The sequence below is a fragment of the Streptosporangium sp. NPDC049248 genome (assembly GCF_040678965.1).
GTDB lineage: Bacteria > Actinomycetota > Actinomycetes > Streptosporangiales > Streptosporangiaceae > Streptosporangium > Streptosporangium fukuiense.
Genome location: NZ_JBFAQY010000008.1, coordinates 57,672 through 113,229 on the forward strand (window position 1 = coordinate 57,672; position 55,558 = coordinate 113,229).

57 protein-coding genes and 1 tRNA gene (2 of these 58 only partly in view) are annotated in these 55,558 nt (G+C 69.5%); 39 read left to right on the forward strand and 19 right to left on the reverse strand.

Going from position 1 to position 55,558, the window contains the following annotated elements; all coding sequences use genetic code 11:
• The 15 genes from mfd to AB0K21_RS17175 all read left to right on the forward strand — a co-directional run.
• Positions 1-153, forward strand: partial view of a transcription-repair coupling factor gene (mfd, locus tag AB0K21_RS17105; protein ID WP_343977856.1) — the 3' end only. 3,405 nt of this gene lie to the left of the window's left edge; 153 of the gene's 3,558 nt are visible here — the last part of the coding sequence; its start codon lies beyond the left edge, outside the window; it ends in the stop codon at positions 151-153.
• 26 nt (positions 154-179) lie between these two features.
• Positions 180-827, forward strand: a complete 648-nt coding sequence (locus AB0K21_RS17110) for a SurA N-terminal domain-containing protein (RefSeq protein WP_364150911.1) — start codon at positions 180-182, stop codon at positions 825-827.
• Positions 828-836: 9 nt separating this feature from the next.
• A complete protein-coding gene (locus tag AB0K21_RS17115; protein ID WP_364150914.1) occupies positions 837-1,778 on the forward strand; it encodes a MazG family protein in 942 nt (313 codons plus the stop codon).
• Between the two features lie 394 nt (positions 1,779-2,172).
• Positions 2,173-3,450, forward strand: coding sequence for a phosphopyruvate hydratase (gene eno / locus AB0K21_RS17120; protein WP_343977846.1), 1,278 nt, complete (start codon positions 2,173-2,175; stop codon positions 3,448-3,450).
• 195 nt (positions 3,451-3,645) lie between these two features.
• On the forward strand, positions 3,646-4,056 hold the full coding sequence (locus AB0K21_RS17125) for a septum formation initiator family protein (protein WP_343977843.1): 411 nt from the start codon (positions 3,646-3,648) through the stop codon (positions 4,054-4,056).
• A 40-nt stretch (positions 4,057-4,096) separates the two neighbouring features.
• Positions 4,097-4,615, forward strand: a complete 519-nt coding sequence (locus AB0K21_RS17130; RefSeq protein WP_364150918.1) for a DUF501 domain-containing protein — start codon at positions 4,097-4,099, stop codon at positions 4,613-4,615.
• Positions 4,612-5,571, forward strand: a complete 960-nt coding sequence (locus tag AB0K21_RS17135) for a Ppx/GppA phosphatase family protein (protein ID WP_343977837.1) — start codon at positions 4,612-4,614, stop codon at positions 5,569-5,571. The genes AB0K21_RS17130 and AB0K21_RS17135 overlap by 4 nt, the downstream gene beginning before the upstream one ends.
• A 232-nt stretch (positions 5,572-5,803) precedes the next feature.
• Entirely contained in the window at positions 5,804-6,862 is a 1,059-nt protein-coding gene (locus AB0K21_RS17140; protein ID WP_343977834.1) for a hypothetical protein, read from the forward strand.
• A 176-nt stretch (positions 6,863-7,038) separates the two neighbouring features.
• Positions 7,039-7,839: a uracil-DNA glycosylase gene (locus AB0K21_RS17145; RefSeq protein WP_364150922.1), complete on the forward strand. Its 801-nt coding sequence runs from the start codon at positions 7,039-7,041 to the stop codon at positions 7,837-7,839.
• Between the two features lie 171 nt (positions 7,840-8,010).
• Positions 8,011-9,327, forward strand: a complete 1,317-nt coding sequence (locus AB0K21_RS17150; protein ID WP_343977827.1) for an NAD(P)/FAD-dependent oxidoreductase — start codon at positions 8,011-8,013, stop codon at positions 9,325-9,327.
• 173 nt (positions 9,328-9,500) lie between these two features.
• Positions 9,501-9,573 (forward strand) — tRNA-Leu (locus tag AB0K21_RS17155).
• A gap of 107 nt (positions 9,574-9,680) precedes the next feature.
• The gene (locus tag AB0K21_RS17160) at positions 9,681-10,064 is read left to right on the forward strand and encodes a helix-turn-helix domain-containing protein (RefSeq protein ID WP_343977824.1); all 384 of its coding nucleotides are present in this window, start codon (positions 9,681-9,683) and stop codon (positions 10,062-10,064) included.
• A 147-nt stretch (positions 10,065-10,211) separates the two neighbouring features.
• The gene (locus tag AB0K21_RS17165) at positions 10,212-10,997 is read left to right on the forward strand and encodes a Bax inhibitor-1/YccA family protein (RefSeq protein ID WP_343977821.1); all 786 of its coding nucleotides are present in this window, start codon (positions 10,212-10,214) and stop codon (positions 10,995-10,997) included.
• Between the two features lie 185 nt (positions 10,998-11,182).
• Positions 11,183-11,410 carry a DUF4287 domain-containing protein gene (locus AB0K21_RS17170; RefSeq protein WP_030910989.1) on the forward strand — a complete coding sequence of 76 codons (228 nt, stop codon included), beginning with the start codon at positions 11,183-11,185 and terminating at the stop codon, positions 11,408-11,410.
• 69 nt (positions 11,411-11,479) lie between these two features.
• The gene (locus AB0K21_RS17175; protein ID WP_343977818.1) at positions 11,480-11,890 is read left to right on the forward strand and encodes a PPOX class F420-dependent oxidoreductase; all 411 of its coding nucleotides are present in this window, start codon (positions 11,480-11,482) and stop codon (positions 11,888-11,890) included.
• Positions 11,891-11,921: 31 nt separating this feature from the next.
• Here AB0K21_RS17175 and AB0K21_RS17180 read toward each other — a convergent pair whose 3' ends face one another.
• The 3 genes from AB0K21_RS17180 to AB0K21_RS17190 all read right to left on the reverse strand — a co-directional run bounded on the left by AB0K21_RS17180 (position 11,922) and on the right by AB0K21_RS17190 (position 15,687).
• The gene (locus tag AB0K21_RS17180) at positions 11,922-13,142 is read right to left on the reverse strand and encodes an acetyl-CoA C-acetyltransferase (RefSeq protein ID WP_343977815.1); all 1,221 of its coding nucleotides are present in this window, start codon (positions 13,140-13,142) and stop codon (positions 11,922-11,924) included.
• A gap of 167 nt (positions 13,143-13,309) precedes the next feature.
• Positions 13,310-14,653 (reverse strand): PQQ-binding-like beta-propeller repeat protein, encoded by a 1,344-nt coding sequence (locus tag AB0K21_RS17185; protein ID WP_343977812.1) that lies wholly within the window; start codon positions 14,651-14,653, stop codon positions 13,310-13,312.
• Between the two features lie 59 nt (positions 14,654-14,712).
• Positions 14,713-15,687: an SGNH/GDSL hydrolase family protein gene (locus AB0K21_RS17190; protein ID WP_343977809.1), complete on the reverse strand. Its 975-nt coding sequence runs from the start codon at positions 15,685-15,687 to the stop codon at positions 14,713-14,715.
• 132 nt (positions 15,688-15,819) lie between these two features.
• On the opposite strand from AB0K21_RS17190, the gene AB0K21_RS17195 reads away from it, so the two are divergent.
• Positions 15,820-17,190, forward strand: a complete 1,371-nt coding sequence (locus AB0K21_RS17195; protein WP_343977806.1) for a cystathionine beta-synthase — start codon at positions 15,820-15,822, stop codon at positions 17,188-17,190.
• Positions 17,191-17,262: 72 nt separating this feature from the next.
• Here AB0K21_RS17195 and AB0K21_RS17200 read toward each other — a convergent pair whose 3' ends face one another.
• The gene (locus AB0K21_RS17200; RefSeq protein ID WP_343977803.1) at positions 17,263-18,486 is read right to left on the reverse strand and encodes a histidine kinase; all 1,224 of its coding nucleotides are present in this window, start codon (positions 18,484-18,486) and stop codon (positions 17,263-17,265) included.
• Between the two features lie 139 nt (positions 18,487-18,625).
• On the opposite strand from AB0K21_RS17200, the gene AB0K21_RS17205 reads away from it, so the two are divergent.
• A complete protein-coding gene (locus tag AB0K21_RS17205; RefSeq protein WP_343977800.1) occupies positions 18,626-18,826 on the forward strand; it encodes a hypothetical protein in 201 nt (66 codons plus the stop codon).
• 75 nt (positions 18,827-18,901) lie between these two features.
• Entirely contained in the window at positions 18,902-20,041 is a 1,140-nt protein-coding gene (locus AB0K21_RS17210; RefSeq protein WP_343977797.1) for a cystathionine gamma-synthase, read from the forward strand.
• A gap of 14 nt (positions 20,042-20,055) precedes the next feature.
• Here AB0K21_RS17210 and AB0K21_RS17215 read toward each other — a convergent pair whose 3' ends face one another.
• On the reverse strand, positions 20,056-20,481 hold the full coding sequence (locus AB0K21_RS17215) for a hypothetical protein (RefSeq protein WP_343977794.1): 426 nt from the start codon (positions 20,479-20,481) through the stop codon (positions 20,056-20,058).
• 531 nt (positions 20,482-21,012) lie between these two features.
• Here AB0K21_RS17215 and AB0K21_RS17220 point away from each other — a divergent pair.
• Positions 21,013-21,426: a DUF6292 family protein gene (locus tag AB0K21_RS17220; RefSeq protein ID WP_343977791.1), complete on the forward strand. Its 414-nt coding sequence runs from the start codon at positions 21,013-21,015 to the stop codon at positions 21,424-21,426.
• A 23-nt stretch (positions 21,427-21,449) separates the two neighbouring features.
• Here the strand turns inward: AB0K21_RS17220 and AB0K21_RS17225 are convergent, their stop codons facing one another.
• Together AB0K21_RS17225 and AB0K21_RS17230 are read right to left on the reverse strand one after the other, a co-directional pair.
• Positions 21,450-23,396 (reverse strand): hypothetical protein, encoded by a 1,947-nt coding sequence (locus tag AB0K21_RS17225; protein WP_364150933.1) that lies wholly within the window; start codon positions 23,394-23,396, stop codon positions 21,450-21,452.
• A gap of 10 nt (positions 23,397-23,406) precedes the next feature.
• Positions 23,407-24,804: a sigma 54-interacting transcriptional regulator gene (locus AB0K21_RS17230; protein WP_364150936.1), complete on the reverse strand. Its 1,398-nt coding sequence runs from the start codon at positions 24,802-24,804 to the stop codon at positions 23,407-23,409.
• A 279-nt stretch (positions 24,805-25,083) separates the two neighbouring features.
• Here AB0K21_RS17230 and AB0K21_RS17235 point away from each other — a divergent pair, with 279 nt between their 5' ends.
• Complete coding sequence (locus AB0K21_RS17235) at positions 25,084-26,265, forward strand: FIST N-terminal domain-containing protein (RefSeq protein ID WP_364150939.1); 1,182 nt, start codon at positions 25,084-25,086, stop codon at positions 26,263-26,265.
• Between the two features lie 58 nt (positions 26,266-26,323).
• Here AB0K21_RS17235 and AB0K21_RS17240 read toward each other — a convergent pair whose 3' ends face one another.
• The gene (locus tag AB0K21_RS17240; protein ID WP_343977779.1) at positions 26,324-26,938 is read right to left on the reverse strand and encodes a hypothetical protein; all 615 of its coding nucleotides are present in this window, start codon (positions 26,936-26,938) and stop codon (positions 26,324-26,326) included.
• Positions 26,939-27,160: 222 nt separating this feature from the next.
• Here AB0K21_RS17240 and ilvA point away from each other — a divergent pair, with 222 nt between their 5' ends.
• Positions 27,161-28,369, forward strand: a complete 1,209-nt coding sequence (gene ilvA, locus AB0K21_RS17245; protein ID WP_343977776.1) for a threonine ammonia-lyase — start codon at positions 27,161-27,163, stop codon at positions 28,367-28,369.
• Between the two features lie 42 nt (positions 28,370-28,411).
• Here the strand turns inward: ilvA and AB0K21_RS17250 are convergent, their stop codons facing one another.
• The 3 genes from AB0K21_RS17250 to hppD all read right to left on the reverse strand — a co-directional run bounded on the left by AB0K21_RS17250 (position 28,412) and on the right by hppD (position 31,781).
• Entirely contained in the window at positions 28,412-29,914 is a 1,503-nt protein-coding gene (locus AB0K21_RS17250) for a M1 family metallopeptidase (protein ID WP_343977772.1), read from the reverse strand.
• Between the two features lie 73 nt (positions 29,915-29,987).
• The gene (locus tag AB0K21_RS17255) at positions 29,988-30,410 is read right to left on the reverse strand and encodes an RDD family protein (protein ID WP_343977769.1); all 423 of its coding nucleotides are present in this window, start codon (positions 30,408-30,410) and stop codon (positions 29,988-29,990) included.
• Positions 30,411-30,671: 261 nt separating this feature from the next.
• Positions 30,672-31,781 (reverse strand): 4-hydroxyphenylpyruvate dioxygenase, encoded by a 1,110-nt coding sequence (gene hppD, locus AB0K21_RS17260; protein ID WP_343977766.1) that lies wholly within the window; start codon positions 31,779-31,781, stop codon positions 30,672-30,674.
• Positions 31,782-31,883: 102 nt separating this feature from the next.
• Between hppD and AB0K21_RS17265 the strand changes: the two genes are divergently transcribed.
• Both AB0K21_RS17265 and AB0K21_RS17270 read left to right on the forward strand, forming a co-directional pair.
• Positions 31,884-32,363, forward strand: a complete 480-nt coding sequence (locus AB0K21_RS17265) for an Lrp/AsnC family transcriptional regulator (protein ID WP_030910940.1) — start codon at positions 31,884-31,886, stop codon at positions 32,361-32,363.
• 104 nt (positions 32,364-32,467) lie between these two features.
• Positions 32,468-34,606 (forward strand): transglycosylase domain-containing protein, encoded by a 2,139-nt coding sequence (locus tag AB0K21_RS17270; protein WP_343977763.1) that lies wholly within the window; start codon positions 32,468-32,470, stop codon positions 34,604-34,606.
• 2 nt (positions 34,607-34,608) lie between these two features.
• Here AB0K21_RS17270 and AB0K21_RS17275 read toward each other — a convergent pair whose 3' ends face one another.
• A complete protein-coding gene (locus tag AB0K21_RS17275; protein ID WP_343977760.1) occupies positions 34,609-36,609 on the reverse strand; it encodes a thioredoxin domain-containing protein in 2,001 nt (666 codons plus the stop codon).
• Positions 36,610-36,996: 387 nt separating this feature from the next.
• Here AB0K21_RS17275 and AB0K21_RS17280 point away from each other — a divergent pair, with 387 nt between their 5' ends.
• Positions 36,997-38,157 carry a hypothetical protein gene (locus tag AB0K21_RS17280; RefSeq protein ID WP_343977757.1) on the forward strand — a complete coding sequence of 387 codons (1,161 nt, stop codon included), beginning with the start codon at positions 36,997-36,999 and terminating at the stop codon, positions 38,155-38,157.
• 93 nt (positions 38,158-38,250) lie between these two features.
• Here AB0K21_RS17280 and AB0K21_RS17285 read toward each other — a convergent pair whose 3' ends face one another.
• A complete protein-coding gene (locus AB0K21_RS17285; protein WP_343977754.1) occupies positions 38,251-38,568 on the reverse strand; it encodes a GNAT family N-acetyltransferase in 318 nt (105 codons plus the stop codon).
• On the opposite strand from AB0K21_RS17285, the gene AB0K21_RS17290 reads away from it, so the two are divergent.
• Positions 38,555-38,731, forward strand: coding sequence for a hypothetical protein (locus tag AB0K21_RS17290; RefSeq protein ID WP_343977751.1), 177 nt, complete (start codon positions 38,555-38,557; stop codon positions 38,729-38,731). The genes AB0K21_RS17285 and AB0K21_RS17290 overlap by 14 nt on opposite strands.
• Here the strand turns inward: AB0K21_RS17290 and AB0K21_RS17295 are convergent.
• Together AB0K21_RS17295 and mca are read right to left on the reverse strand one after the other, a co-directional pair.
• Positions 38,728-38,928 (reverse strand): hypothetical protein, encoded by a 201-nt coding sequence (locus AB0K21_RS17295; protein WP_343977748.1) that lies wholly within the window; start codon positions 38,926-38,928, stop codon positions 38,728-38,730. The genes AB0K21_RS17290 and AB0K21_RS17295 overlap by 4 nt on opposite strands.
• Positions 38,929-38,962: 34 nt before the next feature.
• Positions 38,963-39,847 (reverse strand): mycothiol conjugate amidase Mca, encoded by an 885-nt coding sequence (gene mca, locus AB0K21_RS17300; RefSeq protein ID WP_343977744.1) that lies wholly within the window; start codon positions 39,845-39,847, stop codon positions 38,963-38,965.
• A 228-nt stretch (positions 39,848-40,075) separates the two neighbouring features.
• Here mca and AB0K21_RS17305 point away from each other — a divergent pair, with 228 nt between their 5' ends.
• The 3 genes from AB0K21_RS17305 (at position 40,076) to AB0K21_RS17315 (ending at position 42,551) form a co-directional block, all read left to right on the forward strand.
• Positions 40,076-40,504, forward strand: a complete 429-nt coding sequence (locus AB0K21_RS17305) for a DUF4307 domain-containing protein (protein WP_343977741.1) — start codon at positions 40,076-40,078, stop codon at positions 40,502-40,504.
• A 106-nt stretch (positions 40,505-40,610) separates the two neighbouring features.
• Positions 40,611-41,111, forward strand: a complete 501-nt coding sequence (gene greA, locus AB0K21_RS17310) for a transcription elongation factor GreA (protein WP_343977738.1) — start codon at positions 40,611-40,613, stop codon at positions 41,109-41,111.
• 198 nt (positions 41,112-41,309) lie between these two features.
• Positions 41,310-42,551 carry a C40 family peptidase gene (locus AB0K21_RS17315; protein ID WP_364150951.1) on the forward strand — a complete coding sequence of 414 codons (1,242 nt, stop codon included), beginning with the start codon at positions 41,310-41,312 and terminating at the stop codon, positions 42,549-42,551.
• Between the two features lie 19 nt (positions 42,552-42,570).
• Here the strand turns inward: AB0K21_RS17315 and AB0K21_RS17320 are convergent, their stop codons facing one another.
• Positions 42,571-42,882 (reverse strand): TetR family transcriptional regulator, encoded by a 312-nt coding sequence (locus AB0K21_RS17320; RefSeq protein WP_343977732.1) that lies wholly within the window; start codon positions 42,880-42,882, stop codon positions 42,571-42,573.
• Positions 42,883-42,948: 66 nt separating this feature from the next.
• Here AB0K21_RS17320 and AB0K21_RS17325 point away from each other — a divergent pair, with 66 nt between their 5' ends.
• The 10 genes from AB0K21_RS17325 (at position 42,949) to AB0K21_RS17370 (ending at position 52,082) form a co-directional block, all read left to right on the forward strand.
• Positions 42,949-43,476, forward strand: coding sequence for a hypothetical protein (locus AB0K21_RS17325; RefSeq protein WP_343977729.1), 528 nt, complete (start codon positions 42,949-42,951; stop codon positions 43,474-43,476).
• A 291-nt stretch (positions 43,477-43,767) separates the two neighbouring features.
• Positions 43,768-45,567, forward strand: a complete 1,800-nt coding sequence (locus AB0K21_RS17330; RefSeq protein ID WP_343977726.1) for a phosphoenolpyruvate carboxykinase (GTP) — start codon at positions 43,768-43,770, stop codon at positions 45,565-45,567.
• Positions 45,568-45,674: 107 nt separating this feature from the next.
• Positions 45,675-46,646, forward strand: coding sequence for a TIGR04222 domain-containing membrane protein (locus AB0K21_RS17335; protein ID WP_364150956.1), 972 nt, complete (start codon positions 45,675-45,677; stop codon positions 46,644-46,646).
• A complete protein-coding gene (locus tag AB0K21_RS17340; RefSeq protein ID WP_364150959.1) occupies positions 46,639-47,502 on the forward strand; it encodes a DUF692 domain-containing protein in 864 nt (287 codons plus the stop codon). Before AB0K21_RS17335 ends, AB0K21_RS17340 begins: the two co-directional genes overlap by 8 nt.
• Complete coding sequence (locus AB0K21_RS17345; RefSeq protein WP_364150962.1) at positions 47,495-47,857, forward strand: hypothetical protein; 363 nt, start codon at positions 47,495-47,497, stop codon at positions 47,855-47,857. The genes AB0K21_RS17340 and AB0K21_RS17345 overlap by 8 nt, the downstream gene beginning before the upstream one ends.
• Before the next feature lie 71 nt (positions 47,858-47,928).
• Entirely contained in the window at positions 47,929-48,111 is a 183-nt protein-coding gene (locus tag AB0K21_RS17350) for a hypothetical protein (protein WP_343977715.1), read from the forward strand.
• Positions 48,112-48,148: 37 nt separating this feature from the next.
• Positions 48,149-49,105 carry a hypothetical protein gene (locus tag AB0K21_RS17355; protein ID WP_343977712.1) on the forward strand — a complete coding sequence of 319 codons (957 nt, stop codon included), beginning with the start codon at positions 48,149-48,151 and terminating at the stop codon, positions 49,103-49,105.
• 88 nt (positions 49,106-49,193) lie between these two features.
• A complete protein-coding gene (locus tag AB0K21_RS17360; RefSeq protein WP_343977709.1) occupies positions 49,194-49,670 on the forward strand; it encodes a hypothetical protein in 477 nt (158 codons plus the stop codon).
• 79 nt (positions 49,671-49,749) lie between these two features.
• Positions 49,750-50,517 carry an isoprenyl transferase gene (locus AB0K21_RS17365; protein WP_343977706.1) on the forward strand — a complete coding sequence of 256 codons (768 nt, stop codon included), beginning with the start codon at positions 49,750-49,752 and terminating at the stop codon, positions 50,515-50,517.
• 242 nt (positions 50,518-50,759) lie between these two features.
• A complete protein-coding gene (locus AB0K21_RS17370; RefSeq protein ID WP_343977703.1) occupies positions 50,760-52,082 on the forward strand; it encodes a PhoH family protein in 1,323 nt (440 codons plus the stop codon).
• Positions 52,083-52,221: 139 nt separating this feature from the next.
• Here AB0K21_RS17370 and AB0K21_RS17375 read toward each other — a convergent pair whose 3' ends face one another.
• The 3 genes from AB0K21_RS17375 to AB0K21_RS17385 are packed head-to-tail and all read right to left on the reverse strand — an operon-like array spanning position 52,222 to position 54,844.
• The gene (locus AB0K21_RS17375; RefSeq protein ID WP_343977700.1) at positions 52,222-52,770 is read right to left on the reverse strand and encodes a hypothetical protein; all 549 of its coding nucleotides are present in this window, start codon (positions 52,768-52,770) and stop codon (positions 52,222-52,224) included.
• Positions 52,767-54,173: a HAMP domain-containing sensor histidine kinase gene (locus tag AB0K21_RS17380; RefSeq protein ID WP_343977697.1), complete on the reverse strand. Its 1,407-nt coding sequence runs from the start codon at positions 54,171-54,173 to the stop codon at positions 52,767-52,769. Before AB0K21_RS17380 ends, AB0K21_RS17375 begins: the two co-directional genes overlap by 4 nt.
• Complete coding sequence (locus AB0K21_RS17385; RefSeq protein ID WP_343977694.1) at positions 54,170-54,844, reverse strand: response regulator transcription factor; 675 nt, start codon at positions 54,842-54,844, stop codon at positions 54,170-54,172. The genes AB0K21_RS17380 and AB0K21_RS17385 overlap by 4 nt, the downstream gene beginning before the upstream one ends.
• Before the next feature lie 300 nt (positions 54,845-55,144).
• Between AB0K21_RS17385 and AB0K21_RS17390 the strand changes: the two genes are divergently transcribed.
• Positions 55,145-55,558, forward strand: partial view of a transglycosylase SLT domain-containing protein gene (locus tag AB0K21_RS17390; RefSeq protein WP_343977691.1) — the 5' portion only. Its footprint extends 315 nt past the window's final position; 414 of the gene's 729 nt are visible here — the first part of the coding sequence; its start codon is at positions 55,145-55,147; its stop codon lies off the right edge, out of view.

Below are 55,558 nucleotides of genomic sequence, written 5' to 3' on the forward strand. Positions count from 1 at the left end.
AAGGCACTGCTGAAGCAGGCGGCCGGTACGTTGCTGGTGCCCGTACCCAAGACCAGGCCCCTGGGCGGCCAGCCGCTGCGCGATCTGGACCTGCTCAAGTGGTGCGGCGATCTCGTCGAGGCGATGTTCCTCGAAACCGCGCGGGTAGAGTAAGCACGTTTGTCGTGAAGGGAACGCATGTGAAGTCGACCCGAGTGCGCGTCATCCTGGCGGTCGCCGCCGCCGGTGTCGCGTTGACCGCCTGCTCTCCGAACCAGATCGGCGCCGCCGCCGTCGTGGGTGGAGAGCGGATCAGCTCCAGCGAGCTGAACAGGAACGTCCGCGAGTACGAGGAGGCGCTGGCCAAGGCGGGCGTCTCCGCCTCGCAACTGCAGTTCCAGGACAGCGTCTCGCAGCTCGTGCTCTTCCAGCTGGCCAATGCCAAGCAGTACACGAAGGTCGCGGAGAGCAAGGGCATCACGGTCACCGACGGCGAGATCGACCAGGTGATCGCGGGCCAGGGCGGTCAGGAGAAGTTCGAGCAGCAGATGCTCCAGCAGGCGGTGGCCCCCTCGCACGCACGCGAGTTCATGAGGTCGCAGGTGCTGATCAGCAAGCTCGTCACCAAGTACGGCGGCGGCACCGACGAGGCGGCCGTCCAGCGCGGCCAGCAGCAGGCGATCAAGGACCTGCAGGCCGTGCCGATCACCTGGAACCCGCGTTACGGCCAGCTCAACCAGCAGCGGAGCCAGGAGCAGCCGAGTGTCTTCGTCGACGCCGGCCGTTTCGGTGCCGCCGGGGCTTCCGCCGCCCCTGCCGCCGAGCAGCCCGAGACTCCGCAGCAGTAACCTCCGGGCATGTCGCTGATCATCGTCACCACTTCGCCCCGGGTCGCCCCGGGGCTGCTCAGCCATCGCGCCTGGCAGGTTCTCGGACAGGGCCCGGTCCGCACCGGGGCCGCTGACCATCCGCACCTGCCGTACCTGGCGGAGGCCGGGATCGACGTCGAGGTGGTCACCTGCGACCCCGCCGCGCTGGTCCGTGAGGCGGCGGCGGCGACGGTCGTGTGGCTGGAGGCCGACGAGGCGCTGATGCGCTCCATCGGCCACGCCGCCGTGGCACTGGAGGACCCGCCGGTGATCGAGGTCGTCCCCGGCTCGTACGACCTGCCGGGCGCGCGGCTGCTCGACCTGGTCTCGGTGATGGACCGGCTGCGGGTCGAATGCCCGTGGGACGCCCGGCAGACCCACGAGTCCCTGGCCCCGTACCTCATCGAGGAGGCCTACGAGGTGCTGGAGACCATCGAGGAGGGCGACCATGAGGCCCTGCGTGAGGAGCTGGGCGACCTGCTCCTCCAGGTGGCCTTTCACGCGCGGGTCGCCCGCGAGCGGCCGGACGGGTTCGATGTCGACGACGTGGCCGACGGGATCGTCGCCAAGCTCATCCGCCGCCACCCGCACGTCTTCGCCGGCACCCGGGTGGAGGGCGCGGGCGAGGTCAGTGCCAACTGGGAGACCATCAAGGCGGCCGAGCGCGCGGCCAAGAGCGGCGGCGATCCGGGTTCGGCGGTCGACGGCGTCCCGATGGGCCAGCCCGCGCTCTCCCTCGTCGCGCAGCTCCTGCGCCGCGCCGAGCGTGCCGGCGCCCCGGCGGGCCTTCCCGAGGGGGTGCCCGCCGACGGCCTGGGAGCGAAGCTCTTCGAGCTCGTACGGCAGGGGCACGCGGCCGGTCTCGACCCCGAGGCCGAGTTGCGCGCCGTCGCCCGCGCCTACCGGCGGGCTATCGGCGACGCGAGTTGATTGCGACGCTGCGCGTCGCGGTTCGGACCTGCCTACAGCGACGCTAACGCGTCGCGGTGAGGCCGCTCTTGTCCGGCTCCTTCCCTCGTCGAGCGGGGCCGTTCGTTCCTCACGACCCCGCTCTCCTCAGTCCAGTCCCCGGCGCGGCCTCACGGGGAGTCCCCCAAGGAAGGGCATGGGGTACGTCCTCAGGGGCTCCTTGGGATGGTCTTCTCGGTTCAGTCTCCGGTGGGAGCTGAGTGTTGGGCGGGTCCTGGTGTCGGAGGTGGGGTGCCTTCGGGGCCTCGTACGGAAATTGCGCGAACATTGTTCGGCGGTGTCCCGGTCACCGTACTGGCATATAGATCTCGATAGGCTTCTGAAGCAAACTGTCCTGCGACTTTAGGAGCGCTTCGTGGCTTCCATCGAGGGCGTTACCGCCCGAGAGATCCTTGACTCCCGGGGTAACCCGACGGTCGAGGTCGACATCCTCCTGGACGACGGCAGCCAGGGGCGCGCCGCGGTTCCCAGTGGTGCGTCCACCGGCCAGTTCGAGGCCGTCGAGCTCCGTGACGGCGACGAGCGCTACGGCGGCAAGGGCGTGGAGAAGGCGGTCCTCGGCGTGACCGACGAGATCGCCGACGAGATCCTCGGGTTCGACGCCACCGAGCAGCGCAGCATTGACCAGATCATGATCGACCTGGACGCCACGCCCAACAAGGCACGTCTGGGCGCCAACGCGATCCTGGGTGTCTCGCTCGCCGTGGCCAAGGCCGCCGCGGACAGCGCCGAGCTGCCGCTCTTCCGCTACCTGGGCGGGCCGAACGCGCACCTGCTGCCCGTGCCGATGATGAACATCCTGAACGGCGGCGCGCACGCCGACACCAACGTCGACATCCAGGAATTCATGATCGCTCCGATCGGGGCGGAGACGTTCCGCGAGGCCGTGCGGATGGGCACCGAGGTCTACCACGCCCTCAAGGCGGTGCTGAAGGAGAAGGGCTACGCCACCGGTCTCGGCGACGAGGGCGGCTTCGCCCCGAACCTGCCCTCCAACCGTGACGCGCTCGACCTGATCCTGGTCGCCATCGAGAAGGCCGGGTACGTGCCCGGCGAGGACGTCGCGCTGGCCCTCGACGTGGCCGCCTCCGAGTTCCACACGGGCGGCGTCTACACCATCGACGGCAAGGGGCTGTCCGCCACCGAGCTGATCGCCTTCTACGAGGACCTGGTCGCGAACTATCCGCTGGTCTCCATCGAGGACCCGCTGGACGAGAGCGACTGGGAGGGCTGGAACGCCATCACCCGTGCCCTCGGCGACAAGGTCCAGCTGGTCGGCGACGACCTGTTCGTGACCAACCCCGAGCGCCTGGCCCGCGGCATCGCCGAGGGCACCGCCAACGCGCTGCTGGTCAAGGTCAACCAGATCGGCACCCTGACCGAGACCCTCGACGCGGTGGACCTGGCCCACCGCAGCGGTTACCGCTGCATGATGAGCCACCGCTCCGGCGAGACCGAGGACACCACGATCGCCGACCTCGCCGTGGCCACCAACTGCGGCCAGATCAAGACCGGTGCCCCGGCCCGCTCCGACCGGGTGGCCAAGTACAACCAGTTGCTCCGCATCGAGGAGCTTTTGGACGACGCGGCCCGTTACGCGGGTCGGGCGGCCTTCCCGCGTTTCCGGCGATAGTTTCTTCTGGCGGCTCGCACCCGTTCCGAGCGCGGGCCGCACTTCGGGAACGCCGGCCGCGGTCCGGCGTTCCCGAGGTGCGAAGATCGGCGATCGCCGGTGTCGGAGCCGCTGCGCGGGGCACGGTGGACACAGAGCACGACGGACGGGGCACGACGGACGGGGCCGCGAGAACGTGGGGACGAGGAGGGGCGCATGGCGACACGGCCGCAGTTGACGGGACGGGCCGCGGTCCTCGCGATCGTGGTGTGCGCGATCGCCATGAGCCTCGCCTACCCCATCAGGGAGTACGTCGCACAGCGCCGCCAGATCGCCCAGCTGGAGCAGGACAAGGCCAGGGAGATCGCCGCGATCAAAGCCCTGGACGACCGCCACAAGCAGCTCCTGGACCCCGGTTTCATCAAACGGCAGGGCAGGGAGCGGCTCTTCTACTGCGACCCCGGCCAGAAGTGCTACGTCGTCATGGGCGAGTCGCCCGCGCCGGGCAGGAACACGGTCGGTGAGCGGAAGGCCGTCGCCAGACCACCGTGGTACGAAACGCTGTGGGACTCGGTCAAGGCCGCCGACAGCGGCACCGGGCAGAAGGCGGCGAAGGCCGCCGGGTGACGCCGATACCCTGGTTGTCATCTTCTTGGGGGTGTCACGAATGGTTGATGACCGCGACGTGGCGGCGGTGGAGCGACAGCTCGGCCGGGCGCCGCGAGGACTGCGGGGGGTGGCGCACCGCTGCCCGTGCGGGCTGCCCGACGTCGTCGAGACCGCGCCGAGACTGCCCGACGGATCGCCCTTCCCGACCCTGTTCTATCTCACGTGCCCCAGGGCCGCCTCGGCCATCGGTACGCTGGAGACCTCGGGGATGATGCGGGAGATGCAGGCCAGGCTCGCCGACGACCCGGAGCTGGCCGAGGCGTACCGGGCCGCCCACGAGGACTACCTGGCGCGCCGTGACGCCGCGGCCGCCGAGGACGGCCTGGAGCCGCTGCCCCGTGACATGCAGAGCACCGGGGGCATGCCCACCCGGGTCAAATGCCTGCACGCCCTGGTCGGGCACGAGCTCGCGGTGCCGGGGAGCAACCCCTTCGGCCATGAGGCCCTTGACGCGCTCGGCGATTGGTGGGCCGCCGGGCCGTGTGTGGACGTCGAAGACGTAGAGGAGAGCAAGTGATCCGCGTCGCCGCGATCGACTGCGGTACCAACTCCGTCCGCCTGCTCATCGCCGAGGTCGGCAGGGACAGGCTGATCGACGTCGAGCGCCGAATGGAGATCGTCCGGCTGGGGCAGGGGGTCGACGAGACCGGCAGGCTGGCGGCGGACGCCCTGGAGCGCACGTTCACCGCCATGCGCGGCTATGCCGAGCTCATCGACCGGCACGCGGCCGCCTCGGTCCGCGTGGTCGCCACCAGCGCGACGAGGGACGCCGCCAACCGGCAGGACTTCGTGGACGGCGTACGCGAGATCTTCGGCGTCGAGCCCGAGGTGATCACGGGCGTCGAGGAGGCGGAGCTGTCGTTCGTCGGGGCCACCCGCGAGCTGGTGCGCTTCTCGCCCGAGACGGGACTGCCCGCACCGGAAGGCACTCGCCCCCCGTATCTCGTGGTCGACATCGGCGGCGGCTCGACCGAGTTCGTGCTCGGCTCGACGCATGTGGAGGCCGCGTTCTCCGTCGACATCGGGTGTGTCCGGCTGACCGAGCGTCACCTGCGCGGCGCGGGTGACCCGCCGTCGGCGGAGGCGATCGAGGCGATGACCGCCGACATCGACGACGCGCTCGACCGGGTCGCGGCCGAGGTGCCGGTGGAACGGGCGTTGACGCTGGTCGGGCTTGCCGGTTCGGTCACCACGGTCGCCGGAGTAGCGCTCGAACTATCCGAATATGACTCGCAGAAAATTCATCATTCGCGAATTACCGCAGGTCAGGTGCATGACATTGCCGGCAGATTGCTCGGAATGACCGTCGGGCAGCGGGCGGAGATTCCCGTCATGCACCCCGGCAGGGTCGACGTGATCGGGGCGGGCGCGCTCATCCTCGACCGGATAGTGACCCGTTACGGTTTCGGTGATGTGGTCGCCAGCGAGCGCGACATCCTCGATGGCATCGCGTGGTCCGCAGCCACGTCATAACAAGACCTAGACAATTCACCCGTTTAGGGAGTATTGAGGAAAGCTTCCCGTTTATGGTTAGGTAAAGAAGCTTTAGTGGGACTTTGCCGTGGGCCCGGCACAGCTTGTTGTCGGGGCGGCAACCGTCTCCAGGGCGAATCTTGCTTCCCAACGAACGGAGCATCCCCTCATGAAGTCCGGACTAGCAAGAAAGCTAGCCGCAGCAGGAGCCGGCGCGGCCATGCTGGCAACCATGGCAGTAGGCATGCTGGCCACGCCCGCAGCGGCGGCCAGTGGATCGGGTCAGGCGGTCTCGGCCGCCGCCAAGCCGAAGCCGAAGCCCGCGGTGTGGGCGGGCACTCCCAAGGCGTCTCCCTCGAAGTACGAGGGTGAGTGCCCGGTCAAGGTGACCTTCTCCTCGAAGATCAAGGTGAAGGCCGTCAAGGCCAAGACCACCGTCGCCTACCGGTGGTTGCGCGGAGACGGGTCCAAGGGCAAGGTCCAGACCTTCACCTTCCGCGGCAAGGGCGTCAAGAGCTTCACCGTCAAGGAGAAGGCGACCTTCAAGGGCGACGTCAAGGGCTGGCAGGCCATCCAGCTCCTGGCTCCGCGTGCCGCCACCTCCGCGAAGGGCCGCTTCTCGGTCTCCTGTGGCGCCGGTGAGGACGACTACGAGGTCGTCAGGCCCGGTGTCGGTGCGCAGGTGTGGGTCGACGAGGGCAACTGCGAGGCTGCCCTGATCGGCCGCATCACCACCTCCGACTCCCGCTGGGTGCGTTACCAGTGGGTCGTCAACGGCCGCGTCGTCGACCGTGACGCCGTTCACGTCAACGGCTCGCGCAAGGTCTACCACGTGATCAAGCCCCGTGACGACTTCAGGGGCTGGGCCGAGCTGGAGATCCTCAGCCCGGTCGGGACCTCGTCCAACCGCGCCTACTTCAAGATCTGGTGCAAGGACACGTCGCCGAAGGTGTCGGTCTCGGCCTACGCCCCGGCCGACTACGCCGGCACCTGCCCGGCGGCCCGTACGTTCACCGGCACGATCAGCGTCTCGCACCTCCGTGGCGCCGTGAAGTACCGCTGGATCCGCGACGGTGTCGCGGGCGACTGGCAGAGTGTCTACTTCGGCGGTCACGGTCCGCAGAGCCAGAGCGTGACCGACACCTGGACCGCCTCGGCGTCCGGTGAGGCCAAGCGCGCGATCGAGATCTACGGTGGCCCGACGAGTGGCACCGCGGTGGGCAAGGTCACCTGCGTGCCCCCTCCCACCCCGACCCCCACTCCTACCCCCGCCGCGAGTCTTCCCGCCTGATGGCCTGACAGTCGCGACAGCATGCCCGGCGACTGACGCCGGAACGTGTCCGGAGTGAAACAGGCGGCGTCCGCACCCAGCGGGCGCCGCCTGTCGCCTTTTCTCCCCGGCCACCCCGCGGAAGGCGAGCGGCCCGATGTGCTCCGCGGTCTCCCGCATCGGGCACCATCAAACTCATGACCTGTGTTCCTCCAGGATCCGGCTGGCCCGGTGATCCCGCCCAGCCCGACACCCCCGTCGCCCACGACCCCGCCGAGGTGCGCGAGCTCGCGGAGAAGAGCGGTACCCTCGCTGAGCTCACGGCCGCGCAGTCGGTCTGCAGGGCCTGTCCGCGCCTGGTCGAGTGGCGCGAGGAGGTGGCGACGGTCAAGAGACGGGCGTTCGCCGAGGAGACCTACTGGGGCCGGCCCATCGCCGGATGGGGCGCGGAGCGGCCCGAGATCCTGATCGTCGGACTGGCCCCGGCGGCGCACGGCGGCAACAGGACCGGGAGGATCTTCACCGGCGACCGCAGTGGTGACTGGCTGTTCGCCTCGCTGTACCGGACGGGGCTGGCCGTACAGGAGACCAGCCTGCACGCGGGCGACGGGCAGCGGCTCGTCGGCGCGCGGATGGTGGCGGCGGTCCGGTGCGCTCCGCCCGCGAACCGGCCAGAGCCGACCGAGCGGGCCACCTGCTTCCCCTGGCTGGCCCGTGAGGTCGCCCTGATCTCGGCGGACCTACGGGTGATCGTCGCGCTGGGAGGCTTCGCCTGGCAGGCGATCTGGCCCGCGCTGAAGGACGCCGGGTACGCCCTGCCCCGGCCGAGGCCGGCCTTCGGGCACGGCGCCGAAGTGGAGATCACCTCCCCCGGGGGAAGCCCCGTACACCTTCTCGGCTGCTACCACCCCAGCCAGCAGAACACCTTCACCGGCCGGGTGACCGCGCCGATGCTCGACGAGCTTTTCACCAGGGCGAACGCGCTCCGCAACTTGTGAAATCAATCACAACCAGAAGATCGGCAGGAATTTTCACGAGAAGAGGGGATGTTTCTAACCGTCGGCAGAAATTTCGGATAGGTTGCCAGGCTTGTGGCTGGCGCGACCGGGGCCGCGCACGTATGCTTGTGAAAGCTTTCACAAGCCTCGAGACTTAAGGAAGGCGTCGAAGTGGACCGCAACTCCAAGCACATCGTGGTGATCGGTGGAGGCTACGTCGGCCTTTACACCGTGCTGCGCCTGCAGCACACGCTCCGCAAGGAACTGCGCGAAGGAAGCGTGCGAATCACTGTTCTCACCCCCGAGTCCCACATGACCTACCAGCCCTTCCTGCCCGAGGCGGCCGCCGGAAACCTCTCGCCCCGGCACGTGGTCGTCCCGCTCAGGCGCGTGCTCTCGAAGGCGACGATCCTCAACGGCAAGGTGACCAAGGTCAACCACGCCGCCAAGAGTCTCACCTTCGCGCCCAACGTCGGCACGGCGCACGAGATCGACTACGACATCGTGGTCATGGCCGCGGGCTCGATCTCCCGTACGCTCCCCATTCCGGGCCTGGCCGACGCCGCGATCGGTTTCAAGACCGTCGGCGAGGCGATCGCGCTGCGCAACCGGGTGCTCGAACTCCTCGACCGGGCCGAGAGCGACGACGACGAGGCCCTGCGCAAGCGGGCGCTGACGTTCGTCGTGGTCGGCGGCGGCTTCGCGGGTGTCGAGGCGCTCGCGGAGCTGGAGGACATGGCGGTCGACGCCACCCGCTACTACCGCAACATCTCCCGCGAGGACATGCGCTGGGTCCTCGTGGAGGCCACCGACCGCATCCTGCCCGAGGTGGGCCCCGAGATGGGCAAGTGGACCGCCGAGCAGCTGCGCGAGCGCGGCATCGAGGTCAAGATGAACACCCGCCTCGACTCCTGCGAGGGCGGCCTGGTCAAGCTCTCCGACGGCGACGAGTTCGAATCCGCCACCATCGTGTGGACCGCCGGGGTGAAGCCCAGCCCGGTCGTCAACGCCGGAGACCTGCCCCTCGACGAGCGTGGCCGGATCAAGACGAGCACCCGGCTGACCGTGGTCGGCGTCGAGGACGCCTACGCGGCCGGAGACGTGGCGGGCGTGCCCGACGTGACCAACCCGGGCCAGTACTGCGCGCCCAACGCCCAGCACGCCGTACGGCAGGCCAAGGTCCTCGCGGACAACATCACCCGCAGGCTCCACGGGAAGGAGCAGGTCGACTACCGGCACAGGTACGTCGGCTCCGTCGCGGGACTGGGCCTGCACAAGGGGGTCGCCAACGTCTACGGGATCAAGCTCCGCGGGCTTGCCGCGTGGTTCATGCACCGCACCTATCATCTGTCGCGGGTGCCCACGATCAACCGAAAGGTCCGGGTGACGGCCGACTGGACCCTGGCGCTCTTCTTCAAGCGCGAGACCGTCTCTCTCGGAGAGATCGAGGAGCCACGTACGGAGTTCCGCGCCGCGGCGACGACCTGAACCTCTCCGGGGGTGGACAGGAGTGTCCACCCCCGGATTCGTCGTTGCCGACGGTGTGCTATTTCTTGACCGGGTTCCCGAATCCAGGGCGGGTCCGTAGATTTGGAGCAGTGAGTCATGCGACGGTTGGCTTGAGCAGTTACGCATGAGTGTTCCGTTACGTATGATTAGGCGCCCCCGTAGCCCAATGGCAGAGGCAAACCCCTTAAAAGGGTTCGAGTGAGGGTTCGAGTCCCTCCGGGGGTACCGCATTGCCCATTCGACAATCGGTCCGTGACCAGTGCAAATGTGGTCGCGGGCCGATTTTTCTTACTACTTGGGATTCGACGGGGCCCTGGTATAAAATAGTAACCATGGGGAACGAGGCGAACCTGGAGCCGATGCTCCGGGCCAATGGGATCGCCCGGCAGGTGATCGATCACATCGGGGACAAGTGGTCCCTGCTGGTGATCGCGGCCCTGGGGTACGAGGCCCAGCGGTTCTCCCGGCTCAAGGCGCGGATCGAGGGGATCAACCAGCGCATGCTGACCCGGACGCTGCGGGCGCTGGAGCGCGACGGCATCGTCGAGCGCAACGTCTATCCGACCTCGCCGCCCAGGGTGGAATACGTGCTCACCCGGATCGGCCGTGACCTCTCGGTCACCGTGACCGGCCTCTGCGAGTGGGCGCGCCGCAACCTCGACGAGGTCGAGGCGTCGCAGCGCCTTTTCGACGAGAGATCGGCGAAGGAGATGTGAGGTCCGGGAACCAGACGCGCCAACCGTTCGTTGGCAACATCGGCGGTAGCCGTACGGTCACTTGAACAACATGGATATCAGCACGATACGGCCGTGTGACAACCGATCTAATACGCTGATCGCGTAGGTCGCAGCGTGGAGGCAGCGATGGAGAGCAAGAACCCCGTATTCAGTCGGCAGGCCAAGGGGCATCAGCAGGGATGGGGCATGCCGACCCCCACCCCTGACCAGCTTCAGGGAATGTACAACACGCCGTCATACGCGCCGCCCGCACAGCGGACGATGACGATCGACGACGTGGTCGTGCGTGGCTTCATCACGCTCGGCACGCTCGTTGTCTCGGCGGCGGTCGCCTGGGCGCTCAACCTCGGCATGGGCGCGGCGATCGTCGGCGTCATCGCCGGCCTGGTGCTGGCCCTGATCATCTCGTTCAAACAGAGCACCAACCCCGCGTTGATCCTCGGCTACTCGGTGGCGTACGGCGTCGCCATCGGCGTGATCAGCCATGTCTACAATGATCTGTACAGCGGCATCGTCTTCCAGGCGGTGGTGGGTACGGCTCTGGCGTTCGGCGCCATGCTGACGGTCTACTCGTTGCGCATCATCCGGGTGACGCCGAAGTTCACCAAGTTCGTGGTGGCCGCCGGGCTGGGACTGATGGGCCTCATGCTCATCAACCTGCTCGCCGGTTTCTTCATCGAGGACGGCATCGGCATCCGGGCCGGCGGCCCGCTGGCCTACGTGTTCAGCATCGCCACGATCCTCATCGGCTGCTTCTTCCTGCTTCTCGACTTCGACGAGGTCGAGCGCGGGGTGCGGGCCGGCGCCCCGGAGAAGTACTCGTGGCTGATGGCCTTCGGCCTGACCGTCACCCTGGTCTGGATCTACCTGGAGATCCTGCGCCTGCTGAGCTACTTCTCAAGTAGTGACTGACCGTGACGCCAGGAGGCCCCGCCGGATCCGATCCGGCGGGGCCTCCTTTTTTCTGAGCGGATGCGTGAGTGAACGGAAGGCAACGGGGGATAGACGAACCGCGACGAGAGAGAGTGTCTCGGGGCTTGCTATCTGCGCTTTCGTGATGCACTGTCGAGCAAAGGAGCCTATCCGTGGAGGTGCCCATGTCGTTGAACCACTCAATGGAGACGCAGAACAAGCTGATCGCAAGGGTTCCGGATATCACGGGACGCGCACTCCCCGAGTGGTTCCGAGCAATCGACAACGGTCCGTCGTTCCTTCGTTGCGATGAGCGCGCCACCTGGCTCGCGGACGAGCACGGGCTGTCCCACGGCTATGCCGCCGCCATAGTGCACGAGCACGAGCGGCACCGCCGTACCCGCCACCTGTAGTCGACCGTCTTCGCCAAGCCCGCGCCACCTTGGTGGTGCGGGCTCTGTCATGTGCGCCATGATGAGTTCATGGATCATGAGAAGGCGCGCGGATTCATCCGTGCCAACCACCGCGCGGTAATGCTGACCACGCATGCGGATGGGCGTCCGCAGCTCTCCCCGGTCACCGTGGGGCTCGACGCGGAAGGGAACCCGATCGTCAGCACCCGGGAGACCGCGGCCAAGGTTCGCAACCTGCGCAGGGACCCGAGACTCTCGCTCTGCGTGACCACCGACGCCTTCTTCGGCGAATGGATCCAGATCGACGGCACCGCGGAGATCATCTCGCTGCCCGAGGCGATGGAGACCCTGGTCTCCTACTACCGCGACATCTCAGGTGAGCACCCCGACTGGGACGACTACCGGGCCGCCATGGAGCGGGACCGACGGGTGATCGTGAAGATCACGATCACCCGTGCCGGCCCCGACGTCCACGGCTGACCGAGGCGTCGGGGCCGGTCCCGGCCCGGCCTCAGCTGAGGCGTTCCAGGACCATGGCCATGCCCTGGCCGCCGCCGACGCACATGGTCTCCAGCCCGATCGACCTGTCGTGGAAAGCGAGGCTGTTGATCAGGGTGGAGGTGATGCGGGCCCCGGTCATCCCGAAGGGATGGCCCACCGCGATGGCGCCGCCGTTGACGTTGAGCCTGTCGAGGTCGATGCCGAGTTCCTGGTAGGACGGGATGACCTGGGCGGCGAACGCCTCGTTGATCTCGACGAGGTCCACGTCGCCGATGGACATGCCCGCCCTGGCCAGGGCCTGCTTCGAGGCCTCTACCGGGCCCAGGCCCATGATCTCGGGGGACAGGCCGGTCACGCCGGTGGAGACGATCCGGGCGAGCGGGGTGATGCCGAGCTCGGCTGCCCTGGTGTCGCTCATCACGATCACCGCGGCGGCGCCGTCGTTCAGCGCGCAGCAGTTGCCCGCGGTGACCGTGCCGTCGGGCCGGAAGACCGGCTTGAGGGTCGAGACGGCCTCGTAGGTGGTGCCGGCGCGGGGGCCGTCGTCCTTGCTCACCACGGTTCCGTCGGGCAGGGTCACCGGGGTGATGTCCTTCTCCCAGAAGCCGTTGGCGATGGCCTTCTCCGCCAGGTTCTGGGACCGGACGCCGAACTCGTCCTGCTCCTGCCGGGAGACGCCCTTCAGCCCGGCGAGGTTCTCCGCGGTCTGGCCCATCGCCACGTAGATGTCGGGCAGCAGACCGTCCTCGCGCGGGTCGTGCCAGACCTCGCCGCCGCCCTCGGCGGCCCTGGCCGAACGGGTGCGGGCATCGTCGAACAGCGCGTTCTGCGTGTCGGGCAGCGAGTCCGAGTTGCCCTTGGCGAAGCGGGAGACGCACTCCACGCCCGCCGAGACGAACACGTCGCCCTCGCCCGCCCTGATCGCGTGCAGTGCCATCCGGGTGGTCTGCAGGGAGGACGAGCAGTAGCGGGTCACGGTGGTGCCCGGCACGCCGTCCAGGCCGAGCAGGGTGGCGACCACGCGGCCGATGTTGAAGCCTTGCTCGCCGCCCGGCAGGCCACAGCCCAGCATGAGGTCGTCGATCGTGGTCGGGTCGAGTTGGGGGACCTTGGCAAGCGCGGCCTGGATGATCTGTGCTGTCAGGTCATCGGGGCGGATCTCCTTGAGGGACCCCTTGAAGGCGCGTCCGATGGGCGAGCGCGCGGTCGCGACGATGACTGCCTCGGGCATGTGGCTCTCCTGGGTTCGTATCTGCTCCTCCAGCGGAGCGTACCGCGCGGTATGCCCAAAGCCACGCCCAGGGCGGCATTGAAACAGAACTTTGTACTGGATGCACAGGGTCCCGCCCGGAGACGGGGCCCTGTCGCGGGTCGACCGCCCCTCGCGGGCCGCGGATGTCAGCCGTACATGCCGGGCGAGGTGCCGTCGCCGTCCTTGATCCCGTGGAGGCCGCCCTTCTCGTCGCGCCACATCCGCCAGCCGTTCTGGCTGCCGGTGAACCAGGCGGGCGGGACGCCCGGGCCGGACACCCGCTTGCCGTCGGCCAGCCTGAACTCGCACAGCGAGGCCACCGAGTAGAACCCGGAGTTCTGGCCCTTGAGCGCGAGCGGTTTGGGATCGGTCACGCAGAAGGACCAGCCGTGCTCGTCCTTGACGTCGGCGTTGCGGCCGGTGGCAAGGTCGAACGCGTTGCCCGGCTTGTCGTGTCGCAGGAAACCGACCTTCTCCATCCGGGTCGGGAAGGCAAGCCACCAACCGGACTCGGGAACCTGCTCGGCGGAGATCTGGCCGAGCACCCGGCCGCTGTCGGCCTCCAGTCGGGCGAACCCGCCGTACTGGCCCTCCTGGTCGACCGGGCGGACCACCGGTGCGAAGCCGGGGCTGCCGCTGGGATAGACGCGGACCACCGACGGGCGCATCCAGTTGACGGTGCCGTCGGCGAGCTTGACGGAGAACAGGCCGAAGGCGGAGACCTTGCTCGTCTTCGGGTTGGTGTAGGGGGCGACGTACCCGACGAGGTTTCCCGTCGTCGCGCCGAAGGACCAGCCGCCCGACAGGTCGACCCCGGAGCCGAGGGCCTGCTCGACGGGGGCCCGCCAGATGACCTTGCCGGTCCTCAGGTCGTGCGACTCCAGGACGGGATGGCGGGCGAGGCGGAGGAAGACCACGCGGGAGGTGTCGGACCACTCGACCTCGGCGATGCCGGGGAGCTTCCGCACGATCCTGCCGGTGACCGGATCGAGCACGACGACGCGGGCGCTCGCGAGCGCGGTGTGCTCGGACACGCACACGAAGGTTCCGCACCGCTGGGGGCCGAAGGTGGAGTGCACCGGGCGGCTCCACCTGCGAGTTCCGGTTCTGGCGTCGAGGCCGACGAGCGTGGCCTTCCAGCGCCCCCGCCTGGCGGGGTCGACCGTCACCGCGACGGTCTGCCCGGTGGCGGTCTCGACGATCGCGGGAGCGGGCACCCCCATCCCCGGCAGGCGGCCGGCCATGGTCGAGGGGTGGGACCACAGTTTCCTGCCGGTGGCGAGGTCGACGGCCACCGCCTCAAGCGTGCCGTCCGGCTTCATGGAGGTCGCCATGGCGACGCCATCGGCGACGGTGGTGCGGCTGACCACGTTCACCTCGGTGTTGTGCCAGGTGGGATGGTCGGGGGTGGCCGCTTCACTGCCGGAGCAGCCGCCCAGGGTCAGAGCTCCGGCGAGCACCAGGGCCGGTTTCGCGAGGGGCCGGATCACGGGTATTCCACTCCAATGCGGGCGAGGCGTTACGGCTTCGCGGCGGAGGGTGACCGTGTTCAGGCGCGGTCGGGTCGCTTTCCGGGCCTCCGGCCGAGCAAGGTCACCCATCGTCCCTGGGGTCCGGTCGCTCGACCGGCGACACGGGTCGCGGAGACCTCGGCGCCGGGCTCCTCCGCGGCCTTGGCCGCCGCGAGGTAGATCGACTCAGCACGCTGGACGCGAGGTTCGGGCCACAACTCCAACGCACTGCATACGGAAGGTAGCACTGCGTAAGCTGTCTGGAGATAGCCTTGGCTAGATGGGTGATAACGATCAAGGCCGAACATCTCCGCCGGGTTCATGTCGAACTCCGGCCCCAGCAGGTCCGCGAAGGCCACGGTCCGCCCGCCCGCCTCGACCACGGCGACGGTCTGCGCGGCGGCCAGTTGGCGGCTCCATCGCCTGGTCATCCAGCGCAGCGGCTGCGCGATCGGCCTGACCGTGCCGAGGTCGGGACAGGTGCCCACGACCACCTCGGCCCCCGCCTCCCGCAGCCTCCGGACCGCTTTCTGCAGGTGCCGTACGGCCTGGGCCGGTACGGCCTGCGAGGTGACGTCGTTGGCGCCGATGAAAACGACCGCGATCTCGGGCCGGGCCTTGAGCGCCTCGTCGACCTGGTCGCCCAGCTCCGCGGAGGTCGCCCCCGACCTGCCCACCACGGTCAGCCGTACCGGCCGCTCGGCGATCACGGCCAGCCCGTTGGCGATCAGCACGGCGGGTGTCTCCGCGGGGTTCGTGGTGCCCAGGCCGACGGAGGTGGAGTCGCCGAGCATGGCCATCCGGATCGGCTCGCCGCCGAAGGCCCCGTACACGCCGTCAGAAGGCGGTCCGTCCATGCCGTGCGGCCGGCCGACCGCACGGCGGGCCACCATCGCCTCGGCCAGCAGCAGCCCGTAGGTCGCCGCACCGAGCACGGTGACGCCTCCCCCTCCCAGCGCGGCCGCCGCGGCGATGCGACGGGCGGCTCGCGCCGTCCCGGGTGTCCAGATCACGTGACGTTGCTCCCTCCGTACGGGGCGGTAGCGTTGCCTTTGAAACATGGTCGAGGTCCCGCCACCCCCATGGGATCACGGCGATCAACACAACAAGCTGACAGAGCTTTGGTATTTCGAGGTGATATCCCGGTGCGCGTACATGACTCGCTCGTCGAACTGATGGGCAACACCCCTCTCGTCCGGCTGCAGAAGGTGACGGAGGGTGTTTCCGCCCAGGTGCTGGCGAAGGTGGAGTATTTCAACCCAGGCGGTTCGGTGAAGGACCGCATCGCGGTGCGGATGATCGACGCCGCCGAGAAGTCGGGCGAGTTGCGGCCGGGGGGCACGATCGTGGAGCCCACCTCGGGCAACACCGGAATCGGCCTGGCCATCGTGGCGCAGCAGCGGGGTTACAAGTGCCTGTTCGTGGTGCCGGACAAGGTGGCCCAGGACAAGATCGCGGTGTTGCGCGCCTACGGTGCCGAGGTCGTGGTCTGCCCGACGGCGGTCTCTCCCGATCACCCCGACTCCTACTACTCCGTCTCCGACCGGCTGGCCAAGGAGACGCCGAACGCCTGGAAGCCGGACCAGTACTCCAACCCGAACAACCCGGAGAGTCACTACCACTCCACGGGCCCGGAGATCTGGGAGCAGACCGAGGGCCGGATCACCCACTTCGTGGCGGGCGTCGGCACCGGTGGCACGATCAGCGGCACCGGCCGCTACCTCAAGGAGGTCTCCGGCGGCCGGGTTAAGATCATCGGTGCCGATCCGGAGGGTTCGGTCTACTCCGGCGGCACCGGGCGGCCGTACCTGGTGGAGGGCGTCGGCGAGGACATCTGGCCGGCCACCTACGACACCACGATCTGCGACGAGATCATCGCGGTCTCCGACAAGGACTCCTTCGGCATGACCCGCCGCCTGGCCCGCGAGGAGGCGCTCCTGGTGGGCGGCTCCTGCGGGATGGCGACGGTGGCGGCGCTGCGGGTGGCCTCGCAGGCCGGCCCGGACGACGTGGTCGTGGTGCTGCTGCCCGACGGTGGCCGCGGCTACCTTTCGAAGATCTTCAACGACGAGTGGATGGCCGACTACGGCTTCCTGACCACCTACAGCGACGAGGGCCTGGTCAAGGACGTGCTGACCCGGAAGAACTCCGGTATGCCGGAGTTCGTGCACACCCATCCGTACGAGTCGGTCGACACGGCCATCTCGATCATGCGCGAGTACGGCGTGTCGCAGCTTCCGGTGATGAAGGAGGAGCCGCCGGTCATGGCCGCCGAAGTGGTCGGCTCGATCCTGGAGCGAGACCTGCTGGACGCCCTTTACCGCGGCCGGGTGCGGCCGACCGACCCGCTGGCGGCCCACATGTCGCAGCCGCTGCCTACGATCGGCGCGGGGGAGCCGGTCTCCATCGCCGTCGATGCGCTGGAGAAGGCCGACGCCGCGGTCGTCCTCGACAACGGCAAGCCCGTCGGGCTGCTCACCCGCCAGGACCTGCTGGCCTTCCTCGCCAACCACTGAGCTCGCCGACCGCTGAGACCACCCGAATGCCGGCCGGGAGACCCAGGCCGGTATTCGGGCCGTCCCTGCGGATCAGAGGGGGAACTCGGCCGTCACCTCCCAGGCGCCGGAACGGGTGGGCCCGGCCATGAGCCTGCCGCCGAGCGCCTCGACGCGCTCGACCATGCCCACCAGGCCGAAGCCGCCGCCGAGGTGGGAGATCCTGGCATCGGACACCGAGCCGTAGTTGCGCACCCGCAGCCGCACGGCGTCCCCGGCCGCGTTCTCCCGGCTCCCCGGCTCCCAGCCCTTCCCCGCGCGCTCGCTCTCGGCCCAGGCGCGCAGGTCGGAGCCGTCGGTCAGTCTCAGGTCCGCCTCGACCCAGCCGGTGCCGGGAGCATGCCGGCGGACGTTGGTCAGCGACTCCTGGAGGACCCGGTGGAGGGTGGTCATCACCTCCGGGGCCAAGGTGCCGTCGGTGATGCCCTGACCGATGTCGAAGGCGACCTGGGGGCCGGCGGCGGAGAAACGCTCGACCATCGTGCGCATGTCCATGAGCGTGCTGCCCGGTGACCGGGCGGCCTCGTCCTGCGCGCGGAGCACGCTGACCAGGCGGCGCATCGAGGTCAGCGCGTCGGCCCCGGCACCGGCGATCGCCTCCAGGGAGGGGATCACGGCCTCCGGTTTCCGCTCGGCGACGATCTTGGCGGCCTGCGCCTGCACCACGATCCCGGTGATGTGGTGGGCGACCAGGTCGTGCAGTTCCCTGGCCAACTCCAGGCGCTCGGCCCGCCGTACCGACTCCACGGCCTCCCTGCGGCGCTCCTGCTGAAAGCGGAGGTAGGCGCCGACACCGGCGGCCAACGACCAGCTCACGAAGAGCAGGAAGCCGGTGACCAGGCTGGCGGTCGTCTCGTTCAGGCGTACGCAGGACGCCTCCAGCACGACCATCGCCGCCAGCGCGAACAGCGCGGCCCGCCGCACCGGCTCGATCGCCCGCAGCCCGCCGACGGTGAGGACCAGCAGCGTTCCGATCTCGGCCAGGCCGGGTCCGCCGTTACCCTCGGTGATGCCGACGGCCAGGCTGCACAGGAAGGACACCGTCAGCAGGGCGACGAACCCGCCGACCCGCAGGCGGCGGCGCCACAGCACCGCCGCGACGCCCAGCACGCCGCACAGCAGAACCGGCCACATCGCCTCCCCGTGCGAGCTCGTCACGATCAGAACGTCGAGCAGCAGGAGCAGGAGGAGCCAGCCGATCAACGCGATCTCGCTGAGCCGTTTGACCCAGTAGACGAGCCGGTTCGTTTCCCCCACGGTCCCAGAGCCTAAACCTGAAGGGGGAGGTGGCATATCGGCCGTTCGGCTGAGCCGTCCCGGTTCGAACCGGTCCTTCAGCGGAGGCGGTGCCAGGGCGGCCGCACCGATGCTTGACATGTCGAAGGGGGAGAGGGAAATGACTGTCATCGGAATTCTGCTGCCGGTCGCCGGCCTGCTGGTCGGCGTCGCCCTGACGCTCGCCGACCCGGTCCTGCTCTCGCGGATCACCGGGGAGCGCGCAGAGGGAGCCGAGGAAGGCGGTGCGGAGCGGTTGTACGTGCCCCTTGGCGGATGGGTGCGCCGAGGGAGTGGGGCGAGTGGTCTGCGTGCTCCCTAGCGGGGGCGCGTCGAGGGGTGGCGGGAGCGGTTTGCGTGCTCTGAGGGCGCCGATGTTGCGAGTAGCGTTGACCCCATGAACCAAGGATTCGAGACGCTGGCCATCCACGCAGGTCAGGAACCCGACCCCTACACCGGGGCGGTGGTTCCGCCGATCTACGCGGTGTCCACCTACAAGCAGGACGGCGTTGGTGGTCTGCGCGCCGGATATGAGTACAGCCGGTCGGCCAACCCGACCAGGACGGCGCTGGAAGAGGCCATGGCCGCGGTCGAGGGCGGCAGCCGCGGCCTGGCCTTCGCCTCGGGCCTGGCGGCCGAGGACACGGTGCTCCGCACGATCTGCAAGCCGGGCGACCATGTCATCATCCCGAACGACGCCTACGGGGGCACCTACCGCCTGTTCGCCAAGGTGCACGAGCGCTGGGGGCTGCACTACGACCCGGTGCCGCTGGGCGACCTGGCGGCGGTGGCGGCCGCGGTGACCCAGAAGACCAGGGTCATCTGGGTGGAGACGCCCACCAACCCGCTGCTCGGCATCGCGGACATCGCGGCCTTGGCCCAGCTCGCGCGCGACTGCGGCGCGTTGCTGGTGGTGGACAACACCTTCGCCTCTCCGTACCTGCAGCAGCCGCTGGCGCTGGGCGCGGACGTGGTCGTGCACTCCACCACCAAGTACGTGGGCGGCCACTCCGACGTGGTCGGCGGCGCGCTCGTCGCACGCGACGCCGGGCTGGGCGAGGAGCTCGCGTACCACCAGAACGCGATGGGCGCGGTGGCCGGGCCGTTCGACGCCTGGCTGACGCTGCGCGGTCTCAAGACGCTCGGGGTGCGGATGGACCGCCACTGCGAGAACGCCGAACGGGTGGTGGATCTGCTACTCGCCCATCCGCGGGTGACCTCGGTGCTCTATCCGGGCCTGGCCGAGCACCCCGGTCACGAGGTGGCGGCCAAGCAGATGAGGCGCTTCGGCGGCATGGTCTCCTTCCGGATGGCCGGAGGGGAGGCCGAGGCGGTCGAGGTGTGCGACCGGACCAGGCTGTTCACCCTGGGCGAGTCGCTCGGCGGTGTGGAGTCGCTGATCGAGCACCCCGGCCGGATGACCCATGCCTCCGTGGCGGGTTCGCCGCTGGAGGTCCCCGGCGACCTGGTCCGCCTGTCGGTCGGCATCGAGTCGGTCGACGACCTCCTCGCCGACCTCACCCAGGCGCTGGGGTAGGAGCGCGGGCGCGCTCAGACCGGGTTGAACCAGACCATCAGTGCCAGGATGACGATCCAGATCAGCACGATCACGCCGGAGAAGGCGGCGATCCGGCCGGTCTGAACCTTGGCGTCGTCCTCCGGGCTCTCGCTGGAGAGGACCCGGATGGCGGCGCCCTGGTCGCGGGCCACCATGAACAGCAGTCCCAAGGTGACGATGAAGAGCGTCATGGAGACCGACAGGTACGGCCTGCCGAGGAACTCGCGGCCCAGCAACAGGCCGAACAGGAAGATCCCCAGGGAGGCGAAGCCGTAGATACGGGTGGTCTTGTGCAGGTAGCGCAGGACGTCGACGTTCTTGGCACGGATGAATCTGGGAGTGGACATCATGGCGGCGGTCACCGGGCCCAGAGCGAAGATCGAAAAGCCGATGTGCAGCCAGAGCAGCAGGTCTGTCATGCGCCAGACATTAGTCTTCGTCGATCTCTTCTGGGTACGGCTCGCTCGGACGTCACCGACCAGCAGTGATCTTTTGAAGACGGTTCCGGTGCGGCGGGCGGGCGGGTCCCGGCCCCCTGGTCGTCCCGCGGGGGCCGTGCGGACCGGGCCGGTCGGACATTCGGGGGGATGTCACTCGCCGTCGATGGTGTCGTGCCTGTCCCGGCCGTGCGGGACCATGCACAACTCGAAGCAGACGCAGACAATGAGCATCAGTGCCACGAGAGTTCCCGCGAGCATCGGACTCATTCCTCCCCCTTGAATTGGTGAACTTTCTTTACTAGGTAGACGGCGGCAGCCCCGAAGACGTTGTTACGGAAGGGTCACGGTTTGCGAGGTGGTCGATCTTCGAATCCTGCTTCGAGCACACCCGGGGATGAGTAGGATCGAAAAGAGTCCGTTCCCGTGTGATGAGACCGGCGGCGAAGTCGTGGTCGTGCCGGGCGGGCCTTCCACCGAACAGAGATAAGACGGCACGAAGGAGTGCCAGCCGTGGCTGTCAAACACGTTGAGCCGTACACCGAGGAGTGGCGGGACCAGCCGGCCCACTATGTCGGCCTCGTCGTCGAAGCCCTGGGTGACCAGGTCGAGAGCTGGTGGCGGGGACCCTGCGACCCGCGCACCGTCACCGTCCGCCTGACCGGAGGCGACGCGCTGGTCTGGGACGAGGAGAGCGGCTGGCGCCGTGGCCGCTACGCGAGCGGTGACCCGGGCACCCCCACGGTCCTCGCCGAGGATCGCTATCTCGGCGGCGGCCTGCTGCTCTCTCCCCGGCGGATCCCCTCCGCGATCGCCGACGCCCGCGCGGGTGTCGGCAACAGCACGGCGTGGCGTCCCTGCTACCGCTCCTACCGCCACTACCACGACGGCTTCGACCTGGCACTCGACGGCTACGCCGACTTCTGAGCCCTCAGGCGGGCCGGGGGCCGTCAGCGCGTGCGACGGGCCCGCAGGAAGTCGCTGACGACGTACTCTCCCAGGCGGTCGGCGCCTGGAGAGAAGACCCGGCCGCCGTTGCGCCGCCCGACCTCGTTCACGAAATCCTTCAGACGCTCGTCATCGGCGAGCATGAAGACGTTGAGCGTCGCCCTGCGCCGGGTCATCTTGTCGACCTCGGCGAGCGTCAGCTCCAGCGTCTCCTGGGTGGGCGGCCACTCGAAGGCCGCCGAGCCGTTGCGCCGCAGGTGGGCGGTGGGCTCACCGTCGGTGACCACGAGCACGACCGGCTCGAAGTCGGGGTGGCGGTCCAGGTGGCGCCCGGCGATCAGCAGGGCGTGGTGCAGGTTCGTCCCCTGGACCATGTCCCACTCCAGGCCCGCCAGCTCGTCGGGCTGCAGCACGCGGGCGTAGTTGGAGAAGCCGATGATCTGCACCGAGTCCTGCGGGAACTTCGAGGCCACCAGCGCCTGCAGCGCCATCGCCGTCTGCTTGGCGGCCGCCCAGGTGCCGCGGAGCGCCATCGAGTAGGACAGGTCGACCAGCAGGCAGACCGCCGCCGCCGTACGCCGCTCGGTCTCGGCCACCTCGAAGTCGTCGACGGACAGGGTCACCGCGCCGGTGCTCCCTCCGCGCCGGACGCCGTTGATCACCGTGCGCACCACGTCGATCGGCTGCTCGTCGCCGAACCGCCAGGGCCGTGAGGAGCCGGTGAGCTCACCGGCCGAACCGGCGTCCACCTGGTCGTGGTCGCCGCGGCGTCCGCTCTCCAGGGAGGCGAAGACGCGGCGCAGCGCGGTCTCGCCCAGGCGCCTGACGGCCTTCGGGGTGAGCTCCAGCTTGCCGCGCCGGCGCAGCAGGTAGCCCTGCTGCTCCAGCTCGCGCTCGACCTGCCTGAGCGCCCGCAGGTCGTCGACGGCCGCCCGGCCGAGGGCACGCCGGATCGCGGCCTCGTCGATGTCGTCCATTCGGGCGCCGGGGTAGTCCTGGCGGAGCGCGGCCTCCAGCTGGGTCAGGTCGGCGAGCTCGTCCAGCGCGCTCACCGCGTCGGACATCCCCATCGGCTCGTCGCCGCTCAGCCGCTCCGGGGTGTTCCAGGCGAGGTCGGGGCGGCGGGCGTACAGGGACTCGCCCAGGCGGCGCATCTGCTCGTCCAGCCTGGCCTGGGCGAGCGTCTGCTCGATCAGCCGGCCCAGTTCCTCGCGCTGGGCCGGGGTCAGGGAGGCCAGCAGGCGCTGGGTGGCCGCGGCCCGCCGGGCGAGGGTGTCGACCAGCTCCTCCAGGTTCCGCGGCGACTCCGGAAACATGTCCCCATATTTCGACATGAAATTATCGAAATCAGCCTGAGTGTGCTCACCACGGGCGTCCCGGTCGAGCATGTCGTTCAGGTCGGACATCATCTCCCTGACCCGCTCCATGGCGGCGGGGTCGGGATTGGCCAGGGCCTGCCGCATGCCGCGGAACTGGCTGTCGAGCACCTCCCCGCGCAGCAGGTCGCGCAGTTCCTCGAAGGTCTGCCTGGCGGCGGCCGAGCGCCACCGGTAGTCCCCCAGCTCCCGGATGGCGCTCGCCGTGTCGTCGGGGAGGGCGGCCAGCTCCGCCTCGCGGAGCCTGGCCTCGTCCGAGGGGTCGGGGAACAGCTCGGCCCGCTCCTGGCCGATCGCCTTGTCCAGCAGCGCCCTGGCCCGCTCCAGCGTGCCGTCCAGGCGTCCGCGCTCGCGCAGCTCCCGGCGCCGGCGCCGCACCTCGCGGAGCAGATCGTCGAGCCCGCGCCGATTCTGCGCGCCCGGCAGGCCCTCCTTGAGCAGGTCACGCAGGGCGTGGGCGGGGTTGGAACCGGACAGGATCGCGTCGCCCATCCGATCCAGCGCCGAACGGACGTCGTACGGAGGGGCGAGCGGGTCGGGCCCGTCCCGGTATTCGCCGTAGCGATAGCTCATGCCAGACACCTCAGGTGCGGTAGGTCGTCGTGCCGTCCACCTCGTCCTTGGAGAGCCGACGCAGGAGATACAGGCCCTCCAGGGCGAATTCCAGCGCGGCGGCGGCGTGGCCGGGCGACTCGTCGCCGATGCCGAGCTGGGACATGATCTTCGCCAGGCCCTGCACCGGGCCGATCCTGCGCAGCAGCTCGGCCGCCGGGACCGCCACCCCCGACTCGACCTGGACGCCCTCCGCGAACCTGTCCAGCAACGGGGCCAGGTCCGTGCCGCCGAGCGTGCCGCGGAACGTCTCGGCCACCGCCCTGCGGAGCAGATGCGAGAGCACCTCGGTCTCCCGGCCCTCCTCGCTGACCTCGAACTCCACCTTGCCGCGGAGCGTGTGCACGATCCCCGGAAGGTCGGCGACCCTGGCCACCGCGTGGTCCTCGCCGGTCAGCGCCGCACGCCGGATGGCCGAGGCGGCCGCGGTCTCGGCCGCGGCGATGGAGAAGCGGGCCGAGACGCCAGAGCGCGCGTCCACGGCGGTGGACTCGCGGACCAGCCGGGTGAAGCGGGCGATCACCTCGATCAAATGGTCGGGCAGGTCGGCGCCCACCTGATCGAGAGCGGCCTCCTGACGGATCAGCACCAGCTCGGTCTCGATCGAGAGCGGGTAGTGGGTGCGGATCTCGGCGCCGAAACGGTCCTTCAGCGGGGTGATGATCCGGCCGCGGTTGGTGTAGTCCTCGGGGTTGGCGCTGGCGATCAGCAGGATGTCCAGGGGCAGGCGCAGGTTGTAGCCCCTGACCTGGATGTCGCGCTCCTCCAGCACGTTGAGCAGCGAGACCTGGATGCGCTCGGCCAGGTCGGGCAGTTCGTTGACGGAGAACACGCCCCGGTTGCTCCGGGGCACCAGGCCGTAGTGAACGGTCTCCGGGTCACCGAGCGTGCGTCCCTCAGCGATCTTGATCGGGTCGATGTCGCCGATCAGGTCGCCGACGGAGGTGTCCGGGGTGGCGAGTTTCTCGCCGTACCGTTCGTCCCGGTGTTTCCAGGAGATCGGCAGTTCCTCACCCGCCTCGTCGGCCAGGCGGCGGCAGCGGACGCACGAGGGCCGGTAGGGATGGTCGTTGATCTCGCAGCCCTCGACGACGGGGGTCCACTCGTCGAGGAGCCCGGTCACGGTGCGGATCAGCCGGGTCTTGCCCTGGCCACGCTCACCGAGCAGGACCAGGTCATGCCCGGCGAGAAGCGCCCGCTCCAGGTATGGCAGGACGGTGTCGTCGAAGCCCACGATGCCGGGGAACCGCGACTCCCCTGCCCGCAGGCGGGCCAGGAGGTTCTCACGGATCTCGGCCTTTACCGTACGGTGAATATGGCCGCTCGCGCGCAGCTCGCGCAGAGTACGTGGCTCTGGGATTTGAGGCACGGGATCGAGCCTACGTCCACAACACCCGATCCGGCACTCTCATCCCTCTTTCGGATCTTGACTATTGTGTGGGGCTCGACACGAGTGCTTGTGTCGGCAGTGGGGAGAATCGCTCCAAGACAAGACACCGGATGACTTCAGGATCAAGCGTCAGGACGGCCTCGGGGGGACGTCGGACGGTTCCGGCATTCACGAACTTCACGGCGAGCTTCGGGCGAGACCACGGTCACTCCCGGGCGAGCCGTCAGACAAGAGGGAGAGGCGAGACGAGTGGCGCTGATGACGAGCCGTTTCGCCGATGGCCTCGCGGTGGGGTCCGATCTGGTCGCCGCAGCCGAGACCGCGGTGCGCCAAGCTCTGTCCGGCCTGTCCGGACCCGCTGACCTGCTCTGCTTTTTCATCTGCGGGGACGATCCCGACGACGTCTCCCGCGCCGGACTGCGTGCGATGAGCATGGCACCGGGCGCCGCCGTCCTTGGCTGCAGCGCCACCGGGGTCATCGGTGACGGGCAGGGGGTGGAGGTCACCCCGGCGGTCAGTGCCTGGGCCGCCACCCTCGACGGGGCCAGGCTGACGACCTTCGCGCTCGACACGCTGCGGACCGACGACCGCTTCGTCGTGGTCGGCCTGCCCGACTGCGGCCCCGACGATCACGCCGCCATCCTGCTCGCCGACCCCTACACCTTCCCCACCGACGGTTTCGTCGAGCGCTCGGAGGAGGTCATGGGAGACCTTCCGCTGATCGGCGGCCTGGCCAACGCGATCCAGGGCCGCGGCGCGGTGCGGCTGTTCGCCGACGGGAGGATCTACACCGAGGGGGCCGTCGGGGTGCTGCTCAGCGGTGACCTCAACGTCAGCACCGTGGTCAGCCAGGGCTGCCGCCCGATCGGCCCGACGATGGCCGTCACCTCCGTCGAGGACAACCTGCTGCTCGAACTCGCGGGGCAGCCCGCTCTGGCCCGGTTGGAGGAGATCGTCAGCGCCCTGGACGAGGACGACCGCGACCTGGTCGCCTCGGGGCTGCAGATCGGCATCGCCATGGACGAGTACGCGGAACGGCACGAGCGCGGCGACTTCCTGATCAGGGGCGTGCTCGGCATCGACCCCGAACGCGAGGCGGTGGCCATCGGCGACGTCGTCGAGATCGGGCGTACCGTCCGGTTCCAGGTCCGCGACGCCGCCACCGCCGACGAGGACCTGTACGAGCTGCTCGACGCCCACAGAGAGGCGTTCGGCCGGGTGGACGGCGCCCTGCTGTTCTCCTGCAACGGCCGGGGCTCGGCCATGTTCGGCAGCGCCGACCACGACGCCGTCGCCGTCCGCGACACCCTGGGCCCCATCGGGGTGGCCGGATTCTTCGCCGCGGGAGAGGTGGGCCCGGTGGGCGGCCACAACCACGTCCACGGCTTCACCGCCTCGGTCCTGGTCTTCTCCGCCCGGCCGCCGGCCGGCCAGCCCTGAGATCAGCCGATCCTGGGCGGGCCGAGATACGGTCGACCCCGCCGTCCGGACTGGACGGTCATCGTGAGGCGAGGGCCCTGCTCGCGGTGTGGGCCGCTCGGTGTTCGGCGTCCACGATCTTCTCCAGCGCCTCGGGGTCCATGACGATGCCGGACTCGGGGATCTCGGCACGGCTGCGCGGGGAGATCGGCAGGCCGACGGCGGCGAACCGGTCCGCCAGGTGCCCGAACGCCGGGCCGTCGACGCCGGAATCGTTGAGCAACGCCTCAAGGAGGGTGCTGCCCCTCGGCGCGAAGAAGGTTCCCTCGCTGTCGATCGCGACGATCGGCGGCCGCTCCGCCCGCTCGTCCGGGTGCAGCCAGTATCCGTACACGCCGTCGCCGAGCGAGGGCGAGTTGAACGTCTCCACGACGGGGAACAGGTGGCTCAGTACCTCCGACCACGATCCGCCGATCTCCCGGTTGGCGGCGTCGTCGAACACCGGGTGGGTGCTTCCCGGCCCCAGCACGGTGATCTCCAGCTCGTGCAGCGGGTCGGCGTCCGGGCCCGCGTGGAGGGGCCGGGAGGCCTGGATGGCGACCATCCGCAGCAGCTCACCGGGGATCGGGCGGTCGCCGAGCCACCGCCTCGCCCATTCGACGTACTCCTCCTCCGTGAATCGCCCGTCCGTCATCTCAGGACACCTTGCTCCCCGGTGCAGGCCACCGCGTACATCTTGCGCTCCGTGTTGTCCAGGAACCGATGCCGATCCCGTCTCCGCCCGAGTCTGCCCGCACCGTCTTGTGAAGTCCTTGTAAGCGACTGGGGGCGATCGCGGGTGGTGGTCGCCCCGTCCGGCGAGCGCTCCCGCCAGGTCCGGTGCGAAAGCGCGAGCGCGCGCCGTACGATGGCCCGCATGTCGGAGTCTCGGGTGACCTACGAGGACGTGGTCGCCGCGCGCGAGTCGCTGGCCGACGTCGCTCTGCGCACCCCGCTGCTCCACTCACACGTGCTGTCGGGCATCGTCGGCGGGCCCGTCCACCTCAAGTGCGAGCACCTGCAGCGCTCGGGTTCCTTCAAGATCCGGGGGGCGTACGTCAGGATCGCCGGGCTGACCGAGAGCGAGCGGCGGCGAGGGGTGGTCGCGGCCAGTGCGGGCAACCACGCGCAGGGTGTGGCGCTCGCCTCCGGACTGGTCGGGACCTCCTCGACGGTCTACATGCCGCAGGGGGCGCCGCTGCCCAAGGTGGCCGCCACCCGCTCGTACGGCGCCGAGGTGATCTTCGCGGGCGACACCGTGGACGTCGCGCTGGAGCGGGCGGGGGAGCATGCCGAGCGGACCGGAGCGGTGTTCATCCATCCCTTCGACCACCCCGACGTCATCGCCGGGCAGGGCACGATCGGGCTGGAGATCGTGGAGCAGCTTCCCGAGGTCGGCACGATCGTGATGTCACTGGGCGGCGGCGGGCTGGCCGCCGGGGTCGCGCTGGCGGCCAAGTCGCTGAGGCCGGGCGTGCGGATCGTCGGGGTCCAGGCCGAGCGGGCCGCCGCCTACCCGGCGTCGCTGGCCGCCGGGCATCCGGTCGAGGTCCGGCCCGCCTCGACGATGGCCGACGGCATCGCCGTGGGCCGCCCGGGCGAGCTGCCCTTCGAGCTGATCCACTACCTGGTCGACAACGTCGTCACCGTCACCGAGAGCCAGATCTCCCAGGCGCTGGTGCTCTGCCTCGAACGGGCCAAGCAGGTCGTCGAGCCGGCGGGCGTGGCCGGGGTGGCCGCGATCCTGGCCCACCCGCGGGTCTTCGAGCCGCCCGTGGTGGCGGTGCTCTCCGGGGGCAACGTCGACCCGCTGCTGCTGGCCAAGGTCCTCCGGCACGGCCTGGCCGCGGCGGGGCGCTATCTCACCATGCGGGTGCCGCTCTCCGACAGGCCGGGTGCGTTGGCGAGGTTGCTGGCCAGGCTGGCGGAACTCGGCGCCAACGTGCTCGACGTCGTGCACGAGCGGCTGGGCATGCACCCCGGCGAGGTCGAGGTCCAGCTCCAACTGGAGACCAGGGGGCCGGCGCACTCCGCGGAGGTGCTGGGCTCCCTGCGGACGGACGGGTACAAGATCGTCTGTACCTGAGCCGTCACCGGGCGCCCGGCTCCTCGCCGCATCGGGCCCGCGTCACCAGGTGGACGGCTTCTCGGCGGTGAACAGCCAGGCGTCGAAGAGGGCTTCGAGGTTCTTGCCGGAGATCTTCTCGGCCATCGCGATGAATTCCGGGGTCGTGACACTCCCGTACTTGTGCGTGGCGACCCACTGCTTCAGGAGCTTGAAGAACGCCTGGTCGCCGATCCGCTGCCTGAGCGCGTGCAGCGTCATACCACCCCGGGTGTAGACGGAATTGTTGAACAGGTCCTCCGGCCTGGCCCGGCCGGGGGCGTAGCTCCAGATGGGGTCGCCGACGGCGGCGGCGTAGTGCCTGCGGAAGAGCTGCTCGGTGGTGGCCCGGCCCTCGTGCTCCGACCAGAGCCACTCGGCGTAGGTCGCGAAGCCCTCGTTGAGCCACAGGTCCTTCCACCGCTTGATGCTGAGGCTGTCGCCGAACCACTGGTGGGCCAGCTCGTGGGCGATGATGTCCTCGTCGGGGGCGAACCCGCCGTACATGGGCTTGGTCTGGTTCTCCAGCGCGTAGCCCGCGGGGAAGTCGTCGACCACGCCCCCGGTGGAGGAGAAGGGGTAGGGGCCGAAGAGCGTGCTCCAGTAGTCGGTGACCTTGCCCGACACGTCGTACAGCCTCCGCAGCGAACCACGGAAGATCGGGTCGACGGCCGCCAGGTTCTTCAGGCCCCCGGGGGTCTTGCCCTGGAGCACCTCGAACCTGCCCAGCGTCATGGTGGCCAGGTAACTGGCCATCGGGTGGCTCTCCCGCCACCGGAAGGTCGTCCTGCCCCCGGCGGTCTTCGGCTCGCCGACGAGCTCGCCGTTGGCCAGCGCCGTCAGCCCCGCGGGCACGGTGAGCTCGAAGTCGTAGCGCGCCTTGTCGGCGGGGTGGTCGTTGCTGGGGAACCAGGTCTTGGCGCCGTTGGGCTGGCCCGTGACGAACGCGCCGTCCTGGGTCGGGATGAAGCCGTACGTGCCCAGATTGGAGGAGTTCCGGACAGGTTTGGGCTCTCCGGCGTACGTGACGTCGACGGCGAACGTCGCGTCGTTCGGGATGGACTCGGCGGGGGTGACGGTGAGCTCGCTTCCGGCCCGATCGAATCTCGCGGGCCTGCCGTCCACGGTGACCCGGCTGACCGTGAAGCCTGAGAGGTCGAGGTTGAAGCTCGCCAGGTGCTGGGTGGCCCGGGCCTCGATCCTGGCCGTCCCGGCCAGGTGCTTGGCGGACGGGGTGTAGCCCAGCTTGAGCAGGTAGTGGTCGACGTCGTAGCCGCCGTTGCCGTCGGTGGGGAAGTCGGAGTCGCCGATCCCGGGGGCACCGGGCCTGGCCCTGGTGTCGGCGGCGGAGCTGGACAGGGGGGAGGCGGAGGGGCCCGACAGCGTCGAGTTCACCGTCGAGTTGACGGTCGAGCCCGCCGCCGGGGCGCTCTCCCCGCTCGACGCGGCACAGGCGACCGTGCCGATGGTGCCGAGCGTGCTGAGCAGAGCGGCGGTCGCCGTGGTGGCCAGCCGTTTGGACGCCATACCCCTAACACCCCTTCCCCGGCCCGCTGAGCCGAGCTCGTGCATGGCACACTACGCGACTGACCTGCGTCGATCAGGCGTCTATGACAAGCGTTCTGGCCGCGATGTCGTGCACGGCCTGCTTGCGTGACTGAAAAAGGATGAAAGCCAGGTCTATCCACCCCAGGCAGCAGGTGATGTACATCACCCACCGGACCAGCTCGCGAATCGCGGCCTGCCCGACGTCGGCCCTTCGCCCGCCGAGGTCGACCACGCGCAGGTGGAAGAGACGCTTGCCGAGCGTCTGCCCGTTCCAGAAGGCGGTCAGCAGCCAGTAGTACAGAAAGCCGATCACCGCCACCAGGAGGGTCTCCGCGCGGGGTGTTATCGCGACGAAGCCCTCGGAGCCCGTGACGGTGCTGATGGTCCGGTAGCTGAACGGTGTGGAGATGAGGCTGATGATGACGAGGTCGAGGATGCCCGCGAACAGGCGGCGCCATCGTCCGCCCAGTCGCATGCCCCCGTCCCGGGGGGCACCGCCGAACGGCCCCTCACCGTAGCCGGGGCCGGGACCGTGGCCGGGGCCGGGTTCCGGGCCGGGGCCGTGGTGTGGACCGGGGCCGGGACCCGGGTGGCCCGGCCCCGGTGGAGCGGGATCGGACCACGGGTCCGATCCCCGGTCATCCGGCGGTGGCGGTATTGATCCCATTTACGGGTGATTGCCGGAAGAGTGCCATCACAAAGCCAACGGCGGTTTTGGGTTACCTCTGAGCCGGGGTCACAGGTTTCCCCTGAGGTCCTGCTCACGCTCGATCGCCTCGAAGAGCGCCTTGAAGTTGCCCTTGCCGAAGCCGAGCGAGCCATGCCGCTCGATCAGCTCGAAGAACACGGTCGGACGGTCCTGCACCGGCTTGGTGAAGATCTGCAGCAGGTAGCCGTCCTCGTCCCGGTCGACCAGGATGCCGCGCTTCTTCAGCTCCTCGATCGGCGCGCGGACCTCGCCGATGCGCTTCCGCAGCTCCGGGTCGTCGTAGTAGGAGGCGGGAGTGTCCAGGAAGCCGACCCCGGCCTCGCGCATGCGGTCGACGGTGCCGAGGATGTCGTTGGTGGCCAGCGCGATGTGCTGCACGCCGGGGCCACCGTAGAACTCCAGGTACTCGTCGATCTGCGACTTCTTCTTGGAGATCGCCGGCTCGTTGAGCGGGAACTTCACCTTGCGGGTGCCGTCCGCGACCACCTTGGACATCAACGCCGAGTATTCGGTGGCGATGTCGTCGCCGATGAACTCCGCCATGTTGGTGAAGCCCATGACCCGCCTGTAGAACTCCACCCACTCGTCCATCTTGCCGAGTTCCACGTTGCCGACGCAGTGGTCGACGGCCTGGAACAGGCGGCCGTTCTTCACGTCGGGGGCCGCGACCAGAGGTTCCGCAGGGAGGTAGCCGGGCAGGTAGACGCCGCTGTAGTTGGACCTGTCGACGAGGGTGTGCCGGGTCTCGCCGTAGGTGGCGATCGCCGCGACCACCACCTTGCCGTGCTCGTCCTCCAGCACCTGCGGCTCCGACAGCCCCCGCGCGCCCTGGGCGAGCGCGTGGGCGTAGGCCGTGTCCACGTCGGGGACCTCGATGGCGAGGTCGATCACGCCGTCACCGTGCTCGGCCACATGGCGGGCGACCTCGGTGCCGGGGCGTACCGCCCCGCGGAACTCGAACCTGGCGGCGCCCGAGGTGAGGACGTACGCCACCTCGTCGCGGCTGCCGTTCTCCGGGCCCCGATAGGCCACGAGCCGCATGCCGAACGCGCTGGAGTAGTAGTGGGCGGCCTGCTTGGCGTTGCCCACCGCGAAAACCACGGAGTCCATGCCGTTCACCGGAAAGATGTCGCTCATGCGAGTACCTTCTGATTTGCTGGTCTGTTTGTGCAACACTCACTTGAAATAGTGCACAATATGCACAATCGATTGCCGATCATCGCGGAGTGCCTGTACATCATGACGATCGATCAGCTCGACGCCCGCCTCATCGCCCTGCTCGCGGCGGAGCCCAGACTCGGGGTGCTGGAGTGCTCGCGGCGGCTCGGAGTGGCCCGGGGGACCGTGCAGGCACGCCTCGACCGGCTGGTCGCCCGGGGGGTGGTCACCGGGTTCGGCCCGGACATCGCCCCCGCGGCGCTCGGCTACGACGTGACCGCGTTCGTGACCCTGCAGATCCGCCAGGTCAGCGGGCACGACCCGGTCGCCGTGCAACTCGCGGCCATCCCCGAGGTGCTGGAGGTGCACACGATCACCGGCGGTGACGACATGCACTGCCGCGTGGTGGCGCGCAGCAATGCCGATCTGCAGCGGGTAATTGACCTGATCGTTGACGTCCGGGGCGTGGTCAGGACCTCGTCGGTGATCGCCTTGGACACCCCTGTGCCATACCGTGTTCTGCCTTTGGTGGCCGATGTCCCGCGCAAGGGGAGGAGCTAGCCGTACCATGCCAAGCAGGGGCCAGACACCGTTATCCATCGTTTACCCTTAACGGTCCGCGCAGCCGTCGGGGGTCTGCGACGGATCCGATCGGGGGGTCACGCGTGCTAAAGGGCGGGACGGGCAGTCCCAGGAGGAAGCTCCTGCGGATCACACTCATCGTCTTCGGCGTCGGTGTCATCTCGGTGATCGGCCTGCTCGGGGTGGTGTGGGCGATGACCCCCATCCCGGACAGCACCCAGCCCAGGGCCACCGCGCAGGGCTCGGTGATCTTCTATCGCGACGGCAAGACCGTGCTGGCCAAGCAGGGTGTCAACCGCAAGAGCGTGACCCTCGACAAGGTCCCGCAGGGCCTGCGCAACGCGGTCATCGCCGCGGAGAACCGCTCGTTCTACGACGACCAGGGCATCTCCCTCAAGGGCACCTTCCGGGCCATGTGGTCCACGGTCACCGGGCAGCAGCTCCAGGGCGGCTCCACGATCACCCAGCAGATGGTCCGCAACTACTACAGCGGCCTCAGTCAGGAACGTTCCATAATCCGCAAACTCAAGGAGATCATGATCTCCCTGAAGGTGGACCAGTCGAAGTCGAAGGACTGGGTGCTGGAGCAGTACCTCAACACGATCTACTTCGGCCGGGGCGCCGACGGGGTCCAGGCGGCGGCCGACGCCTACTTCCGCAAGGACGTGGGCAAGCTGACCCTCGCCGAGGGCGCCTACCTCGCCGCGGTGATCCAGCAGCCCTCCAGGTTCGCCGACCCGCAGGGCGCGGACCTCTATGCGGCCAGGGACCGCTGGAGGTCGGTGATCGACGGGATGGTGGCCATCGGGGCCGTCACCTCCACCGAGGCCGCCGAGGTGACCTTCCCCACCCTCAGAAAGCCCAAGGCGATCTTCGCGCCCAAGGGGCAGGAGGGCTACATGCTCGACCAGGTGGCGGCCGAGCTCAAGAGCAGGGGCTACACCGACGAGGTCATCAACCAGGGCGGGCTGAAGATCGTATCGACCTTCGACAAGAACCTGATGGCCGCCGCCGAGCGCGCCGTCACCTCGGTCCTGCCGGAGAACACCCCCAGGAAGGTCCGCACCGGGCTGGCCGCCGTCGATCCCGCGTCCGGTGAGGTCCTCGCCTTCTACGGCGGCCGCGACTACGCCGCCAACAAGTTCGACAACTCGTTCTCGGCCAAGGTGCAGGCCGGATCGACCTTCAAGGCGTACACGCTGGCCGCGGCCCTGAACAACGGCTTCGGCCTGGACACCAGGGTCGACGGCAACTCGCCGCTGCGGATCGCCTCCGCCGACATCCCCAACTCGGGCGGCTACTCCTACGGCCAGGTCAACCTCGTCAAGGCGACCCAGAGCTCGGTGAACACCGCCTTCGTCGACCTCGCCCAGAAGGTCGGCCTGAACAAGGTGGTCAAGGTCGCCGAGGCCGCCGGAATCCCCAGCGGGCAGCTCGACCCGCATCGGGCCGCGGCCACCCTCCCGCTGGGCGTGGCCTCGGTGAGCGCGGTGCAGAACGCCTCGGGCTTCGCCACCTTCGCCGCGGAGGGCGTCCACCGCGAGGCCCATGTGATCCGCTCGGTCACCGACGCCGACGGAAAGGTGGTGAAGAGCTCCACCAAGGGGAAGCGCGCCTTCAGCGAGCAGGCCGCCATCGACGCCACCTACGCGCTGACCCAGGTCGTCGAGGCGGGCACCGGCTCGGGCGCCCGCCTGTACGACCGCCCCGTGGCGGGCAAGACCGGCACCACGGACGAGTCGGCGGCCGTGTGGTTCGCCGGGTTCACCCCGCAGCTGGCCACGGCGGTGAACATGTTCCGCGACGACAACAAGCCGGTGACCGTGAACGGCAGCGCCCAGTACGGCGGATCCTATCCCGCCCAGATCTGGCGCGCCTTCATGACGGAGGCGATGGACGGCAAGCCGGTCAAGGAGTTCAAGGAGCCGTCCAGCTACGGCTACTCCAACCCGTACGACGTCTACGGCTCCGACGGCCGGTACGACGACCAGGGCGGTGACCAGGGCACCGCCAGCCCCACCCCCGACGAGACCGGCACCTTCGGCCCCGGCCAGAGCGCGAGTCCCGGCCAGGAGACCCCCGGCCCCGGCCAGACCTCGGCTCCGGGCGACGACGGGCAGGGTGGCCCCGGTAACGGCCCGGAGGGCCAGGACGGAGGCGGCGACGAGCTCGACCTCAACGGCCTGGGCCGCCGCGTCGTCGCCCCCGTGGGGAGCGAGTGACCCTACGCCCCGCCCGCCAGCTCGGCTCGCAGGGCCGTGGGGGTGGTGACGGGCATCCGGCAGGTGAAGCCACGGCACACGTAGGCCGCGGGCGCGCCTCCCACCAGGCCCCGGCCGGCCAGGAGCGGGATCTCGCCGGAACCGGGCTCTCCGAGTGCCAGGACCAGGCCGGGCAGGGGTGACATCAGAGCGGCCCGGTGCAGGGCCGCCGTCGTCGGATCGTCGGCCGACCCCACGACCGCGACCTCGATCGGGCCGGTCACCGCCGCCTGTGCCACCGCGAGGCCCCACCCGGCGAACCGGGCGTGCCTGTCGGCCAGGACGGTGACCGTGCCCAGGGCCGCCTCGGCCGCCGCCCTGTGCCGGGACGAGCCGGTCAGCGCCGCGTACGACAGCAGCGCCCCCGCGGCGGCGAACCGGCCGGAGGGAGTGGCGTTGTCCGTCGGGTCCTGCGGGCGCTGGAAGAGCCGCTCGGCGTCGTCGGCGGTGTCGTAGAACCCGCCGGAGCCGTCGGAGAACCGCTCCAGGACGGTCTCCAGCAGCGACTCGGCCCGCCGGAACCAGCGGACCTCCCCGGTCACCCCGGAAAGGGCCAGCAGGCCCTCCGCGAGGTCGGCGTAGTCTTCCAGTACCCCCGCGTTGGTGCCGGCGCGGCCGTCGCGGGAGGTGCGCAGCAGCCGGTCACCGTCCAGGTGGAGGTCGTCGAGCAGGGTGGCCGCCTCGCGTGCCGCCTCGACGAGGTCCGGCCGGTCGAACAGGGCGCCGGTCTCGGCGAGGGCGGCGATGGCCAGGCCGTTCCAGGCGGCCACCACCTTGTCGTCGCGCCCGGGCCGCACCCGGCGGGCCCGCGCGGCCAGCAGCGCGGAGCGCACCCGGGCGAACCGCTCGGGGTCGGTGGGGTCGGAGCGGAGCTGGAGCACCGAGGTGCCGTGCTCGAACGTCCCCGTCACCTCGAACAGGTCGATCGCCCAGGCGCCGTCCTCCTCGTCGAGGACCTCGCGGAGCTCCCGGGGGGTCCAGGCGTAGAACCTGCCCTCCACGCCCTCGCTGTCGGCGTCCAGGGCGGAGGCGAAGCCCCCCTCGGGGGTGCGCATCTCGGCCAGCAGCCAGTCGGCGGTCTCCAGTGCCACCCGCCTGCCCAGGGCGGAGCCGGTGGAACGCCACCAGTGCGTGTAGACCCGCAGGAGCAGGGCGTTGTCGTAGAGCATCTTCTCGAAGTGCGGCACCACCCAGTCCGCGTCCACGCTGTAGCGGGCGAACCCGCCGCCGAGCTGGTCGTAGATGCCGCCCCTGGCCATGGCCTCCAGCGTCCGGTCGGCCATGGACATCGCCGCGTTCGCGGTCGTCCGCGCATCCTCGTCGGCGGGGGTCGCGCCGTAGCGCAGCAGGAACTCCAGGGCCATCGACGGCGGGAACTTGGGCGCTCCGCCGAAGCCGCCGCGGGCCGAGTCGAAGGACTCGGCCAGGCTCTGTACGGCCCGGGTGAGCGTGCTCGGCGCGGGCAGTGGACCCGACGGCATCGCCGACTGCTCGTTCAGCGCCTCCACGATCTTCGAGCTCTGTTCGAGCACCGCCTCCCGGTCGCCGTTCCAGGCGTTCGACACTCCGGCCAGCAGCCGCTGGAACTGCTGCCTGGGAAAGTAGGTGCCGGTGTAGAAGGGGTGGCCCTCCGGGGTGGCGAAGACGGTCATCGGCCACCCGCCCTGGCCCGTCATGGCCTGGGTGGCCGTCATGTAGACCGCGTCGACGTCCGGGCGCTCCTCGCGATCGACCTTGACGTTGACGAAGTGCTCGTTCATCAGCGCGGCCGTGCCGGGGTCCTCGAACGACTCGTGAGCCATCACGTGACACCAGTGACACGCCGAGTAACCGACACTGATCAGCAGGGGCACGTTCCGTCGTCGCGCCTCCGCGAAGGCCTCGTCCCCCCAGGGGAACCAGTCGACGGGATTGTCCGCGTGCTGCAGCAGGTAGGGGCTCGTCGCGTCCGTCAAACGGTTCATGAAGACCCTTCCTGGGTACGCGGTGCGTACTTCTCCTCGCGGGGTGCGCACAGGTCGCGCGTCCCGGTTTTTCCCACACTAGACCGAGGGTGCGGCCGAGCGGCCCGTGGTCGTGGTCCTTGACGTTCGGCCCTCTGGAGTCGTCGAAGGGAGTCCCGCCGAGCTGCTCGACGAGGGCGAGAAGGCCGGGACGGCGGTCGCTGGGAGCGTGGCCCTGAGCCCGGCCGGGCCCGCGCCGTGGACGGCGATCGTCTCGCCGGGCGTTCGGGGTTCACCGCCGCGTTCTCCCCTCCGGCCGCCCGGTGAAGGCCGTGCCGGCCGAGGGGCTGGAGGTGACACCGGGCAGGAAGGTGTGTTCATCGCGCTTCGGGCGTAGGCTCACTGGGCGTGGATCTCGACTTCGTCTGTGTGCACGCCGGAAGGGCGGCTTCCGAGCTGACCCGGCGTGATGTTGCCCGCGCGCTGCTCGCCGTGCCGTCCGGGGTGGCGCTGGTGGCGCTGCCCGATCTGAGGCGGGCGCTGCTGGCGGCGGGCAACCCGCTGTCGGTGCCGTTCTGGGACTCCGCGAAGGCGACCCTCAGCGCGATCGAGTCCGGCGGCGCGACCGTGGGGGACGTGCAGCGCTGGATGGAGTCCACGGGCACCGAGCCGCTCCTGCTCACCCGCAGCTTCTTCGTCTGGCCTGAGGAGGACGAACGGGGACCGGTCGGCGAGGAGATGTTCAACCGGCTGGTCGCCTACCTGGAGGAGCGGGTCGCCGCGGGGGAGATCGACCCGGACGCGCTCGCACGGGGTGACGAGCAGGCCAGGGAGGTCTACGCGGACTTCCAGGAGCGCTGGCTCACCGGTCCGCTGCCCGACGGGCGGGTCCCGGGAGCCGCGGTCTCCGACGAGCAGGACGAGGAGCTGTTCGCCGCCTGGGACGAGGAGGAGGCGTTCGCGCTGGGCGAGCTGCGGCGCATCCTGGCCGAGCTGCCCGAGCCCGAGCGGCCTGTCGGGGAGCTGCGGGCCGCGGCCACCCGGCTGCGCGAGGTGCTGGCCGGCCCCGGCTATCCGGGAAACGTGCTGCGGGCCTGCGCAGGGTACGAGGGGGAGCCGCTGCCGGCCGACGACGAGGAGCTCTGGCTGACCGTCACGGCGGGTATCGCAGGGCCGATCTCCGACCTGCCGGAGGAGGAGGACCGGCTGGAGGTCTTCACCGATCTGGACGGGGAGCTCAGCCACGAGGACTCGGTGCTGGCCGCCCTGTGCGCGATCCACCACGCCGACTGGCTGGCCGTGGTCGCGGCCCTGGCCAGGCGCGGTCCCGGGGTGCTGGCCTCACCCGAGCGGATCGCCCGGCTCATCGCCGAGTCGGAGGACATCGACGTCGACATGGACGAGCCGGAGGATCTGGAAGCGGCCGAGACGCTCTTCAGCTCGGTCACCCCGCTCTGGGCGTGTCTCGGGATCGTCGACAGGACCGAGGTGCTCACCCCGCTGGGTCGCTGGGGCCTGCCCAAGGCGCTGGAGCGAGCCTGGTCCTCGACGGACGCCCTCGGGGACTGAGGGGGCGAGGGCCGCGGACCGACGGCCGGGACGCGCGGAGGGGCCGGTCGGCCAGGCCCGGAGAACCGGGTGCCCGCCGCACGGCCGCCGAGGTCAGGCGTCCTCGTCCAGGAGGTCGAGGTAGCTCTCCGGCACCAGGTCCCGGTACTCGGGGTGGCGCCGGATGTAGCGGGCGACGAACGGGCAGAGCGGCACGACCATCCGGCCGGAGGCGCGGCTCGCGTCGAGAGCCGCGGCGGCCAGCCGCCCGCCCAGGCCCCTGCCCTCGAACTCGGGGAGGATCTCGGTGTGCGTGAAAATGATCTTCCCGGATCGGAGCCGGTACGCGGCGAACCCGGCGACCCCGCCGTCCAGCAGGATCTCGAAGCGGGCGGCCTCGTGGTTGTCGGAGACCTCGATGTCGTCGGCCATGCTCGTCCTTGGGGTGTCGGCCCTGCCGGGCGGGTTCTTCGCGCGTGCCGAGCCGTCACCGGCCGGGGTCACGGGTCCGGCGGTGTGGGTGATCGCCCCGATCACCCCCGCCCGTCCCTCGATCGCCCCCGGCGGGCCGGGGACGTACGCGGAACCGGACTAGGGGGCGGTCGGTGTCGTGGTGCCGGCGGTGCTCCGCTGCTTCCTCAGCTCGGCCTCGGAGGGGACCTCGATCCTGGAGATCTGCCTGCGCATCGACTTGACGAGCAGGTAGAGGGCGAACCCCATCGCTGCCACGACGAGGAAGCCCACGAGGCCCGGGTTGACGACGGACTCGTCGAGGACGTTTGGTGTAATCACACGTCAAGTCTGCCACCGCCACCCCACGGTCGCGTCAGTGGCAGGCGTGCGAGACCGTGTCCGCGTGGATTCCGGTGAACAGGTCGTCCTCGGGAAGCTCGACGTCCACGAGCGCGCGGGCCAGGTGGTAGTCCTCGGTCGGCCAGACCTCACGCTGCAGGTCACGCGGGCAGACGAACCAGAAGCCGTCCGGATCGACCTGGGTGGCGTGCGCGAGCAGCGCCTCGTCGCGGATCTCGAAGTAGTCGCCGCAGGGGACCCGGGTGGTCACCGGCCACTTCTGCGGGCGGTCCTCCCAGCGGGAGATCCAGTCGGCGTAGGGGGAGCCCATGCCGCGGGAGTTCATCGCCTCGTGCAGCGCCTCGAACCGGTCCTTGGTGAAACCCATGTGGTAGTAGAGCTTCAGGGGCTGCCAGGGCTCGCCGGTGCCCGGGTAACGGTCGGGGTCGCCCGCCGCCTCGAACGCCTCCACCGAGACCCGGTTGGTCATGATGTGGTCGGGGTGCGGATAGCCGCCGTCGTCGTCGTAGGTGAGGATGACGTGCGGCCTGAACTCGCGGACGGCCGCGACCAGCGAGGCCGAGGCGATCTGGAGGGGCTGCAGGGCGAAGCAGCCCTCGGGTAGCGGTTCGCTCTCGTCCTCGGGCAGGCCGGAGTCGACGAACCCCATGAAGCGCTGTCGTACGCCGAGGATCTCGCGGGCGCGCTCCATCTCCAGACGTCGCACCTCGCCGATGTTCTCCAGGATCTCCGGGCGCTCCATCTTGGGGTTCAGGATCGACCCGCGTTCGCCCCCGGTGAGCGTACAGACCAGCACGTCCACGCCCTCGGCCACGTAGCGCGCCATGGTGGCGGCGCCTTTGCTCGACTCGTCGTCGGGATGCGCGTGGACGGCCATCAGCCTGAGTGGTGCACTCACGGGCTCGGTGTCTCCTCTGTGTCGGTCGCGCTTCGGATCGTCGTCGGTCGCCTCGCGGACGGCCTAACCTGGCCGTATCCCCCGCTCCGCTCGACGCGGTACCCCGCGCGCCCTTGGCTTACGTCACTCTGTGAAGAGGTTAGTTTCTCTTGGGCGGTCGCGAGGGCGAGGCCCCCGCAGGGGACAATTGTCTCGGATAACACCGAGGTAGTGCAGGGAGATTCCGTCATGGCCACCAGCGAAGCCGAGAAGGGCCGTCAGAACGGCCCGATCCTTGGCACCCCGGACGATTTTCCCGACCGTCCGGAGCGCAGGGGACGCTTCGTCGTGCACGTCGTGATCGCGATCCTCTGCGCCGTGTGCGCGGGGGGCTGGGGCTATGTGATGTGGGCGTCCAAGGGCAACACGGAAGTCATCGACCAGCTCATCGCATTCGATGCCAGCCGCGGCGATTCTGTGCAGATCATGTTCGAGGTCGTCAAACCATCTGATCGCGCGGCGCTCTGCCGGCTGCGGGCCACCGACGTCAGCCACGTCGAGGTCGGCAGCAAGGAGGTCAATATTCCGGCTGGTGAGGGGTATGTTCGGCTTACTGAACAGCTAGAGACCAGTGCTCAGGCCACTTCTGGTCATGTCCAGTACTGCTATCTCGTATAGTGAGACATTTGAGGAGGCGGACGAAGGCCTAACTTGTTAGCCTGTCGAGATTCGACCGTCCGCAACCCCCAAGCACGAAGCCCCCTAGAGGAAGCAAGGAGAACCCGTGGCCGACTCCCACAACGAGAGCGTCACCTGGCTCACTCAGGAGGCGTACGACCGCCTGAAGGCTGAGTTCGAGCATCTCTCGGGGCCCGGGCGCGTCGACATCGCCAAGAAGATCGAGGCGGCCCGCGAAGAGGGCGACCTGAAGGAGAACGGTGGCTACCACGCCGCCAAGGACGAGCAGGGCAAGATGGAGGCCCGCATCTTCCATCTCCGTCAGATCCTGGACAGCGCCAAGGTCGGTGAGGCGCCCCGTACCGAAGGCGTGGTGGGCCCAGGAATGACGGTCACCGTCCGTTTCGAGGGCGACGACGAGGAGGTCGCCTTCCTGCTGGCCTCCCGCGAGGAGAGCGGCGCCCCGATCGACGTCTACTCGCCGAAGTCGCCTCTCGGCTCGGCGATCAACGGCAAGAAGATCGGTGAGAAGGCGACCTACACGATGCCGAACGGCCGGTCCAACACCGTCGAGATCCTCGAGGCCGTGCCGTACGTCGGCAACTGACCTCCCCACACTCCGTTGATCCGTTGATCCGCCGGGACGGGTGTCCCGGCGGATTGCCATGTCTTGGAGGATTTGGCGGGAGATTTGTAGTCTTTCGGCCATATTGCAGATAAGGCGCTTTTTGGTGGGTTCGCGTGCATCGCCGGGCGGTGTACGGCACCCTCGTAGGGCCGGACCGGTGGGAGAAGGGGATATGTCGTGTTCGATCGGCGGCCACGTGTCTCCGACCTGATTCGGGAGGCCCGCCAGGACCTCGCCTACCGTCCCCGTCTCCGCTACAGCCGCGCCGCCCGTCTGATGAGGCAGGCGGTCCCGATCCTCGCCGTTCTGCTCGTCGGCGTGCTGGCCATCGGCCTGATGATCTACACGCAGATGCCGGAGGCCGATCCGGAGACGGTCACCATGCGCAGATCCGTCGCCACCGTGCCGACCCAGGTGGCGAAGCCCGTCCAGCCCGCGCAGGCGCCCGCTCCGGTGGCGCCGCTGACCTCGATGCGGAAACCGCATCTTTTCGTGGTGGCGCCCAAGCCGCTCAGCTCGGCGGTGGTGGCCAAGGTCGCCCAGCTCTCCGGGGTGCGGGCGGTGGAGCGCGCCGACGCCGCGGAGGTGATCCTGGACGGCAAGCGAATTCAGACGCTCGGGGTGAACCCCTCGACGTTCCGCGCCTACACCCCCAAGCCGACGGCGCGCTCCGACAGGCTCTGGCGGAACGTCTCGGCGGGGGAGGTCGCCGTCTCCTTCGTCCTGGGCAACGACGGGGGCATGCCGCTGGGCAAGACGTTCACCACCGCCGGGCAGAACCTGAGGGTCGGCGCCTACGCCACGATGGGCATGGGCGCCATCGACGCGGTGGTCTCCCGGCCGACCGCCCGCGCACTGGGCATCCCGGAGAACAACGCGCTCGTGGTGAGCGCCCCGAAGGCCGACTCCGCGAAGCTGCGCCGCGCGCTTCTGCGCGTACTGCCCAAGGGAGGGCAGGTCGCCGTGATCAACCCGGTGCTGACGGTCTCCCGGAGCGCGAACTGGCCGGCCGGCTCCTTCCCGACCACTCCCCAGATCAGGACCGCGCTCACCGCCGCGATCAGCAAGCTCGGCCGCCCGTACGTGTGGGGCGCGGAAGGGCCGGACAGCTTCGACTGCTCGGGCCTGGTCCAGTGGGCGTACGCCCAGGCGGGGATCACGGTGCCCCGGGTGACGCACCAGCAGTTCGTCTCGGGCCCGCAGATCCCGCTCGCCCAGGCCCAGCCGGGGGACCTGCTGTTCTGGCGGCACGACCCCACCAACCCCGGTTACGTCTCGCACGTGGCGATCTACTGGGGGGACGGCAAGATGCTGCACGCTCCCAGGACCGGCGACGTGGTCAAGCTCGTCCCCGTCACCACCCGCAACTTCGCCGGGGCCGTGCGCGTCAGCCCGGCGGTCGCCGCCCGCGTCCGTTAGGCCCCCTTGGACCTTTCGCCTACCGCGTGCCGGTGAGCGGGAGGCCGGCGGCGAGCTGGACCAGGGCGGTGTCAAGGAGGTCGGGCAGGTTCTCCGAGGGGTTCGCGGCCCAGCGGGCGACGGAGGGGAGCATGGCCCCGAGCACCGCGGCGGCGAAGGTCTCGACGGAGAGGTCGCGGGGATCGCGGCCGGTACGGGAGGCGATCTGCTCGACGGTCGTGGCCTCGTATCCCCGCTCGGCGAACAGACGCAGCGCGTGCTCCTGAATCGCACAGCGGGTCTTCGCCTTCTTGCGCTCGCGCAGCCCTCCGGCGCGTTGGGGTGATCTCATTCGCCGATTCTCGCGCCTGTGCGGGCCAGCGTGGACAGCGGCCGTGAACGTTGTAATCTAAATTACATGGAAAAAGATAAAACAATGGAGAGGCTGCGCGGCTGGTTCTCGGGAAGGCTGCCCCGGGAATGGTTCGAAGGCGAGCCCGAGATCGTGCTGGACCGCGAGGAGATCGCGGTGGTCGGCCGGCTTCGGGCTCCCGCGCTCGGCGACGACGTCTCGGAGGTGGAGCGTTCCGCCGCGCTGGAGGGCGGCATCCTGCGCTTCCGCGAGGAGACCAGGGAGCGGCGCGTGGAGATCGCTCTGGAGGCCGAACACCTGTTCCGCAGGAAGGTCTCCTGGGGGGTCGCGGTCGGCGGCGAGACGGTGATGTTCACCACACTGTCGGTGCCCGTCATGACCAGGCTCAGACAGTCGGAGCGCCGGGTGCTCGACACCCTCGTGGCCGCGGGGGTGGCCCGCAGTCGCAGTGACGCGCTCGCCTGGTGCGTACGTCTGGTGGGCGACCACACCGACACCTGGCTGGCGGATCTGAGGGACGCGCTACGGCATGTCGACCGCGTCCGGGCCGCCGGACCCGACGTGAATTCCTGAGGCTGGGCAGCGGGAATGGTCGATAAATTGGTCTGAACCTGTCGGCCGATTGGTTTAGACCTTTCTCATTGGCCTATACCAGTGCGGGAAAAGCTTTTTTAGGGCCGTTTTTTCTGGGTAGGGGGCTGCACAGCCCTGCGGCTCCTGCCAGGCTATACATCGCTGGAGACGCCGGGCCGGAAGCGCCTTGACATCTGATCGCGCGAATTCACTGGTCTATGCCAATTGGATTAAGCGCGGTTCCGTCGTTAATGATGTTTTGGCCCCGTGAAGCGTAAAGGAGCCCGAGCAGTGTCCCTTACCGTAGACGTGAACACCACCAGCCCGACCAGTCATGCGGAACTGGCCGAATGGGTCAGGGAGATCGCCGAGCTGACACAGCCGGACCGGATCGAATGGTGCGACGGCTCCGAGGTCGAATGGACGCGCCTGACGAACCTGCTGGTCGAGCGAGGGACCTTCACACGCCTGGCCAAGCGGCAGAACAGCTTCCACGCCGCCTCCGACCCCGGCGACGTCGCCCGGGTCGAGGACCGGACCTACATCTGCTCGGAGCGCGAGGAGGACGCCGGGCCGACCAACAACTGGATCGCCCCCGCCGAGATGCGCCGCACCTTCGGCGAGATCTTCAAGGGCAGCATGCGCGGCCGGACGATGTACGTCGTGCCGTTCTGCATGGGGCCGCTGGGCGGTGAGATCTCCCAGCTCGGTGTGGAGATCACCGACTCGCCGTACGTGGTCGTGTCGATGCGCGTCATGACCCGGATGGGCGAGGACGCGCTGCGGCTCATCGAGGAGCGCGGCGGCTACGTCAAGGCGGTCCACTCGGTCGGCGCCCCGCTCGAACCCGGCCAGGACGACGTGCCGTGGCCGTGCAACGCCACCAAGTACATCAGCCACTTCCCCGAGACCCGCGAGATCTGGTCCTACGGCTCGGGGTACGGCGGCAACGCCCTGCTCGGCAAGAAGTGCTACGCGCTGCGAATCGCCAGCACGATGGCCCGGGACGAGGGCTGGCTGGCCGAGCACATGCTCATCCTCAAGCTCACCCCGCCTTCGGGGGAGACGCGCTACGTCGCGGCGGCCTTCCCGAGCGCGTGCGGCAAGACGAACCTCGCCATGCTCCAGCCGACCATCCCGGGCTGGAAGGTCGAGACGATCGGCGACGACATCGCCTGGATGCGCTTCGGTGCCGACGGAAGGCTGCGGGCCATCAACCCCGAGGCGGGCTTCTTCGGCGTCGCTCCCGGCACCGGCGAGTCCACCAACGCCAACGCGATCGAGACGCTCTGGGGCAACAGCATCTTCACGAACGTCGCCCTCACCGACGACGGTGACGTGTGGTGGGAGGGACTCACCGACCAGCCCCCGGCGCACCTGACCGACTGGAGGGGCCGGGACTGGACGCCGGAGTCCGGCGAGCCGGCCGCGCACCCCAACGCCCGCTTCACGGTCCCGGCCGCGCAGTGCCCGACGATCGCCCGTGAGTGGCAGGATCCCGCGGGCGTGCCGATCTCGGCGATCCTGTTCGGCGGGCGCCGCGCCAGCGCGGTCCCGCTGGTGACGGAGGCGCTGAGCTGGCAGCACGGCGTCTTCATCGGGGCCAACATCGCCTCGGAGAAGACCGCCGCCGCCGAGGGCAAGGTCGGCGAGCTGCGCCGCGACCCGTTCGCGATGCTGCCCTTCTGCGGCTACAACATGGGCGACTACTTCGCCCACTGGCTCAAGATCGGCCAGCGTGAGAACGCCGAGCTGCCGCGCGTCTACTACGTGAACTGGTTCCGCAAGAACGACGAGGGCAAGTTCATCTGGCCCGGGTTCGGGGAGAACTCCCGCGTGCTCAAGTGGATCGTCGACCGTCTCAACGGCCAGGCGGAGGCGGTGCGCACCCCCATCGGCCTGCTCCCCGCCGAGCTCGACACCGACGGTCTCGCGGTCTCCGAAGAGGACATGCGGACGCTGCTCAGCGTCGACGAGGAGATCTGGCGGCAGGAGGCGGCGCTCATGCCCGCCTTCTTCCAGACCTTCGGCGACCACCTGCCCCGCGAGCTCTGGGAGGAGCACGAGGCACTCGTCGCCCGCCTGGGCTGACAGCTGCAAAGGGGTCGAAGACGGGGGAAACTTCTGACAGGCTGTGCCCGTCCAATCGGATACACGGGACGTCACGCCTGTGATCCCTTTCCCCCGAGGAGGCGGATATGGGGTTCCCGCTGTTCGTCATCGCCTTCGCCGCCGCCCTGGCCATCGTCTTCACGGCGTTCACGCTCGGCCGTGAGCACCGCCGGGTCCGCTCGGCGGTGACCCGCCACCACGGCGGGCCACCGACCCCCTACGAGCTCGCCTACCTCTCCGGAGGCCCGCGCCGAGTGGTCAACACCGCGCTCGGCATGCTGGCCAAAGCCGGGGTGATCCGGGTCTCGCGAGGCGGTCAGGTCAGCCTGGTCGCCGGGGCCGTGCCCTCTCCCGACCCGATCGAACACGCCGTCACGGCGGCGCTCGCCCAGCGTGGGGGCGCCGCCCCAGTGGGCGAGCTCCGCCACGCGGTGGCCGCCGGACAGGCCGTCGACGGCCTGCGCTACCGGCTGCTGGGGCTGGGCCTGCTGGTGCCCGAGAGCGCGCTCGACCACGCGCGGGGACTGCTGAACCGGCTCCTGGTCACCTCGATCGTCACGCTGGTCCTCGCGGTGGGCATCCTGATCGCGGGCGCCAGGGGAAGGCTCGGCGCCGCGGCGCTGCTGGTCGGACTGATCGCGGCGCTCCTCGGGTTCTCCGTCTACGCGCGGCACAAGCGGCTGCTGCGCGACGTCCTGAGCCACGCGGGTCACGACGTGCTCACCTCCGCCCGCGGGACCTATGTCCGGGGCGCCCGCCCCGTCGCGCCCGACCTGGCCTTCGCCGTCGGCATTCCCGTCGCCCTGTACGGGCTGGGGGAGCTCGACGAGCCCGGCCTTGTGGAGGAGCTCCAGCGCCAGAGCGCGAGTGGTTCCGGGAGCGGCTGCGCGGTCGGCGCCTGCGGTGGCGGCGGCGGTGACTTCGGATCCGGGAGCTGGGGCGACTCAGGCGGCGGGTCGAGTGACGGTGGCGGATCGAGTGACGGTGGCGGGTCCGGTTGCGGGTCCGGTTGCGGGTCCGGTTGCGGTGGCGGGTGCGGGGGCGGCTGCGGTGGGTGAGCGTCCCCCGGTCGCCGCGGCGAGGACGGTCGCCGGCGGGGTGCTCCCGGCGGCGGCCGGGCCGGCCGTGGGCATCGGCTGGCGGCCGGAGATCGACCTGACCGTGGAACGGCTGCCCGGGGTCGACTTCGTCGAGGTCGTCGCCGAGAACGTCGACCCGGCCCGGCTCCCCGAGTCACTGCGGGTGCTCCGCGCCCGGGGCGTGCCGGTGATCCCGCACGGCGTCGGGCTGGGCATCGGCGGTGCCGGGCATCCCGACCCCCGGCGGCTGGCGCGGCTGGCGGACTGCGCGCGCGCCCTGGAGGCGCCGCTGGTCAGCGAGCACCTGGCCTTCGTCAGGGCGGGCGGCATGGAGGCCGGCCACCTGTTGCCGGTGCCGCGTACCAGGGCCGCGCTGGCCGTTGTCGCGGAGAACGTGCGGCGGGCACAGGAGGCGCTTCCCGTCCCGCTGGCCCTGGAGAACGTCGCGGCACTGTTCGGCTGGCCGGAGGACGAGATGACCGAGGCCGCCTTTCTCGGAGAGCTGGTGGAGATGACCGGCGTCGGACTCCTGGTCGACGTGGCGAACCTCTACACGAACCAGGTCAATCTGGGTCTGTCGGCCACCGCCGCGCTGGACGGCCTGCCGCTGTCCGAACTCGCCTACGTCCATGTCGCCGGGGGTCACTCTCGTGGAGGGCTGTGGCACGACACCCACACCGCCCGCGTCCCCGAGGAGGTGCTGGACATCCTCGCGGAGCTGTGCGCCAGGGTGGATCCGCCGGGAGTGCTGCTCGAATGGGACGACGACTACCCCAGCGACGGCGCGCTGGAGCGGGAGCTGGGCCGGATCCGCGGCGCGATGTCCGGTGTCTGAGGACGCGGCCAGGGAGGCGCTGGCCGGGGCGCAGGCAGCGCTGCTGGCCGCCCTGGTGGCGGGGGAGGAGGCACCGCCGGGGTTCGACAGGGAGCGGCTGCTGATCCAGGAGTCCAGCCTGATCTCCAAGCGGCGCAGAACGGTGGCCCGTCTCCGGCCCGACCTGGCCGCGCTGCTCGGCGACGGCTTCGCCGCGGAGTTCGACGCGTACGCGCGAGGCCGCCCCAAGCCGCCGGGCGGCTCGCACGCCGACGCCCGCGACTTCGCCGACCGGCTGCGCGCGGCGGGACGGCTGCCGGAGGAGTCCGTCGCCCCTGAGCCCCGCCGATGGTCGCCTTTCACCAGGCGCCGTTAGAAACTTGCGGCCTTCCCTGTTCGTCCACTGGGTAGTGGACCTCGGGAAGGGAATTCGTCCCGGAGGTCGGCATGCACATCGCAAAGATCATCATCACCGTGCTCGTCGTGCTCCTCCTGGTCGCCGGGCTGGTCGCGCTACGCCTGGCCGTGCACTCCTCGCGCGCACGCCGTTCGACCGGCACCGGGGGCCGGAAGGCCGGAGCGACGGCCGCCAGGGGCTCTATGCCGCGGAGGCGCCGTCGGTTAGGTTGAGCCGGTACATGATCGAGTGCCTGTGCCGGGAGCGACCGTGGGGAATTCCGCCGATCACGCGACCTGGCCGCTGCGCCCCGAGGACGAGGGGACGCATCCGGCCGGTGCCGAGCCGCTGTGGAGCGAGTCGGTCTACCTGGACTTCACGACCGAGGACGGTGCGCTCGCCGGTTACGTCCGGCTGGGCCTGTATCCCAACTGGAACCGCGCCTGGTACTGGGCGTGCCTGGTCGGCGTGGGCAGGCCCACGGTGCTGCTGGTCGACCACCACGTCCCGCTCCCCGGTCCCGACCTCGCGGTGCGGGGTGAGAACTTCCAGGCCACCCACGACGTGACGCTCCCCATGCGGTCCCTGCGGGTGAGCCTTGAGGCGGGGGCGGCCGCCGTCCTCTCCGACCCCGCCCTGGCGTACCGGGACCTGGACGGCGCCGCCACGACCTCCCTGGCGTTCGACCTGGAGTGGCGGAGCGCCGGCGAGGCGTACCCCTACGGCTTCGTCCCGCGCTACGAGGTCCCCTGCGAGGTCGAGGGGACCATCCGGGTCGGTGGCGAGGAGATCGCCTTCTCCGGTCATGGTGAGCGCGACCACAGCTGGGGAGAGCGTGACTGGTGGGGGCCGTCGTGGCTGTGGAGCTCGGGCCGGCTCGACGACGGCACGTTCTTCCACGGCATGCGGGCGAACGTCGGCTTCGAGATGCCCTGGCCCTGCTTCACGGCTCCGCCGGGCGGGGCGCTGGAGCACCGTGAGGGCTTCACCGCGGCGAGCGAGTTCGGGGAGGACGGATTCCCGTCCGGGGCGCGGCTGGAGGTGCCGGGGATGCCGATGACCGTCGTCCCGCTCGCCTTCGCCCCGGTCGCCATGACGTCGCCGGACGGGGAGGTCGCCCGCTTCCCACGTGCCCTGTGCCGGTTCGAGGCCTCCGACGGGCGCCTGGGGTACGGATGGACCGAGTGGCACCAGCCGCCTGGCTGGCGGGGACATGGATGGCGTTGATCACGTTTTGATGGTCTGAGCCGGGGATACCCTCTCTGAGGTGGGGGGAGTGCGTTGTCTTGATGGTTCTTATCTGACCGTTACGCCGGTGGCGTGCCGGGACAGTGTCGGTACGCCGTACGAGATAACGCTCGAACTCCATCGCGACGGCGCGTTGTACGGGACGGTGGGGGAGCGCTGCGGCTGGATTCTCAGCCGGCTGGCGCGCGGGGTCGCCGAGGCCCGCGCCGGCCACGAGGCGCGGTGGCCCGATCCCGACGACCGCTTCCCCGGTGACGCGGAACTGTTCGCCTTTCGTTACCGGGCCAGGAACGGGGTCGTCGGCGGGGGTGAACTCCGCTGCCAACTGCGCACCATTCCGATCTGGGTTCCCGGACGGCGCGGCCCGGCCGGGGCATGGCGGCTCACCAGGAGAGCGTTCCTGGAGGCATGGGGTGGCGGCGGAGTGGGTATGCGCGCCGTGCTCACTTCTGCTGAGCTGGGGGTTTTCGTGGAAGACATCATCACGGAAGCCGAAGGATGCCTAGGACCATACAAACCAGGCAAGTCGGCCAGATCCCTGTAGAGGGGGCGGAGGGGTCCGCGGGACGGCGATAATTGCCTGTCAGCGCCCATTCATGGCGGGTGCTGAGGGAGGGGCTCCAATGGGCGTGCGCGATCTCGTCTATCGACTCTACGAGCGCCGGCTCGAAGCGAAGCTGTCCCGTCAGCGGGAGATGTTTCCCCGGCACGTCGGCGTGATCGTTGACGGTAACCGCCGCTGGGCACGCTCGATGGGCATCGACGACGTGAGCCGCGGACATCGCAAGGGCGCGGACAAGATCTCGGAGCTGCTCGGCTGGTGCCGCGAGGCCGGTGTCGAGGTCGTCACCGTGTGGCTGCTCTCCAGCGAGAACATCAACCGTTCCAAGGACGAGCTGGACCCCCTGATGAAGATCATCGAGGATGTGGTCCAGGAACTCGTGGCAGACGGCTGGCACATCAAGCCCATGGGTGCGCTAGATCTTTTGCCGGATCACACGGCCCGTGTGCTTAAAGATGCAAAAGAAGCGACATCACATCGTCCCGGTTTGATTGTGAACGTTGCCGTTGGGTATGGAGGAAGGCGTGAGATCGCTGATGCGGTGCGCTCCCTTCTCCAGGAGCACGCGAGCAAGGGCGCGAGCATCGAGGACCTTGTCGAGGTCCTCGATGTGGAGCACATCGCGAAGCATCTCTACACGCGCGGCCAGCCCGACCCGGATCTGGTCATCCGTACTTCGGGAGAGCAGCGGCTCTCCGGCTTCCTGCTCTGGCAGAGCGCCCACTCCGAGTTCTACTTCTGCGAGGCCTACTGGCCTGACTTCCGCAGGGTCGACTTCTTGCGGGCCCTCCGCTCGTACGCCGCGCGGCACCGTAGGTACGGTTCCTGAAACAGCACATGAACGACCCCTTTCGGTCAGTCTTAAGCAGTTGGAAGTAGGGCATTCAGGACGTACCGTAAGAAGTAGGAGAGCACGACTCACCTACGCCGGAGAGGGCCCGCCTTTGCGTCACGATTCGCTGAGGAGGGCCGGTCACCGGTCCCTGCTCGGCATTCTCGTGAGCGGGTCCGAGGCCGGTCCGCATCCCAGCTCATGGCAGGGCGCCGTCCTTGGCGCCCGGGGGAGAACGCGTGGCAAACCCTTCGTCCTCACCCACGTCGCCGGCAGTCAAGCGGCGCACGTACGTCCTGGACACCTCGGTGCTCCTGGCGGATCCAACGGCGATGAGCCGTTTCGCCGAGCATGAGGTGGTCATCCCGATCGTCGTCATCACCGAGTTGGAGGGCAAACGCCATCATCCAGAGCTCGGATACTTCGCGCGCAAGGCGCTGAGGTACCTCGACGACCTGAGGGTGACGCACGGACGGCTGGACGAGCCCATGCCGATCGGCGAGGGCACCATCCGGGTCGAGCTCAACCACAGTGACCCGTCCATCCTGCCCGTCGGGTTCCGGCTCGGCGACAACGACACCCGCATCCTGACCGTGGCCCGCACCCTCGCCGCCGAGGGACACGACGTGGTACTGGTCTCCAAGGACCTGCCGATGCGGGTGAAGGCCGCCTCCATCGGTCTCGCCGCGGACGAGTACCGCGCCGAACTCGTGGTCGAGTCCGGCTGGACAGGCATGGCGGAACTCCAGGTGACCTCCGAAGACGTGGAGGTGCTCTTCGAGCACGGCACCGCCGACCTGGAGGAGGCTCGCGACCTGCCCACCCACACCGGTCTGCGGCTGCTGTCGAGCAGAGGGTCGGCACTGGGCAGGGTGCTGCCCGACAAGTCGGTGCGGCTGGTGCGCGGCGACCGCGAGGTGTTCGGCCTGCACGGCCGCTCCGCCGAACAGCGGATCGCGCTCGACCTGCTGATGGACCCCGAGGTCGGCATCGTCTCGATGGGCGGCCGGGCGGGCACCGGAAAGTCCGCGCTCGCCCTCTGCGCGGGCCTGGAGGCGGTACTGGAGCGCCGCCAGCACCGCAAGGTCATCGTCTTCCGCCCGCTGTACGCCGTGGGCGGCCAGGAGCTGGGCTACCTGCCGGGTTCCGAGAACGAGAAGATGAGCCCGTGGGCACAGGCCGTCTACGACACCCTGGGCGCGGTCACCACGCCCGAGGTGATCGAGGAGGTGATGGACCGGGGCATGCTGGAGGTGCTCCCGCTCACCCACATCCGCGGCCGTTCCCTGCACGACGCCTTCGTCATCGTGGACGAGGCGCAGTCGCTGGAGCGCGGGGTGCTGCTCACCGTGCTGAGCCGGATCGGCGCCAACTCCCGGGTCGTCCTCACCCATGACATCGCCCAGCGCGACAACCTGCGGGTGGGCCGGCACGACGGCGTCGTGGCGGTGGTGGAGAAGCTCAAGGGGCACCCGCTGTTCGCGCACGTCACGCTGACCCGCTCGGAGCGCTCGCCGATCGCGGCGCTGGTCACCGAGATGCTGGAGGACATCACGATGTGACGGGTGTCCTGGACCTCCAGGCATGATCGCGCGAAGCGCGGTCGCGGATGCCTCAAGGCATCCGCGACCGCGCTTCGCGCGTCGTTCGCGGGTCGGCGGACGCCGGCCGTGGACCACGGCACCGGGCGTCAGGGAGCGCTCACGGCGGCAGTCGTACGCCGGGGGCCGCGAGTTTGCGGAACTCGAAGCAGGTGTGCTCGCCCATCGACTCCGGGACTCCGGGGAAGAGCCGGGTGATCTCGACGCTCCAGATGCTCTCCTGCTTGTTCTGCCGGATGGTGCAGGTGATCTGGGCGAGGCCCTCCTTGGAGATCTTGCCCTCGCCCGTGATGATCACATTCAACCGGTAGCCCAGGCTGTCGTCCGGATCGTTGCGCTGATCGGTGTTGTCGGAGTATCGGGTGGTCTTGGTGTCGTAGTGGCTGAAGTTGTTGAGCGCGCTGGTCAGCCCCCGTTTCGGCGGCTGCTTGCCCGCCCGGAAGAGGGTGTCGATGATGTTCTTGGCCGAGTCGGAGACCACCGGGATCCTGGCCGGTTCAAGCCGTCCGTCACGGAGCAGATAGACGGTCACCCAGGTCGGGCTGTAGCTGATCACCGGCGGGCGGCCGTAGTCCTGGACCTCGGTGGGAGAGATGCCGCATCCACACAGGACCGCGAGGGCGACGAGCAGACAGGTGAGGCGTCTCATGCCGGGGGCAGCCAGACGGTGAAGAGGGTTCCCGGCCGCTGCGCGCGGACCGAGATCGTGCCGCCGTGCAACTGGGCGTTGGCCCGCGCGATGGACAGGCCGAGTCCGCTGCCGTCGCCCCGGGCGCCCGCCTTGTAGAAGCGGTTGAACACAAACGGCAGATCCTTGGCCGGGATGCCCTTGCCGTGGTCGCGCACCTTCACCTCCAGGCCGTTCGGGGTGCTGCGGGCGGTCACCATCACGGGGGGCTCCCCGTGGCGTAGGGCGTTGCCCACCAGGTTGGCCACGATGACGTCGAATCGCCTGGGGTCGACGGAGAAGACCAGTCCCTGGGGCACGTTCACCCGCACCTGGTCCGACCAGCCGCGCATCTCCAGGCAGTCCCAGATCACGTCGACGATGTTCACCGTGTCCACGTTCAGCGTCGCGGTGCCCGAGTCGAACCGGCTCGCCTCGATGAGCTGCTCCACCAGGGTCCGCAGCCGCGCGATCTCCCGCAGCACCAGCTGCACGGCGGCCGCGGGTTCGGGGGGCAGCCGCTCGGCCTCCTCGGAGAGCATGTCGGTGACCGCGGTCATCGCGGTCAGCGGGGTCCTGAGCTCGTGGGAGACGTCGGCGACGAAGCGGCGGGACATCGCCTCCAGCGAGCGGAGCTCGGAGACGCTCCGCTCCAGGGCGGCGGCGGTGTCGTTGAACGTGGCGGTGAGTTCGGCGAGCTCGTCCTTACCGTGTACGGGCAGGCGGGTGTCCAGGTGACCGGCGCCGAGCGCGCGGGCCGCGGAGCCGAGCCGCCTTACCGGCAGCAGGAGCTGCCGGGCCGACAGCAGTCCCAGGGCCAGCGCGATGATCAGCATGGCGACGCTGGCGACGGCCAGCGGCTGCCGCAGGCCGCTGAGAAGACGCTCCTCCTCGATGAGGGGGGCGAACACGTAGACGGTCATCCCGGTGGGCTGGGCGGTGTGGATGGGCTCGATCCGCCACACGGGGGTGCCGATGAGCAGCCACATGTCGCCGTTGATGATCTGCCGCTTGGCGACCATCCGCTGGGTGGCCCTGGCGGCGAGGTCGCCGGGGACGTCCCTGATGCCGAATTCGCCGTCGGGGTAGAGGTAGTCCTCGTAGCGGACCACCACCCTGCCGCCCTGCGGGCGCAGGCTCTTCTGCAGCGCGCTGATCTCGTCGTCGGTCGGCGGGCTGTCCCCGGGCCAGAGCGCGCCGATGGGCACTCTGATGCCCTCCAGGATGTCGCGCACGTCGCTCACGGCGACCTGCTCGGCGCGTCCGATCATGCGGATCTTGACGAACTCGTAGCCGATCCCGGCGACCAGCGAGGAGGCGGTGACGGCGATCAGGGTGAAGGTGATCACCAGACGGCCACGCAGGCCGGTGTGGGTGCGTTTCACGGTGGGCTGAACCGGTAGCCGAATCCCCGTACCGTGTGGATGAACTCGGGCTCGGCGGGAACCGCCTCTATCTTGGCGCGAACCCGCTGGACGCAGGCGTCGACCAGCCGGGAGTCCGCGACGTGCGTGTGGTCCCAGACGGCCCGCAGCAGGTACCTGCGGTTGAGCACCTGGCCGGGATGGCGGACGAGTTCGAGCAGGAGCCGCAGTTCGGTGGGGGTGAGGTGGACCTCGCGGCCGCTCAGCGACACCTTGAGCGCGCCCCTGTCGATGACCAGGTCGCCGAAGGTGATGCGGTCGGAGGCGACCGACTCCATCCGGCGCAGGACGGCGCGGATGCGGGCGTCCAGTACCCGAGGCTCGACCGGCTTGACCACGTAGTCGTCGGCCCCGGCCTCCAGTCCCACGACCACGTCGAGGTCGTCGCCCCTGGCGGTGAGCAGGATCACCGGCAGCTGGTCCAGCCTGCGGATGCGGCGGCACACCTCGACGCCGTCGATGCCGGGCAGCATGACGTCCAGGATGGCGATCTCGGGGCGGCGGGACCTGATGTGCTCAAGCGCCTCCTCACCGCTGGCGCATGCGGTGACGGAATGGCCCTGCCGGGTGAGCGCCAGCTCCAGCCCGGTCCTGACCGAGGGGTCGTCTTCGACGAGGAGGATGCCTGCCACCGGGTAATCATTCTCTCAAGGCTTGGATGGATCTGCCAGGTCATGAACCCCGACATAGGGCAAACAGTACCTGAACAAGGCAGTCAAGCCGTGATTCGGGCGCTCCTGTGATCACATAGAGAGGCGAAGGGGCACCGTAGGGTAAAATGTGAGCAAAATCACTCCCATCTTTTCCTTGCCGGGAAAGCGCTCTGGCCTGGTGATTAGCTCAGGAGAGGCCCGGTGGATCTCGTACGGTGCCGACCAACTCTTACGTTCCGGTTGCGGACCACCCCCCTCCGCACGGCAAGCTCATAGGTCGTGAGTCCAGGATCACAGCAACTGAAGGACCGCTCGGCGGCGCCCCGTGCCCGTCGTTCCAATCGCAGAACGGCCAAGACGAAGACGCCGGGCCGTCTGACCCCCAAGCGCGTCCTGATCCTGGGCACCGCGGTCGTGATCCTGGTGGGTGGCGGAGCCTTCACCGCCTACACCGCGGTGCAGAACGCCTCGGCGCCGCCCACGCAGCCGCTCACCCTGGAAGAGATGGCGCAGGTGCTCGGCTCCGACCCGTTCGGCTCCGACCTGGAGTCCGACATGCTGAAGGCCCAGGCGGCCCAGGCGCTCAAGGCCGACAAGATCGCCGCCGAGCGGGAGAACCGCAAGGTGCTCAGCCCGGTCAAGATCGTTGACGAGGCGCCGGGCGGTGGCGGGTTCAACCCGCAGCGGCTCCCC

What these genes read in the sequence shown, in the direction of transcription:
- AB0K21_RS17335 (WP_364150956.1), top strand. Translation starts at nt 45,675, where the DNA reads ATGGGGTTCCCGCTGTTCGTCATCGCCTTCGCCGCCGCCCTGGCCATC.
- AB0K21_RS17325 (WP_343977729.1), top strand. Translation starts at nt 42,949, where the DNA reads ATGGAAAAAGATAAAACAATGGAGAGGCTGCGCGGCTGGTTCTCGGGA.
- AB0K21_RS17145 (WP_364150922.1), top strand. Translation starts at nt 7,039, where the DNA reads ATGACCTGTGTTCCTCCAGGATCCGGCTGGCCCGGTGATCCCGCCCAG.
- AB0K21_RS17320 (WP_343977732.1), bottom strand. Translation starts at nt 42,882, where the DNA reads ATGAGATCACCCCAACGCGCCGGAGGGCTGCGCGAGCGCAAGAAGGCG.
- AB0K21_RS17165 (WP_343977821.1), top strand. Translation starts at nt 10,212, where the DNA reads ATGGAGAGCAAGAACCCCGTATTCAGTCGGCAGGCCAAGGGGCATCAG.
- AB0K21_RS17285 (WP_343977754.1), bottom strand. Translation starts at nt 38,568, where the DNA reads ATGGCCGACGACATCGAGGTCTCCGACAACCACGAGGCCGCCCGCTTC.
- AB0K21_RS17375 (WP_343977700.1), bottom strand. Translation starts at nt 52,770, where the DNA reads ATGAGACGCCTCACCTGTCTGCTCGTCGCCCTCGCGGTCCTGTGTGGA.
- AB0K21_RS17255 (WP_343977769.1), bottom strand. Translation starts at nt 30,410, where the DNA reads ATGCGACTGGGCGGACGATGGCGCCGCCTGTTCGCGGGCATCCTCGAC.
- AB0K21_RS17350 (WP_343977715.1), top strand. Translation starts at nt 47,929, where the DNA reads ATGCACATCGCAAAGATCATCATCACCGTGCTCGTCGTGCTCCTCCTG.
- AB0K21_RS17115 (WP_364150914.1), top strand. Translation starts at nt 837, where the DNA reads ATGTCGCTGATCATCGTCACCACTTCGCCCCGGGTCGCCCCGGGGCTG.
- AB0K21_RS17170 (WP_030910989.1), top strand. Translation starts at nt 11,183, where the DNA reads ATGTCGTTGAACCACTCAATGGAGACGCAGAACAAGCTGATCGCAAGG.
- AB0K21_RS17275 (WP_343977760.1), bottom strand. Translation starts at nt 36,609, where the DNA reads ATGAACCGTTTGACGGACGCGACGAGCCCCTACCTGCTGCAGCACGCG.
- AB0K21_RS17125 (WP_343977843.1), top strand. Translation starts at nt 3,646, where the DNA reads ATGGCGACACGGCCGCAGTTGACGGGACGGGCCGCGGTCCTCGCGATC.
- AB0K21_RS17130 (WP_364150918.1), top strand. Translation starts at nt 4,097, where the DNA reads ATGGTTGATGACCGCGACGTGGCGGCGGTGGAGCGACAGCTCGGCCGG.
- AB0K21_RS17205 (WP_343977800.1), top strand. Translation starts at nt 18,626, where the DNA reads ATGACTGTCATCGGAATTCTGCTGCCGGTCGCCGGCCTGCTGGTCGGC.
- AB0K21_RS17265 (WP_030910940.1), top strand. Translation starts at nt 31,884, where the DNA reads ATGACGATCGATCAGCTCGACGCCCGCCTCATCGCCCTGCTCGCGGCG.
- AB0K21_RS17215 (WP_343977794.1), bottom strand. Translation starts at nt 20,481, where the DNA reads ATGACAGACCTGCTGCTCTGGCTGCACATCGGCTTTTCGATCTTCGCT.
- AB0K21_RS17305 (WP_343977741.1), top strand. Translation starts at nt 40,076, where the DNA reads ATGGCCACCAGCGAAGCCGAGAAGGGCCGTCAGAACGGCCCGATCCTT.
- AB0K21_RS17225 (WP_364150933.1), bottom strand. Translation starts at nt 23,396, where the DNA reads ATGAGCTATCGCTACGGCGAATACCGGGACGGGCCCGACCCGCTCGCC.
- hppD (WP_343977766.1), bottom strand. Translation starts at nt 31,781, where the DNA reads ATGAGCGACATCTTTCCGGTGAACGGCATGGACTCCGTGGTTTTCGCG.
- AB0K21_RS17240 (WP_343977779.1), bottom strand. Translation starts at nt 26,938, where the DNA reads ATGACGGACGGGCGATTCACGGAGGAGGAGTACGTCGAATGGGCGAGG.
- AB0K21_RS17365 (WP_343977706.1), top strand. Translation starts at nt 49,750, where the DNA reads ATGGGCGTGCGCGATCTCGTCTATCGACTCTACGAGCGCCGGCTCGAA.
- AB0K21_RS17235 (WP_364150939.1), top strand. Translation starts at nt 25,084, where the DNA reads ATGACGAGCCGTTTCGCCGATGGCCTCGCGGTGGGGTCCGATCTGGTC.
- AB0K21_RS17180 (WP_343977815.1), bottom strand. Translation starts at nt 13,142, where the DNA reads ATGCCCGAGGCAGTCATCGTCGCGACCGCGCGCTCGCCCATCGGACGC.
- AB0K21_RS17175 (WP_343977818.1), top strand. Translation starts at nt 11,480, where the DNA reads ATGGATCATGAGAAGGCGCGCGGATTCATCCGTGCCAACCACCGCGCG.
- AB0K21_RS17210 (WP_343977797.1), top strand. Translation starts at nt 18,902, where the DNA reads ATGAACCAAGGATTCGAGACGCTGGCCATCCACGCAGGTCAGGAACCC.
- AB0K21_RS17290 (WP_343977751.1), top strand. Translation starts at nt 38,555, where the DNA reads ATGTCGTCGGCCATGCTCGTCCTTGGGGTGTCGGCCCTGCCGGGCGGG.
- AB0K21_RS17140 (WP_343977834.1), top strand. Translation starts at nt 5,804, where the DNA reads ATGGCAGTAGGCATGCTGGCCACGCCCGCAGCGGCGGCCAGTGGATCG.
- AB0K21_RS17160 (WP_343977824.1), top strand. Translation starts at nt 9,681, where the DNA reads ATGGGGAACGAGGCGAACCTGGAGCCGATGCTCCGGGCCAATGGGATC.
- ilvA (WP_343977776.1), top strand. Translation starts at nt 27,161, where the DNA reads ATGTCGGAGTCTCGGGTGACCTACGAGGACGTGGTCGCCGCGCGCGAG.
- AB0K21_RS17250 (WP_343977772.1), bottom strand. Translation starts at nt 29,914, where the DNA reads ATGGCGTCCAAACGGCTGGCCACCACGGCGACCGCCGCTCTGCTCAGC.